The organism is Arenibacter latericius DSM 15913 (assembly GCF_000424985.1).
Classification (GTDB): domain Bacteria; phylum Bacteroidota; class Bacteroidia; order Flavobacteriales; family Flavobacteriaceae; genus Arenibacter; species Arenibacter latericius.
This window is the reverse complement of sequence record NZ_AUKX01000035.1, coordinates 1-57,671: the sequence shown is the minus strand read 5'-3', so window position 1 is coordinate 57,671 and position 57,671 is coordinate 1. Positions and strand designations below refer to the sequence as shown.

43 protein-coding genes, 1 tRNA gene and 1 pseudogene (1 of these 45 running past the window's edge) are annotated in these 57,671 nt (G+C 37.7%); 26 read left to right on the top strand and 19 right to left on the bottom strand.

Features of this window, described 5'->3' with window-relative positions:
* On the bottom strand, window positions 1-647 hold the beginning of the coding sequence (locus H344_RS0111575; RefSeq protein ID WP_026810477.1) for a SusD/RagB family nutrient-binding outer membrane lipoprotein. 913 nt of this gene lie to the left of the window's left edge; only the first 647 of its 1,560 coding nucleotides appear in the window; its start codon is at window positions 645-647; its stop codon lies beyond the left edge, outside the window.
* Between the two features lie 11 nt (window positions 648-658).
* Complete coding sequence (locus H344_RS0111570; RefSeq protein ID WP_026810476.1) at window positions 659-3,922, bottom strand: SusC/RagA family TonB-linked outer membrane protein; 3,264 nt, start codon at window positions 3,920-3,922, stop codon at window positions 659-661.
* Window positions 3,923-4,447: 525 nt separating this feature from the next.
* On the opposite strand from H344_RS0111570, the gene H344_RS0111560 reads away from it, so the two are divergent.
* From H344_RS0111560 to H344_RS0111545, 4 genes are all read left to right on the top strand, one after another.
* On the top strand, window positions 4,448-5,026 hold the full coding sequence (locus tag H344_RS0111560) for a ribonuclease HII (protein WP_026810475.1): 579 nt from the start codon (window positions 4,448-4,450) through the stop codon (window positions 5,024-5,026).
* Between the two features lie 47 nt (window positions 5,027-5,073).
* Window positions 5,074-7,533, top strand: a complete 2,460-nt coding sequence (locus H344_RS0111555) for a PQQ-binding-like beta-propeller repeat protein (RefSeq protein WP_026810474.1) — start codon at window positions 5,074-5,076, stop codon at window positions 7,531-7,533.
* A 492-nt stretch (window positions 7,534-8,025) separates the two neighbouring features.
* Window positions 8,026-9,360 (top strand): OmpA family protein, encoded by a 1,335-nt coding sequence (locus H344_RS0111550; RefSeq protein WP_051254277.1) that lies wholly within the window; start codon window positions 8,026-8,028, stop codon window positions 9,358-9,360.
* A 78-nt stretch (window positions 9,361-9,438) separates the two neighbouring features.
* Window positions 9,439-10,137 (top strand): TapB family protein, encoded by a 699-nt coding sequence (locus H344_RS0111545; protein ID WP_026810472.1) that lies wholly within the window; start codon window positions 9,439-9,441, stop codon window positions 10,135-10,137.
* 124 nt (window positions 10,138-10,261) lie between these two features.
* On the opposite strand, the gene lipB is transcribed toward H344_RS0111545, so the two are convergent.
* Window positions 10,262-10,978, bottom strand: a complete 717-nt coding sequence (gene lipB, locus H344_RS0111540) for a lipoyl(octanoyl) transferase LipB (RefSeq protein WP_034256496.1) — start codon at window positions 10,976-10,978, stop codon at window positions 10,262-10,264.
* A gap of 36 nt (window positions 10,979-11,014) precedes the next feature.
* Complete coding sequence (locus H344_RS21435) at window positions 11,015-11,170, bottom strand: YqaE/Pmp3 family membrane protein (protein WP_084148787.1); 156 nt, start codon at window positions 11,168-11,170, stop codon at window positions 11,015-11,017.
* A gap of 157 nt (window positions 11,171-11,327) precedes the next feature.
* Here H344_RS21435 and lysS point away from each other — a divergent pair, with 157 nt between their 5' ends.
* From lysS to H344_RS0111490, 9 genes are all read left to right on the top strand, one after another.
* Window positions 11,328-13,019, top strand: coding sequence for a lysine--tRNA ligase (lysS, locus tag H344_RS0111530; RefSeq protein WP_026810470.1), 1,692 nt, complete (start codon window positions 11,328-11,330; stop codon window positions 13,017-13,019).
* Between the two features lie 497 nt (window positions 13,020-13,516).
* Window positions 13,517-16,252 (top strand): PSD1 and planctomycete cytochrome C domain-containing protein, encoded by a 2,736-nt coding sequence (locus tag H344_RS0111525; protein ID WP_240484976.1) that lies wholly within the window; start codon window positions 13,517-13,519, stop codon window positions 16,250-16,252.
* 2 nt (window positions 16,253-16,254) lie between these two features.
* Complete coding sequence (locus tag H344_RS0111520) at window positions 16,255-17,763, top strand: DUF1501 domain-containing protein (RefSeq protein WP_026810468.1); 1,509 nt, start codon at window positions 16,255-16,257, stop codon at window positions 17,761-17,763.
* Between the two features lie 21 nt (window positions 17,764-17,784).
* Window positions 17,785-18,666 carry a sugar phosphate isomerase/epimerase family protein gene (locus H344_RS0111515; protein ID WP_026810467.1) on the top strand — a complete coding sequence of 294 codons (882 nt, stop codon included), beginning with the start codon at window positions 17,785-17,787 and terminating at the stop codon, window positions 18,664-18,666.
* 3 nt (window positions 18,667-18,669) lie between these two features.
* Window positions 18,670-20,067: a c-type cytochrome domain-containing protein gene (locus H344_RS0111510; protein WP_026810466.1), complete on the top strand. Its 1,398-nt coding sequence runs from the start codon at window positions 18,670-18,672 to the stop codon at window positions 20,065-20,067.
* A 419-nt stretch (window positions 20,068-20,486) separates the two neighbouring features.
* Window positions 20,487-22,988, top strand: a complete 2,502-nt coding sequence (locus tag H344_RS0111505; protein WP_026810465.1) for a zinc-dependent metalloprotease — start codon at window positions 20,487-20,489, stop codon at window positions 22,986-22,988.
* A 200-nt stretch (window positions 22,989-23,188) separates the two neighbouring features.
* On the top strand, window positions 23,189-23,395 hold the full coding sequence (locus tag H344_RS0111500) for a hypothetical protein (RefSeq protein WP_026810464.1): 207 nt from the start codon (window positions 23,189-23,191) through the stop codon (window positions 23,393-23,395).
* Window positions 23,396-23,511: 116 nt separating this feature from the next.
* Window positions 23,512-23,667 carry a hypothetical protein gene (locus tag H344_RS21680; RefSeq protein WP_157378241.1) on the top strand — a complete coding sequence of 52 codons (156 nt, stop codon included), beginning with the start codon at window positions 23,512-23,514 and terminating at the stop codon, window positions 23,665-23,667.
* Between the two features lie 351 nt (window positions 23,668-24,018).
* Window positions 24,019-24,462, top strand: coding sequence for a DUF4890 domain-containing protein (locus tag H344_RS0111490; protein ID WP_026810463.1), 444 nt, complete (start codon window positions 24,019-24,021; stop codon window positions 24,460-24,462).
* 88 nt (window positions 24,463-24,550) lie between these two features.
* Here the strand turns inward: H344_RS0111490 and hemL are convergent, their stop codons facing one another.
* Genes hemL through H344_RS0111475 form a run of 3 tightly spaced genes read right to left on the bottom strand, consistent with a single transcriptional unit; the run spans window position 24,551 to window position 27,593 of the window.
* Complete coding sequence (gene hemL / locus H344_RS0111485) at window positions 24,551-25,840, bottom strand: glutamate-1-semialdehyde 2,1-aminomutase (RefSeq protein WP_026810462.1); 1,290 nt, start codon at window positions 25,838-25,840, stop codon at window positions 24,551-24,553.
* A 5-nt stretch (window positions 25,841-25,845) separates the two neighbouring features.
* The gene (locus H344_RS0111480) at window positions 25,846-26,691 is read right to left on the bottom strand and encodes a glucosaminidase domain-containing protein (protein WP_026810461.1); all 846 of its coding nucleotides are present in this window, start codon (window positions 26,689-26,691) and stop codon (window positions 25,846-25,848) included.
* Complete coding sequence (locus H344_RS0111475) at window positions 26,688-27,593, bottom strand: 1-aminocyclopropane-1-carboxylate deaminase/D-cysteine desulfhydrase (protein WP_034256495.1); 906 nt, start codon at window positions 27,591-27,593, stop codon at window positions 26,688-26,690. Before H344_RS0111475 ends, H344_RS0111480 begins: the two co-directional genes overlap by 4 nt.
* Window positions 27,594-28,117: 524 nt before the next feature.
* On the opposite strand from H344_RS0111475, the gene H344_RS21870 reads away from it, so the two are divergent.
* From H344_RS21870 to H344_RS0111455, 4 genes are all read left to right on the top strand, one after another.
* The gene (locus H344_RS21870; protein WP_169514962.1) at window positions 28,118-28,279 is read left to right on the top strand and encodes a DUF5522 domain-containing protein; all 162 of its coding nucleotides are present in this window, start codon (window positions 28,118-28,120) and stop codon (window positions 28,277-28,279) included.
* A gap of 74 nt (window positions 28,280-28,353) precedes the next feature.
* A complete protein-coding gene (locus H344_RS0111465) occupies window positions 28,354-28,911 on the top strand; it encodes a DUF4136 domain-containing protein (protein ID WP_026810458.1) in 558 nt (185 codons plus the stop codon).
* Window positions 28,912-29,093: 182 nt separating this feature from the next.
* Entirely contained in the window at window positions 29,094-30,845 is a 1,752-nt protein-coding gene (locus H344_RS0111460; RefSeq protein ID WP_026810457.1) for an aromatic amino acid hydroxylase, read from the top strand.
* A 57-nt stretch (window positions 30,846-30,902) separates the two neighbouring features.
* Complete coding sequence (locus H344_RS0111455) at window positions 30,903-32,168, top strand: alpha/beta hydrolase family protein (RefSeq protein WP_026810456.1); 1,266 nt, start codon at window positions 30,903-30,905, stop codon at window positions 32,166-32,168.
* 13 nt (window positions 32,169-32,181) lie between these two features.
* On the opposite strand, the gene H344_RS0111450 is transcribed toward H344_RS0111455, so the two are convergent.
* From H344_RS0111450 to alaS, 3 genes are all read right to left on the bottom strand, one after another.
* Window positions 32,182-32,808, bottom strand: a complete 627-nt coding sequence (locus H344_RS0111450) for a DUF4230 domain-containing protein (RefSeq protein ID WP_026810455.1) — start codon at window positions 32,806-32,808, stop codon at window positions 32,182-32,184.
* Window positions 32,809-32,810: 2 nt separating this feature from the next.
* Window positions 32,811-33,761, bottom strand: a complete 951-nt coding sequence (locus H344_RS0111445; protein ID WP_026810454.1) for a GSCFA domain-containing protein — start codon at window positions 33,759-33,761, stop codon at window positions 32,811-32,813.
* 88 nt (window positions 33,762-33,849) lie between these two features.
* Window positions 33,850-36,465 (bottom strand): alanine--tRNA ligase, encoded by a 2,616-nt coding sequence (gene alaS / locus H344_RS0111440; protein ID WP_026810453.1) that lies wholly within the window; start codon window positions 36,463-36,465, stop codon window positions 33,850-33,852.
* 104 nt (window positions 36,466-36,569) lie between these two features.
* Here alaS and H344_RS0111435 point away from each other — a divergent pair, with 104 nt between their 5' ends.
* Genes H344_RS0111435 through H344_RS0111415 form a run of 5 tightly spaced genes read left to right on the top strand, consistent with a single transcriptional unit; the run spans window position 36,570 to window position 39,736 of the window.
* On the top strand, window positions 36,570-37,547 hold the full coding sequence (locus H344_RS0111435; protein WP_026810452.1) for a M23 family metallopeptidase: 978 nt from the start codon (window positions 36,570-36,572) through the stop codon (window positions 37,545-37,547).
* Entirely contained in the window at window positions 37,547-37,876 is a 330-nt protein-coding gene (locus tag H344_RS0111430) for a MerR family transcriptional regulator (protein WP_026810451.1), read from the top strand. Before H344_RS0111435 ends, H344_RS0111430 begins: the two co-directional genes overlap by 1 nt.
* A gap of 28 nt (window positions 37,877-37,904) precedes the next feature.
* The gene (locus tag H344_RS0111425) at window positions 37,905-38,501 is read left to right on the top strand and encodes a LemA family protein (protein ID WP_026810450.1); all 597 of its coding nucleotides are present in this window, start codon (window positions 37,905-37,907) and stop codon (window positions 38,499-38,501) included.
* 12 nt (window positions 38,502-38,513) lie between these two features.
* On the top strand, window positions 38,514-38,951 hold the full coding sequence (locus H344_RS0111420) for a TPM domain-containing protein (RefSeq protein WP_026810449.1): 438 nt from the start codon (window positions 38,514-38,516) through the stop codon (window positions 38,949-38,951).
* A gap of 11 nt (window positions 38,952-38,962) precedes the next feature.
* Entirely contained in the window at window positions 38,963-39,736 is a 774-nt protein-coding gene (locus tag H344_RS0111415) for a TPM domain-containing protein (protein WP_026810448.1), read from the top strand.
* A 126-nt stretch (window positions 39,737-39,862) separates the two neighbouring features.
* Here the strand turns inward: H344_RS0111415 and H344_RS0111410 are convergent, their stop codons facing one another.
* From H344_RS0111410 to der, 3 genes are all read right to left on the bottom strand, one after another.
* On the bottom strand, window positions 39,863-40,252 hold the full coding sequence (locus tag H344_RS0111410) for a VOC family protein (RefSeq protein WP_026810447.1): 390 nt from the start codon (window positions 40,250-40,252) through the stop codon (window positions 39,863-39,865).
* A 251-nt stretch (window positions 40,253-40,503) separates the two neighbouring features.
* A complete protein-coding gene (locus H344_RS0111405; protein WP_026810446.1) occupies window positions 40,504-43,239 on the bottom strand; it encodes an outer membrane beta-barrel protein in 2,736 nt (911 codons plus the stop codon).
* 131 nt (window positions 43,240-43,370) lie between these two features.
* Window positions 43,371-44,675 (bottom strand): ribosome biogenesis GTPase Der, encoded by a 1,305-nt coding sequence (gene der, locus H344_RS0111400; protein ID WP_026810445.1) that lies wholly within the window; start codon window positions 44,673-44,675, stop codon window positions 43,371-43,373.
* Between the two features lie 156 nt (window positions 44,676-44,831).
* Here der and H344_RS0111395 point away from each other — a divergent pair, with 156 nt between their 5' ends.
* A complete protein-coding gene (locus tag H344_RS0111395) occupies window positions 44,832-45,263 on the top strand; it encodes a GTP-binding protein (protein WP_240484975.1) in 432 nt (143 codons plus the stop codon).
* Between the two features lie 9 nt (window positions 45,264-45,272).
* Here the strand turns inward: H344_RS0111395 and era are convergent, their stop codons facing one another.
* Both era and H344_RS0111385 read right to left on the bottom strand, forming a co-directional pair.
* A complete protein-coding gene (gene era, locus H344_RS0111390) occupies window positions 45,273-46,154 on the bottom strand; it encodes a GTPase Era (RefSeq protein WP_026810443.1) in 882 nt (293 codons plus the stop codon).
* Between the two features lie 48 nt (window positions 46,155-46,202).
* Window positions 46,203-47,684: a Na+/H+ antiporter NhaC family protein gene (locus tag H344_RS0111385; protein ID WP_026810442.1), complete on the bottom strand. Its 1,482-nt coding sequence runs from the start codon at window positions 47,682-47,684 to the stop codon at window positions 46,203-46,205.
* A 379-nt stretch (window positions 47,685-48,063) separates the two neighbouring features.
* On the opposite strand from H344_RS0111385, the gene H344_RS0111380 reads away from it, so the two are divergent.
* A tRNA-Met gene (locus H344_RS0111380) sits at window positions 48,064-48,136 on the top strand.
* 285 nt (window positions 48,137-48,421) lie between these two features.
* Window positions 48,422-49,987, top strand: a complete 1,566-nt coding sequence (locus H344_RS22355) for a DUF1186 domain-containing protein (RefSeq protein ID WP_026810441.1) — start codon at window positions 48,422-48,424, stop codon at window positions 49,985-49,987.
* Between the two features lie 92 nt (window positions 49,988-50,079).
* On the opposite strand, the gene H344_RS0111370 is transcribed toward H344_RS22355, so the two are convergent.
* The gene (locus tag H344_RS0111370; protein WP_240484974.1) at window positions 50,080-51,267 is read right to left on the bottom strand and encodes a Fic family protein; all 1,188 of its coding nucleotides are present in this window, start codon (window positions 51,265-51,267) and stop codon (window positions 50,080-50,082) included.
* Between the two features lie 337 nt (window positions 51,268-51,604).
* Here H344_RS0111370 and H344_RS0111360 point away from each other — a divergent pair.
* A pseudogene (locus tag H344_RS0111360) lies at window positions 51,605-52,202 on the top strand (IS4 family transposase); the annotation flags it as partial.
* Window positions 52,203-52,231: 29 nt separating this feature from the next.
* Here the strand turns inward: H344_RS0111360 and H344_RS0111355 are convergent.
* From H344_RS0111355 to H344_RS0111340, 3 genes are all read right to left on the bottom strand, one after another.
* Window positions 52,232-52,909 (bottom strand): DUF6904 family protein, encoded by a 678-nt coding sequence (locus H344_RS0111355; protein ID WP_026810438.1) that lies wholly within the window; start codon window positions 52,907-52,909, stop codon window positions 52,232-52,234.
* Window positions 52,910-53,140: 231 nt separating this feature from the next.
* Window positions 53,141-55,279 (bottom strand): relaxase/mobilization nuclease domain-containing protein, encoded by a 2,139-nt coding sequence (locus H344_RS0111350; protein ID WP_169514961.1) that lies wholly within the window; start codon window positions 55,277-55,279, stop codon window positions 53,141-53,143.
* A 772-nt stretch (window positions 55,280-56,051) separates the two neighbouring features.
* A complete protein-coding gene (locus H344_RS0111340; RefSeq protein WP_026809899.1) occupies window positions 56,052-57,596 on the bottom strand; it encodes an IS1182 family transposase in 1,545 nt (514 codons plus the stop codon).
* Between the last annotated feature and the right edge of the window lie 75 nt (window positions 57,597-57,671).

The window sequence follows — 57,671 nt, the reverse complement described above, 5'->3', positions numbered from 1 at the left end:
CCCATCCTTAATTTTAAGGAAGCTGCAAATAATTTCCATTTCGCAACATCACCGGCGTAAATTCTATCGCTACTACCAAAACTTCCTGTATCCACATCTAACGCACCAATTGCAGATGTCAATCTAGCTATTAAATCCTTATAGATTGTCTCGCCATCGTCATATGCGGGCAATAGATTGTCTATATCCAATGCTTGGGTGTATGGCACATCTCCAAATGTTTCTACCAGAATACTGTAAGCATATATTTCTAAAATCTCTACAACAACCAGTTTATTGGGTTTTAATGCCTCTTCTTCCGGAGTGGGATATGTGGTTTCTGCAATAACTTTCTTTGCTTCATCCAAATCTTTTAAAACATCTTTATACAATACACTCCAATGCCTTTCCGGTATAGTCCTAGTAACCTGGTCATAATTACTTTCATCGGTATAGGTGGTTTCCTGTAAATACTGAGCCCAAAGTTTAGTATTATTATTATTCACATTTAAATCTACCACTTGATCCACCAAACTTTTCTGAGCACCTGTAAACAAACTTTCTCCTGGTACTGACACTGGATCTTTAATGTTCTCATTAAGATTTTCCAAATCCGAGGAACACGAAGCAAAAATCACGGCAGTAATTAATATTGCTATTTTTTTCATCTTTATTATTTTTAGAATTGTAATTTAAGATTGACCCCAAAATCCCTTGTGGTAGGTAATGAACCAACAGAATATCCTTGCAAGTTACCTGCAGACAGACCACCTTCTGGATCTTCATGAGGAATGTTTTTATGAATAATCCACAGGTTAGATCCAATAACGCTTAAGCTTGCATTCGTCAGGAAAGTATTTTCTAACAATTTGCTTGGAAGGTTATAAATAAGCGCAACTTCTCTAAGCTTCACATAACTAGCATCGTAAACAAAAGCTCTATCTGGCAAACCTCTTCTATACCCTAGTGCACCAAACCTATCTGCTCTAATCCTTGAGCTGTTAGCTGCCCCATCTGGATTCACACCTTCATTGATAAAACCTCCACCGTCGGCCAAGGTATTCCTTACAGGATTCCCTAAGTCATTTATAAATGCAGTCTCCTCATACAACCCCGTTGCAAGGCCATAATATTGATCCAACGAAAATATACTGCCACCTTGCTGTATATCAATCAAAAAGCTAAGAGATAAATTTTTATAGCTAAATTTATTGGAAATACCCATCAACCAATCTGGGTTGGTATCTCCAATAGTTTGATCGGAAGTAGACGTTTTAATAAATTGCCCATTATCTGGGTCTACAACTCTTTGCCCATTAAGGAAGGTATAATCTGTACCATGTATTACACCGTAAGGCTTTCCTACCTCAGCATTTAGGGTAACTCCCCCTTGGAAATCACCCAACTGTAGGTTTTGAATTCCATCTTCCAATGCTACTACTTCATTTTTATTCTGTGTCCAGTTAACGCTTGCGGTCCAATTAAAATCTTCGGTTCTAATAGGGCTTCCTGTTACAGATACCTCCACTCCTTTATTTTCAATTTCACCTGCGTTTAAAATCTTTTCTTGAAAACCGGTTGCTCTAGAAACAGGCACCCCAAAAATTTGGTCAATGGAATTGGTTTTATAATATGCCACATCAAAACTCAACCTATTACGCAAAAAGCGCATTTCCAATCCAACTTCAAAGCTTTTAGTTTTCTCAGGTTTTAGATTGGGATTCTTCTTTTGATTATCCACAGAGGTACTAGGTGCACCTGGTGGTATATTTACATTATAGGTATCGTATAGAAAATCGAAGGGAGCACTATTACCCACTTCCGCATAGTTAGCTCTCAGCTTACCGAAACTTACAAAATCTGCGTTTAAAAGTTTAGTAAAAACAAAGCTAGTAGCTATGGAGGGATAATAAAAAGTACTATTATCCTCTGGTAAGGTAGAAGAATGATCTCTCCTTATAGTGGCATCTATATAAATCATACTATTATACCCTAAGGATGCGCTTGCATAGATTCCATCCACGCCAATCTTCTCATCTCTTTCCACAGGAAGTGCTAATGGCCCTGTACTATTTTGAAGAGAATATAGCTTAGGAACACTTAAACCTCCACTAGTAGCAGAATAGATGGACTCAAAATCACTTCTCCTAATATTGACACCTACTATACCTTTTAAATTTAAATTATCAGTAATGTCCTTTTGAACATTAAACATAAAATCGTAGTTGGTCTCCGTAACCTGAAGATTTCTTCTTCCATAACCTGAATCTACATTTCCTCTATTTCCACCGCTATCGGGAATACCAAAGCTTGTTGGCACACTACCATTGGCTCTTCTCTCTTCTTGCACTTCAGAATACGTATCTGTTGCCACCCTAGCCGTAAAATTTAACCAATCTGTAAATTCATAATCTAGAGAAACATTTCCTATGAAACGATTTCTAGAATCGTTTTGATAGTTCTCGTATCTAGTCCAATATGGGTTATCCCAAAAGATTGGCGGTGATCCCGCATCACTAGTAGCGGGATTCCAAGTAACATTTCTTCTCGTAGCAAAATAAATTTCTCGCTGTTCCTTAAGATCGACATTGGTCTGCCACCATTGCTTAAAATTACTCATAAGGTTATCGCTATATCCTGTAGAATTACGCCCGTGGGCTTTGGTATTAATGTAATTCGCATATCCATTAACAGTTAATCGATCCGACAGCTTAAAGGATCCGCTTAAAGAAAAATTATGCTTTTTAATAGAGCTATTAGGCATTATTCCACTCTGATCGAAGTTGGTATAATTTAATCGAAAAGACCCGTCATCCTCGTAGGATTTAGCAAAAGCAACCGAATTAGTTGTAGTGATTGGAGTTTCGAAAAAAGTTATCGGTCCATTTTTAGCATTCACCCATGGAGTTGCCTTCCTATAATTTGGAGATTCCGGATCAAATGAATCCCATTGATACACCATTAAATTTGAATCGAAAGGAGCTCCATAAGAACCATCTTCGGTATAAACCACCACTTGATCATCATTTCCATCGCCAGTAACATCTTCTTCATACCAAAAACCACCAGGACCATCGTAATATGCTCCGTAACCTGCTCCATATTGATTTTGATATTTAGCAAATGTACTTTTATCAATAGAGCCTATTGTTATACCAGAGTTAATAGTAACCCCCATTCCTTGTGCTTGTTTTCCTTTTTTGGTGGTAATCATTATAACCCCATTTGCAGCCCTAGATCCATAAAGGGCAGAAGCGGCCGCCCCTTTTAACACGTTTACCGTCTCAATATCATCTGGATTTATATCTGCAGCAGTATTTCCATAATCATAATAGTTACCACTTGCTTGACCTTGATATTTAGAATTGGTATTTGTATTATTTACAGGAACACCATCTATAACGAATAAAGCCTGATTGCTACCAGTTAAGGAGGCATTTCCCCTAATCACCACATTGGTAGACCCTCCTAAGTTGTTATTCTTTTTAATCTGAATACCCGAAGCTTTCCCAGAGAGCGCATTTACAAAATTCCCGCTCTTTACCGTATTTAAATCTTCCCCCTGCACTTCTTGTGTAGAATATCCCAAGGATTTTTTATCCCGCGAAATACCCAATGCAGTTACTACTACCTCTTCTAACGCCTCTGTATCTTCTTCCATGGTAACGTCTATTACAGATGAAGCCCCAATAAGTTTGGAAACGCTTTTTTGTCCAATAAAACTGAACAACAACGTCTGCCCCACTTCACCTTCTATAGTATAGTTACCATCAAAATCGGTCTGGGTACCAGTGGTAGTTCCTTGTACCACAATATTAACCCCAGGTAGGGGCTGCCCACTCTGATCGGACACAGTACCGGAAATTGTTTTTTCCTGAGAATAGGAAAAACTCATTAATAGCCCCATGATAGGAGCTATAATCCAAGTTAGTTTTGATTTCATACCTTTATTTTAAGAGTTAACCACCTACAACAGGAGAAACCCATTGAAAGATTCATATAATTTAGGAATAAATAAAAGAATTTGATATTTTTTTTAACATTATAATTTTGATATGTTAAAATAATGATGTGTTTTTATCAAATAATCAAATTTTTAACAGTATTAGATAACAATGTAATATAGAATAGGTTGACATCAGACACACTGCCTTAGGATTGTGGGCATCACTCATAACTTTTTAACCTTTACAATTTCCGACAGCTTAATATCTTCCTACAAAATACTACCAACATTCCACCCCTTTTACTGAGGTAGGATTCTAATTCTTAAACAAACACTGTTCATTTAGAGTAGACACAATAATCAATTAGTCAACTGAAGGTTAAGCAAACTTGCTATTCCTTTTTTTAAATTTTTATATTTGGCATTGGAGTTAAAATAAGGGAGTACTAAAAGGTTAAATTGGTTTATAAAGCCAAGACCTAACGACGGATTTATATAAACATAATAGAACATAATTCATAAATGCTAAAACCCTATTACACCACTTCTCTTGAAGCGGGGACGGATGAGGCCGGAAGAGGTTGTCTTGCAGGACCGGTAACTGCTGCGGCAGTAATATTGCCGCCAAATTATTCCAACGACACCTTAAACGACTCTAAATTGTTAACCCCCAAAAAAAGAGATCTCATCAAGCCTACTATAGAGGCTAATGCAATAAGTTATGGTATTGCACATATTTTTCCGGGAGAGATTGACGATGTCAATATTTTAAACGCCTCTTTTTTGGCTATGCACAAAGCACTAGACCAATTAAAATTACCTCCTGAATTTATAATTATAGATGGTAATAGGTTTAAACCATACAAGGATATCCCTTTTGCCTGTATTGTTAAAGGAGATGCCAAATTCCAAAGTATTGCAGCTGCCTCGGTTTTAGCTAAAACAGCAAGAGACCAATATATGGAAGAAATACATTTGGAATTCCCCATGTACAATTGGAATAAAAACAAAGGCTACCCAACAGCAGAACACCGGGAAGCAATAAAAAAGTATGGAATAACCAAATACCACCGAAAATCGTTCCGACTCATAACGGACTAACTAAATCCTGATATTTAAAAATCCTATTTTTGCGCAAAGTTCTTTCTATGAAATTAAAATTAGCAATTGTTTCCTTATTATTCTTTATTGGTTGTACTAAAGAGAAAAGTATAACGTCCCCCCTATTGTCTTATGTTCCTCAAAATAGTGCGGTTATTATTAAAATAAATGACAAGACGGCCTTTTCTAGTGATTTAGGAGACAATGACCTGTTAAAATCTTTTGCTCCCACTAAAACGTATTCTTCTATTGTAAAGAAGATACAACCCCTAGATTACCTCCAGACCGATATGGAAAGCGTCCTTGCCTTTGTAGAATTAGGAAAGGGAAATTTTGAAATCCTATACGTAACGCATTATTCCAGTGAACTCTTTAACTTAGAAGAAGCTACTGATAAAACGGTAGAGCAAATTACATATGAAGGACAAACCATTGAAAAGTATAGTATTGAAGATAACACCTTCTTTTCTATAGAGCTTAACAACAAAATCATCATCAGCTCTGCTAAGATGTTATTAGAAAATTTGCTTCGCAAGGAAAAGAACTTAAGCATAAATCCATCGCTCAATAAACTAAATGAAGTTACCAATAATGAAAGTAGTGCCAATATCTTTATAAACACAAAAAAAAGCACTTCGCTACTCTCTAGCATTTTGGCCGATGGGGTGAATGTGGATATTTCTAAATTTACAGAATGGGTTTATATAGATTTTAAATCCAACAAAGATCATATAAAACTAAATGGAATAATCACAGCCAACGAAACTACTCCAAAAGTTAGCGATCTATTTAGGAACACCCATGCACTTGTTAACAGAACCCCTAGCCTGGCACCTATGGCCGCGGAGGCAATACTATCTTATACTTTTGATGATTATAGTGCCTTCGCTAGCAATCAAAAAAAGCACTTAGACAGGTCTATTTTAATCGACAATACTTTTGATGCCGTTGAAGAAATAGGCTTAATCCATTTAAAAGGAGATCTATCTGTTTTGTTATACACTAATGGATCGGAGAAGATTCACAAATATTTTGATGATATAAAGACGAGCGCGGAAGAATACCAAGGTCATGAGATTGTTACTCTTTCCAAGAACGACTTTTTAAATCTTTATTTTGATCCTCTTATAAAAAACTATTCTGCAAACTTTTACACCATTATAGAGAATGCGTTTGTATTTGGCAGCTCGGCGGAAAGCTTAAAAACCATTATCGCTAATTATAAAAATAACGCCACTTTTAACAAAACGGCTACCTACAAAACAGCTAAAGAACAATTGGCAGATGAATCTACCATACTATTTGTTGCCAACGCCAGCGGAATAGAATATTATTTAGATCACTATTTTTCAAAAGAAATAACCCAGAAAGTTAAGACCAAGGAACTTTCAGAATATTCATTTGCTGCACAAATGGTTTCGGAAGACCATTTTCATCACACTAATATCTTATTCCAAAAAATTGCTCACGAAACTTCTATGAATAAAACCACTCCACTATTTACTCTTACGTTGGATAGTGAAGTTGCTACAGTTCCTCAATTTGTAAAAAACCACCATACCAACAAAGAAGAAATAGTAGTCCAAGACCAACAAAACAAACTCTATCTTATTTCTACGGATGGTAAAATATTATGGAAAAAACAGCTTAATGGTAGAATACAAGGTCGCATAGAACAAGTTGACTTATATAAGAACGGACGCTTACAATTGGCTTTTACAACTGACAATCAATTTTTAATCCTAGACAGAAATGGAAAAGAAGTACCCCCATTCTCATTTTCTTATGAAGGAGGTATTTTAAATCCCTTAGCTGTGTTTGATTATGAACGAAGAAAAGATTATAGATTTGTGTTATCCCACGGCAATAAGATTTATATGTATAATAGACAAGGGAAGATAGTTTCTGGGTTTAAATTTAAGCAGGCCGACCAAGCCATTCAAGGTATCGCCAAACATTTTAGAATAGGAAGAAAGGACTATCTAGTCTTTAAAGAAGAGGGCGGGAAACTGAATATCTTATCGAGAACTGGAACAACACGAATCCCAGTGAAAGAAAATATTGCCTTTTCTGACAATGAAGTACGCGTCCACAAAAACAAGTTTACGTTGACTGATACCGAAGGCCGACTGTACCAAATAGATCAAAATGGAAAAATGAGTTCGGCCAACCTAAATTTATTGGCAGATCATGGTATTGATGCTACTAGCAACACTATGGTAATTATGAATGACAATGAATTATCTATAAGAGGGAAGAAGGTTGAATTAGAGTTAGGGATGTACTCTAAGCCTAGAATATTCTACCTAAACGATAAAATATATGTCAGCGTTACCGATATTCAGAACCAAAAGATATATTTATTCGACAGTCAGGCAAAACCCATTTCCGACTTTCCTGTACCGGGTAGTTCGCTTATAGACCTCAGTGATATGGATAACGATCATAAATTAGAATTGGTTGCTAAAGACCAAAATAATTCTATTATTGTTTATAGAATAAATTAAAACAATCCTTGGGCTAGGCAAACTGTATTACCTAGCCCAAGTGATTTTAACAAGACGCATTAAAAAGGTATTAGGGATTTGCCATACCTGTCTACTTCTTAACAAATTCCTTTAGGTTACTTTTAAAGTGTAGAGAAAACTATTTCTCCCTTAACAGCCACAAAGCAAAAAACGAACTGTTATACGCTTTAAAATAAATATTTTCCTATAGCGATCTGTCCTTTTTTATCCAAACAACGTAGTAATTAAAAGAATATTACTAAAGTTACCACCTCCAAAGATTCCTCTGATAAGAGCTTACAAATCAGCAAAATGTAAGTCTTCACTTACTTTAAATTGAAATATAAAACTTACTTTTTTGTTAATCATGCAATTAGTACAATAAATCGTGCATTACATACAGTCTATTTAATTAAATCTATCTATATCCTTATTTTTAAAAGAAGTATGACGCCTGTCATAAAATTATAAGAACCAATAAAATTAAAAATTATGCAACTTAGAGTGTTTATACCAAAAACAGCTTTTTGCTGTTTATTACTTTTTTCATTTACCAATCCAACCAATGCTCAATTTTTAAAAAAACTAGGCAAAGTAGCCGAAAAAGCTGCAGAACGCACTGTTGAACGTCGCGTAGATAGGGAAGTCAGCAAAAAAACAGATGAAGCTTTAGATGACGTTTTAGAACCTGGAACCAAGGCTCCTAACCCTGAAACCAATCCACCAATAACCCAAGAAGGAAACACTTCCCCAAATGAAAATACCTCGGCAGGAACAAATCATTCATCCAGTGAGGTAAATGAAGGCTCCAAAACACTAAAGTTCTATACTAATTACGAATTTGTTGCTGGGGATAGAGTGTTACTTTACGACGATTTCTCGGTGGATAATGTTGGTGATTTTCCTGCCAAATGGAACACCAATGGATCTGGCGAGGTCGTTACCTTTAACGACAGTCCCGATAAATGGTTAAAATTATCGCATAGGACTACTTTTATTCCTGAGCTCCCTGGAACATTACCCAAGGACTTCACTATTGAATTTGATATGATCACCTCTGGACTCGATAGGAATACAAGTATAAACTCTCGGTTAACACTACTTTTAGACGATAACAATTCTTTTAAACATGGCGCCAATTACGCAGAAATGGGAATTCCCCTAGCCCAACATAGCGATGCTGGGATTTACGTTAATAATCGCATTAACAATGAAAATACTATTAGAAACTTTGTTATGAAAGACGTGCGCAATGAGGTACTACAACTTTCTCATGTGGCTGTAGCTGTAAATGGTACGCGATATCGTATGTGGATGAACGAACGAAAATTGGTAGACCTTCCACGATTTATTGGATCAGGTCTAATTAAACACGTTAAGTTTATCTTACATAATGTAAATAGCGAAAACAAGGATCAACCTATTTTTATAACCAATATAAAAGTGGCAGAAGGCGGCGAGGACCTTCGCAGCAAATTATTAAAGGAAGGGAAATTTTCAACAACAGGAATTTTATTCGATTCCGGATCTGATAAGATTAAACCAGAATCTTATGGCACCTTAAAAAAAATTGCCGATGCCCTGCAGCAAGAATCGGGAATAAATGTACGGATTATAGGTCATACCGATGCAGACGGTAGCGATGTTACTAACCTTGAACTATCTAAGAAAAGAGCCGCTTCTGTTAAGCAGACCCTGAGCAACGATTTCGGAATATCGGAAAGTCGGTTACAGATTGACGGTAAAGGTGAAGCTGAACCCGTCGGGGATAATAGCTCTGCCGCTGGCAAAGCACAAAACAGAAGAGTAGAGTTTGTAAAATTTTAATCGAACAGCCAACGAATTTAACTCCACCTTTTGATGCTCTATATTATAGATTATACACTAAACCTAACATTTAAAATTATGAAAAAAAGAAATACCATCATATTGTTTTCCGTGTTAATAACCTTTTTGGGCTTTTCTCAGAACAATTGCAGTAAATTCTATCCCATGGAAGAAGGTGTAAGTTTTCAATACACTATGAGCGATAGAAAAGGTAAGCCAGACGGCACTACTGATTATTACGTTAAAGAGGTATCAAACTCTGGAGGGACTACCATAGCAACTATGAATATGAAATTTACCGACAAGAAGGGCAAGGAAGTTATGGTTTCCGATTTTAAATTCAGCTGTACGGGAGATGGTGTTAAAATAGACTACAATTCACTTGTTCCATCCCAAATGATAAAGCAATACACCGATATGGGAATGGAAATGGATATTTCTGGTACTGATATTGACATCCCCAATAGCTTAAGCGTAGGCCAAGAATTAAAAGATGCCAATGTAACCGTAAATATTAAGATGACTGGGATGAATATGACCATGAGGGTAGACCAAACGAATAGAAAGGTAGAGAAAAAAGAGAGTATCACTACTCCTGCTGGGACTTTTGATTGTTATGTTCTAACTGAAGACAACCTTTCTGAGACCATGGGTGTAAAGCAAAACATGCGCTCTAAAATATGGCTAGCAGAAGGCATAGGAATGGTAAAACAAGAAATGTATAATAAAAAAGGGGCTTTAAGTAGCCAGATGGAGCTTACTAAATACAACCAATAGTCCTAAAATAGATATCCTATGAAACATTGGGGAGAAAACAATAATTACAAAGCGACCTAAGTGTCGAGACCTTCAAACCCAACTAAACAAATAAGAACCGAGATTTAAGTCTCGGTTTTTTTCTTTATACCTTATTATATGCAAGTTGAAATTCTGCTTCAAAAAGGGCAGAAAAATGTTTTAATAGTTTTTCTTTCACTTCTTCCGTATCTACTTCCTTCACTCCTAATTCTACGTTTAAAGATGTTACGGCCTTGCCCCTAATCCCACACGGAATCATTAAGTCAAAATATCCTAAATCGGTATTAACATTTAGAGCAAATCCGTGCATGGTCACCCAACGACTAGCACGTACACCCATGGCACATATTTTACGAACAAAGGGAGTGCCTACATCAATCCAAACTCCAGTCTCTCCTTCAGATCGCTCCCCTTTTATACCATATTCTGCCAAAGTGAGAATTATCATATCCTCTAATAGTCGCAGATATTTATGAATATCGGTAAAAAAATTATCTAGATCTAGAATAGGGTAGCCTACAACCTGACCCGGTCCATGATATGTAATATCCCCTCCTCTGTTTATCTTGTAAAAAGTAGCACCTTTCTCTGCCAAATAGGCTTCATCTACTAATAGGTTACTAATGTCCCCACTTTTCCCCAAGGTGTACACATGAGGGTGTTCTACAAATAAAAAATGGTTAGGAGTTTCCTGTTCGGCCTCTTCCCTTCTATTCTTTACCTTTAAGTCGATTATAGATTTAAATAGCTCTTCCTGATAGTCCCAGGTTTCCTTATAATCCCTATTGCCTAAATCTTCTAAGAGAATCTTTTTATTCATACCGCAAAGATACAAACTCCGTCCAAAATTAGAGACTTAATTAGGATTGTTAAGGATTACCAAAGCGGCAATTACACCTGGTACCCATCCACATAAGGTAAGTAGAAAAACAATTATAAATGACCCACAACCTTTATCAATAACCGACAGTGGTGGGAAGATTATGGCGAACAATACTCTAAAACAGCCCATTTACTTTTTTGATTTTGATTGATGTATTCATAGGACGAAAATATAATGTTTTTGTTACAAGAAGCTGTAAAAAACATGAAAGGGAATACAACAATACTATTAACGGATTGATAGATTAACCCAGAGTAGCTATATTTGCAGCCTTAATCATTATTGTATGCAACTTTCGGAACAAGAAGTAATCAGAAGAGAAAAACTTGGCAAGTTACGGGAAATGGGAATAGACCCTTATCCTGCTGCGCTATACCCTGTTAATAGCACGTCCAAGACCATCAAGGAAAATTATGAAGAAGACAAAGAGGTAATTCTTTCCGGAAGGCTAATGTCCCGAAGGATACAGGGAAAGGCCTCCTTTGCAGAATTGCAAGATAGCGAAGGAAGAATACAAGTATATTTTAACCGGGATGAGATTTGTCCGGGGGAAGATAAGACCTTGTACAATGAGGTGTATAAAAAGCTTTTGGATATTGGGGATATTATTGGAGTAGAGGGAACTCTTTTCACCACTCAAGTAGGAGAGAAAACGGTTATGGTAAAGAAATTTACCCTTCTAAGCAAGTCTTTAAGACCGTTACCCCTTCCAAAAGTTGATCCAGATGGCAAGGTACACGATCAGTTTAATGATCCTGAGTTACGTTACCGTCAGCGTTATGTAGACCTAATTGTAAACCCTGAGGTAAAGCAAAACTTTATAAAACGTACTAAGATTACCAATAGCATACGTCAATTTTTCAATGATGCAGGTTATTTGGAAGTAGAAACACCTATTCTACAGCCCATTCCTGGTGGTGCTGCTGCCCGTCCGTTTGTAACTCATCACAATGCGTTAAACATTCCCTTATATTTAAGGATAGCCAATGAGTTATACCTAAAAAGATTAATTGTTGGCGGATTTGATGGTGTTTATGAATTTGCTAAGGACTTTAGGAACGAAGGTATGGACCGCACCCATAATCCAGAGTTTACGGTTATGGAACTTTATGTAGCCTACAAGGATTACAATTGGATGATGGACATGACAGAAACGCTATTAGAAAAAGTAGCAATGGACTCTAACGGTACTTCAAAAGTATTAGTTGGGAAAAATGAAATTGAGTTCAAAGCTCCTTATCCAAGAGTTCCTATTTTAGAAGCCATTAAAACACACACTGGATTTGATGTTGCTGGCATGGACGAGAATGAACTTAGAGAGGTTGCCAAAAAGTTAAATCTTGAAGTAGACGATACTATGGGAATTGGTAAGTTGATTGATGAAATTTTTGGTGAAAAATGTGAGCACCACTATATACAGCCTACTTTCATCACTGACTACCCAAAAGAAATGAGTCCGCTTACCAAAGAGCACCGAAGCAATCCGGCTTTAACCGAACGTTTTGAATTGATGGTAAACGGAAAGGAATTAGCAAATGCCTATTCTGAGCTAAACGACCCTATAGATCAGCGTGAAAGATTTGAAGACCAACTTCAACTCTCCGAAAAAGGAGATGATGAAGCGATGTTTATCGATCAAGATTTTATTAGATCTTTGGAGTATGGTATGCCTCCAACTAGTGGAATTGGCATTGGAATAGACCGTTTGGTGATGCTGATGACCAATAATGCCTCCATACAAGAGGTCTTATTTTTCCCTCAAATGCGCCCTGAAAGAAAAGAGGTAGAATTAACAGATGAGGAAAAAGAAATTCTTGCACTTCTAAAACCTGCTGGCTCTATGAACTTAAATGAGCTAAAAGAAAAAGCAGCTTTAAGCGGCAAGAAATGGGACAAGTCTATGAAAGCTCTTTCTAAGCACGAACTACTAAAAGTAACTACGGAAGGAGATACAAAAATAGTAGTCTTAAAGAAGTAAGAAATACTTAAGCCAATTCAGCGCACAAAAGAATTGGGTAATAATATCAAGGGTTGGGAATTAATTCTCGACCCTTTTTTCTTTTTAACATTTAAAATTATAGTGTTTAAATGACATAAATTTAAAGCACCTATAACCACCCCCATTATAAAACCAGCATCCTATTTTCCTCTTATGATGTTTGCCTTCTCCATTATTCTACATCATTACTTACCCTCTAGAATATTTAAGCAGCCATATAATTCCTTATATTTAATAACCATAAACTGGATAATTCTACTATCGACAATTGCACCTAACCAAACGACAACATCCTAGTTAAACGCAAAATAGTATCAATATATGTCGTTTAAACTGTAGAATTTAGATTAATTTATCGCTATAATTGTTACGCTACATCCTATTAATCAATCTAATATGATGAATAACATTTAGAGAAAGCTTAGTTATTTCTCTTTTATGTTTTAATATGTGAAGTTATTGTAACCTAAACCATCTTGAAAAATAGACTATACATACTTTTATTTATTGCTGGGTTTATTGTCCTAGGGCTTTTTACGTGGGATATTTTTAAACCAGAAGAAACTGTAGATTTTAGCACTCAGATAAAACCCATCCTAAATAAGAACTGTATCACCTGTCACGGAGGTGTTAAAAAAAATGGTGGATTTAGCTTATTGTTTGAAGAAGAAGCTTTTGCTAACACCGAATCGGGTACTCCTGCAATAATTCCGGGTAATGCCACAAAGAGTCGTATGATACAACTTTTGCATGAGGACGATCCAGAACTCCGTATGCCGTATCAAAAGCCCAAACTATCAGAGGAAGAAATTGATTTATTAACTAGATGGATAGATGAAGGTGCTAAATGGGGTCAACATTGGGCATATACCTTACCCGAAGAGGTAGAAGTGCCTACCACCACTCAATTGGCAAGTTTAGCTAATTATAAGACAGATGATTTTGTAAAAAATAGTATTGACCATTTTATTCTAAGAAAGCTAGAGCAAAACGGAATAGAACCTAGTGTACCTGCTGCATCTAGTGTTATTGCAAGACGATTAGCGTTAGACATTACAGGACTCCCACCAAAAGCTGGTTTATACGAGAATTTTAACTCGGGAAAAATCACCTATGAACAATTGGTAGACATCTTATTAGCCGATGTTTCCTTTGGTGAAAAATGGGCGAGTTGGTGGTTAGACCACGCTCGTTATGCCGACACAAAAGGCTATGAAAAAGATATGGGAAGAACCATGTGGAGATATCGTGATTGGGTTATTAAGGCTTTCAATAAAGACATGCCCTTTAACCAGTTTACTATAGAACAATTAGCAGGAGATTTATTGCCCAACCCAACTGATGACCAATTAATTGCTACTGCCTTCCATAGAAATACAATGAGTAATGACGAAGGAGGAACGGAAGATGAAGAGTTTAGAGTAGCATCTGTAATAGACCGGGTAAACACCACTTTTGAAGTATGGCAAAGCACCACCATTGGCTGTGTACAATGTCACTCCCACACCTACGACCCATTTAAACATAGGGAGTATTATAATCTTATGGCATTTTTCAATAATTCTAGAGATGAGGATACTTCTGAAGATGAGCCTAACCTTAGATTTTACAACGAAAATCAAAAGTCGCAAATAGATCAGATTTATGAGTGGATCTCTAACAATAACAACAAAGAGGTCGCTAATTCCTATAAGGAATTCATAAAGTATTTAGAGCCTGTTTACCATGCCCATTTAGCGTATAATTATACCAATGGAAATTTAGCCGACACCAAATGGCTAGCCCTACGAGACAATGGCTCGTGCCACCTTGATGATGTGTATACCCAAAACTCCAATTTCATTTACCTAAGGTATTCCTCCGGAATAGACGGTACCAAAATGACTATTCGCCAAGATAATTCTGAAGGTGAAATTTTAGCTCAGTTTACCATCAATAAAACAAAGGGAAGAGTAATACAAAAATTCCCCTTTAAAAAAGTAGAAGGGAAAATAAACCTATATATAGAGGTAAACAATGATAAAATACCTTCAACCAGCCCTACTAGCTATATCACTTGGTTTGCATTTCTACCTGAAGTTAATTCCGAAAATGTTGCACAAGCTAATATGGAAGACAACTTTATGGAGCTAATAAATTCCCATGTACCCACTTTACCAATTGTAATAGAAAACCCCGACTATCAAAAAAGAACTACCCAAGTTTTTGAGCGTGGCAATTGGCTTATGAAAACAGATACTGTTGAACCAGCCACCCCACAAAGTCTGAACAAATGGAATGACGCATGGCCAAAAAATAGATTGGGACTCTCCAAATGGTTAGTCAGTAAAGAAAATCCCCTTACTGCACGCACCCTTGTTAATCGTGTATGGCATCAGCTTTATGGGAGAGGTATAGTAGCTACATTAGAGGATATGGGTTCACAATCTGATCCCCCTTCCCACCCTGAATTATTAGATTGGTTAGCTCTAAGATTTATGAACGAGCATCAATGGAGTATTAAGGCATTGGTTAAGGACATTGTTATGTCTGGCACCTACCAGCAAAGCTCTAAGAGTAATGCAAAGCTATTTAATTTGGATCCTAACAACACACTTTATGCTAGAGGTCCTAGAATACGCCTAAGTGCAGAGCAGATAAGAGATCAAGCCCTAGCGGTTTCAGGACTGTTGAGTGCTAAAATGTATGGCCCCAGTGTAATGCCCCCACAACCAGATGGAATATGGCAAACTGTTTATAACGGAGGTAATTGGGTAGAAAGCAAGGGGGAAGATAAATATAGGAGAGGATTGTACACCTACCTAAAAAGAACTAGCCCCTACCCTTCATTTTTAACATTTGATGCAGGGAGTAGGGAGGTATCTACAGTAAGAAGAACGGTAACGAATACCCCACTACAAGCATTGGTCACCCTTAACGACCCTGTGTATTTGGAAACCGCCTATCATTTGGCAAAATATATGGAACAAAGCAAGGAAGTAGAGATAGGAATAAGCAAGGGATATAGCAGAGCAGTTCTGACAGATATCAATCAAGAAAAGCTCGAAGTTCTAAAGGAATTGTACGATCAATCCCTATCCGATTTCAAAATTAATCCGGACAATATAAAAGAATTTATACCTAATGATGTAAATGGAGATGCAAAATTAGCTGCACTGACCGTAGTGGCTAACTCCATTATGAATTTGGACGAATTTTTAACTAAATCCTAGCGATGAACAGTTTAGACCGACTTATAAAAGAAAAGATAAACAGGGATATACAGGCAAAAACCCGAAGGCATTTTATTAAGGAATGTGTTGCAGGGATGGGCGGATTAGCCCTTGGCTCCATGTTTATGGGCTGTAATTCCTTTCTAGGCGATAGTGATAATGGAAAAATAGCACTTACGGAGCGCGATATAAACCCCTTGGCTTCGATGCCGCCACCATTCCCAGCAAAAGTAAAATCGGTTATTTACCTACATATGGCCGGGGCTCCTTCACAGTTAGAGATGTTCGACTATAAGCCTACACTTCACAAATTGGACGGACAGGCTACCCCGCAATCCCTATTAGAGGGAAAAAAATTCGCATTCATTAGGGGAACACCTAAACTGCTAGGTCCACAAGCTGAGTTTAAACGACATGGAGAATCGGGGAATTGGGTTTCTAACTTTCTGCCCCATTTTTCTAAAGTAGTAGATGAAGTAGCCTTTTTAAAAGCTGTAAATACAGATCAGTTTAATCACGGTCCTGCTCAACTATTTATGCATACCGGTGGCCCACGATTAGGAAGGCCTAGTATTGGGTCATGGGTCACTTACGGCTTAGGATCGGAAAACCAAAATCTACCCGGTTTTGTAGTACTAACTTCGGGTGGAAAAACACCTGATGCAGGGAAGAGTGTATGGGGAAGCGGATTTTTACCATCGGTTTACCAGGGAGTACAATGTCGTTCTATAGGAGACCCAGTACTTTATATAGAAGACCCAAAAGGTATCAGTAGAAATTTAAAAAAGAGTACCATTGATGCTATAAATAAAATAAACAAAGCCGAATTTAATGAATATGCCGACCCGGAGATTTTAGCCCGTATTAATCAGTACGAAATGGCATATAGGATGCAAACTGCCGTTCCAGAAGTAATGAACATCAACAACGAACCAGAATATATCAGAGAAATGTACGGAGTTGAGCCAGGGAAGGAGTCTTTTGCTAATAACTGTCTGCTAGCAAGAAAACTAGTAGAAGACGGAGTTCGGTTTGTTCAGTTGTTCGATTGGGGCTGGGATAGCCATGGAACAGGACACGATACTTCTATTGATCTTGGCCTTAGAAATAAGTGTACGGAAATAGACCGACCTATATCAGCCCTACTCCTAGATTTAAAACAAAGAGGGTTATTAGAAGAAACCTTAGTGGTATGGGGAGGGGAGTTTGGACGAACGCCAATGTTAGAAAACAGGGAAGGTCAAAAAATGGCCTATTTAGGACGGGACCACCATGGGGATGCCTTTACCATGTGGATGGCAGGAGGCGGAATAAAAAAAGGAGCCAGTTGGGGAGTTACAGATGAAATTGGTTTTTCTGCCCTAGAGGGACAAGTTTCCGTTCACGATGTACATGCTACTATTCTACATCTATTAGGGTTTAACCATGAGCAATTTACCTATGAATTTCAGGGCAGACCATTCCGATTAACTGATGTAGAAGGACACGTAATACACGAAATTCTAGCCTAACTAACCAACTACACTATCATTATGCATTCAATTAAAATCTTTATAATTCTCCTTATTAGTTTTGTCTCCACCTCCCTAGCTCAGGAAAAAATATTGTTTTTTCAAACAGATTGGGGTAATCAATTAAATTATGATGCGTTTTGCGCGCGTGTAAAAGCAGCAGGGTATGACGGCATAGAAGTTTGGCGACCATCTAAAATTGATGCACAAAACAATTTAAAAGAGGCAATCGCAAGACATGAGCTTAAATTTATTTTTTTACATGGCACCAATAAAGGTTTGCCATTTAAAGAAAGTTTAGAGGACTATACGAATAACTTAGAAGAAATTCTGAAATGGAATCCTTTTTTAGTCAACTGTCATACCGGTAGCGATTTTTTTACTTTTGAACAAAACCAAGCATTTATAGAAGCCGCCAATTCCCTGAGTTCAAAATATAATATTCCCGTTTATCATGAAACGCACAGGGGCCGATTTAGCTATAGCCTTCCAGAAACCAATAAATTTTTAACACAAATCCCCAATTTAAAACTCACCTTGGACGTGAGTCATTGGATGATGGTTCATGAATCCTTACTTCAAGGACAGGAAAATTTGCTTGCACCAGTTATTGACCGGTCGCATCACATTCATGCACGTATTGGCCATAGCCAGGGACCTCAGGTGAACGATCCCAAAGCCCCTGAATGGACAAATGCTTTGGAAAAACATTTGGATATTTGGGAAGCCATCATCAAAAAAGGTTGGAAAGAAAATAAGGGCATATTTACCGTCACCACAGAATTTGGCCCTGCAGATTATATGCCTACCTTACCCTATACGAGAATCCCATTGTCTGACCAATGGGAAGCCAATGTATTTATGATGGAAGCGATAAAAAAACGTCTAAAATTGAGTAATTAATTTATGGAAGTCATCCAACAACTCATAGGGCGTTTACATCCCATAGTCGTTCATTTACCAATAGGATTTATAATTACTGCTTTATTACTTCAATGGATAGATCGCAAGGAAAATAAACAAGAGGAAGTAATTGCACAGGTTTTTCTATGGGGCTTTATAGCAGCAACAATTGCCTGTATTAGTGGATATTTACTTTATATAGGTGAGGGGTACTCATTTGATACCGTGAAAATTCATTTATGGGTGGGAATAGCCACTGCTCTATTTTCTGGGCTAATGTACCTAAGGGTTAAAGAAAATTCCAAGGTGGAGTTTTTACAGCGAATACCTAAAATTATATTATCTTTTTCTCTATTATTTCTAATTTCAATGACCGGTCATCTTGGTGGCAGCATTACTCATGGATCCGACTATCTCTTAGAACCTTTGCCTACTAGTATAAAAATTGCTTTGGGATTTAAAGTTAATTCTTATGAAATGCCCAAACTAGAGGAGGCATCTTGGGAAGAATCTAATTTTTACAATCAAGTTATACAACCCATTTTAAACAATAAATGTTTAAGCTGCCACAGTCCTAATAAAAGTAAAGGAGACCTACAATTAAACGATGCTGAAGGCATTTTAAAAGGGGGTGAAAATGGAGATGTTATAATTCCGAAAGATGCTAAAAACAGTCCTCTTTATGCGAGACTCATTCTTCCACAAGACCATGAAGACCATATGCCACCTAAAGAAAAGACACAATTATCTAAGGAAGAAATTGAAGTGATTAAGGCTTGGATAGAAACAGGCTCATCCCTTGATAAAAACATTGGAGAGTTAGAACTTAAAAAACATTTGTTTACCTCCTTTTTCCGCAAGGAAAATACTTCTGAATATCCAGATGTTAAGGTAGAAGCTATACCTGAGGATACTATAAAAGCGATAAGAAAACACGGATTCCACATAGAGCCAATTAGCGAGTCAAATAATTTAATCCGGGTCTCTTGCATTAACATGCCCTCCTTCTCCGATGATGACATAAAATTGCTGAACTCAGTAAAACAACAAATAGTTTATCTAGATTTAGGAAGTACAGAAGTAACAGATGCCATTTTTGAGCATATTGCGACATTTCCACATCTCACCACGCTAAATTTAAGTCATACCAATATAACAGGAAAAAACATTGAAAAGTTAGCACCTTTGGAGCACCTAAGGACCCTTAATTTAACTCACTCTAAGTTTAATGGGGAACACCTTTCTAATATTACTTCATTTAAACATTTAAAAAATCTCTTCCTTTTTAATTCCCTGGTTAAACAACCCGAATCTAAAAACGAGGACCTACCTAATGGTTTAAATATTGATTATGGGAATTACCACCTCCCCAAAATTGCCACCGATACTATTGTATTTTAGTTTTGAACAGAGTTAAATAGAATTCTAAGATATATTTAGAAATAGTCCCAAATACAGGAATCTAATAACACTTCTCTTACCATAAAAAGGATAGGAGACAGACCCTAATATTAAAAATGCCATAGAAATCAGTCCATCCAAATTCTAGAAAAGTAGCGCTACCCTCTTAATAATGAGTTCTAGTAATTAATACATTATCACATCTCAATAGGAAAAATAAAAATATCACTGTCATCATTTACACAATGAAAATCAACATTTATCTACTATATATTTAAAAAGTAAACACCATCCTTACATTATTCCCACACAACATTTACTTTTACTAATGATTATTGAATATAACCAACGCACTTCCAAAATTTAAATTTAATTCAGTTCTTTGATAAAATTGAAAAAGCACAAAAAACAACTAACTCATGTTTACAAATCAACTCCCAAAAATGCTCTGCGCATTTTTGTTATTGGGCTTTATTACAACTACGGAAGCCCAGATTTTTAAAAAGAAATCTAAAAAGACAGAACAGGCAAAAGGTTCAGAGAAATCAAAAAAAGGAGGAATTGAGCCCTATGAAAAGGTTATCACCAAAGAAGCTATCACAGATAAGGGGCTTTTTAACGTGCATAAAGTAGATAACAAATACTATTATGAAATTCCAGATAGCCTGTTCACAAAAGAAATGCTAATGGTTAGCAGAATTTCCAAGACCGCAAGTGGAATAGGATTTGGCGGAGGAAAGATTAACACCAAAGTCCTTAGATGGGAAAAGAAGGATGAAAAGGTACTTCTTAGAGTGGTTAGTCACGATGTAGTGGCATCTGACTCACTCCCGATTTATGAAGCGGTAGTGAACTCTAATTTTGAGCCAGTTTTATATGCATTCGACATAAAAGCGATAAACAAAAAAGATTCTACCAAATTAGCCACCGTTATTGAGGTAAACGAACTATTTGAGCAGGATGTAAAGGCTTTAGGGATGCCAGAATATTACCGAAAACAATATAAAGTTTCCCGTTTAGAAACCTCTAGAAGCTATATAGAGTCACTTAAAAGTTTTCCTCTAAACATAGAGGCAAGACACGTAAAAACCTACGCTGCAAGCAATCCGCCATCTAATGCTACTGTGGGATCTATCTCTATAGAAATTAACAATTCTATGGTGCTACTTCCAGAAGAACCTATGAAGCGAAGAAAGTTTGACCCTCGTGTTGGTTGGTTTACAAGTAGTCAGATAGATTATGGTCTTGATGTACAAGAAAGCAAGCGGATTGCCTTTTTAGATCGTTGGAGATTAGAGGTAAAGGACGAGGATATTGAAAAGTTCAAAAGAGGTGAATTGGTAGAACCGAAGAAACCGATTGTTTATTATATAGACAGAGCTACCCCAGAAAAATGGGTGCCTTTTATAAAACAGGGAATTGAAGATTGGCAAGTAGCTTTTGAAGCTGCAGGTTTTAAAAACGCCATCTTAGCAAAGGATCCACCATCAATTGAAGAAGATCCAGATTGGTCTCCTGAAGATGTTAGGTATTCTGTAGTTCGTTATTTAGCCTCTCCTATACCTAATGCTAATGGGCCTCATGTAAGCGACCCTAGGACTGGTGAAATATTAGAATCTGATATAAACTGGTACCACAATGTAATGTCTTTGCTAAGAAACTGGTATTTTGTACAGACTGCTGCTATTAATCCAGACGCTAGAGGTGTTGCTTTTAAGGATGAAGTAATGGGCCGTTTAATACGTTTTGTATCCTCCCATGAAGTTGGTCATACTTTAGGATTACCCCACAACATGGGAAGTAGTTCTGCTTACCCTGTTGACTCATTAAGATCTGCTACATTCACCAAAAAATACGGTACGGCACCTTCTATTATGGATTATGCTAGATTTAATTATATAGCACAACCAGGAGATAAAGACGTTGCCCTAATGCCTAATATTGGTATTTATGATAAATATGCCATTAGTTGGGGTTACCGTCCAATCTTAGATAAATCGGAAACCGAAGAGAAAGAGATATTAGATAGCTGGATCTTAAAGCATGCCGGAGACCCTCTCTATCGTTTCGGTCACCAACAAGTAGGCGATGTAGTAGACCCTAGTTCGCAAACTGAAGACTTAGGTGACGATGCAATTAAAGCAAGCACTTATGGAATAAACAACCTAAAACTAATTGTTCCAAAACTCGTAGAATGGACCGCTGAAGACGGAAAAGATTATGAGGACCTAAATATTATGTACGGACAAGTTATTGGCCAATTAAACAGATACATGGGGCATGTAAGCAATAATATAGGTGGTGTATATGAGAATCTAAAGACGTTCGATCAGGAAGGCCCTGTGTACACTCCAGTAGATAAAACCCATCAACAAAACTGCATGGCTTTTATTCAAGATCAACTCTTTAAAACACCAGAATGGCTTATTGACCAAAACATTTTTAGCAAAATAGAGTATTCTGGTTCTGTAGAGCGCATAAGAAATATGCAGGAAAGAACCTTAAATAACATTCTAAGCTTAGGCAGAATGGCTAGGCTGATTGAAAATGAGGCTATGAATGGGAAAGAAGCCTATAGCCTTATAACTATGATGAACGACCTTAGAAAGGGAATTTGGTCGGAAATTAGAAATGGTAAAACTATAGACACCTATAGAAGAAACCTACAAAAAGCACATATAGATCGTTTAGCTTATTTAATGGTTGCAGAAAGTGAAGGTAAAAAATCTAGTAGGGGTGGTTACCAGAAATCTACTGCCATAAATACAAGTCAGTCCGACATACGATCTATAGCCAGAGCAGAATTAAATATACTAAGACGGGATATTAAAAATGCAATTGGCCGAACTTCAGATGCTATGAGTAAATATCACTTGCAAGATGCGGCAACAAGGATCGACCATATTTTAGATCCCAAATAATAAGTAAAGAACAGCATTATTAAAAAGGCTAGGGTACTTTAAAACACCCTAGCCTTTTTTTTACATACCACCCAAAATTCACCTCAACTACCTCCCGAAAACATAATTAAAAACATGAAAGTTTCACAAAATCTGACACTTATCGCAAAAATATTAAAGATTATTCCTACATTTGACGTGGTATTTCTAAATCCAAAATAGTGTCTTACAAAGTTAAAAGTCTTCTATATTTTATCTGTTTTATAGCATCGGCTTTATTTTATTACTATTTGGATATAGATAATGAGCAACCTACCCCAATACAATCTGTTGAAATACCAATAAAGGAGAAAGACACTATTACCCCCAACCAGCGAATTAGCGAGGCCTATAAAGCTAGTGAGGAGCCTCAATTTTCAGAATTTTAATAGGCAAAATACCCTTTTACGCATCTACACCACAAAAATACGCTAATTCACAACATTCTCACCTAGATTTTCAATACTTACCATAATTTAGAGGGTATAACCAATTCCTCTACGTTATGAACTACAGAATTAAAAGTCTTTTTTACCTTATCGCTTTCGTTGCTTCAGCCTTAATTTGCAATCATCTGCAAGAAGACAGCTATAATGAAAAAGAAGTGCTAACCATAGAAAACAACGAGAAAGTTGACAATACTATTGCAAGCTTGGAATAACGAATTAAGTCCCGAAGGCTGTTATAAATACAGAAAAACCAATCATTTAATACAAACAAAGGCCGTTCTATTTTAATAGGATGGCTTTTTTATTTTCACCCTTTTCCAAGAATTCTGTAATCTAAAAATAATAGTAAAGGAAATCTGGGAATACTTTTGGTTACTTCTTTAGCTGATACTCTCCGCTATTGGATACAACCCCAACGCATAGCGCTTCTAATTAATTATGAGGCAATTTACCCACCCTCAATCATTATAAATTGCTGTTAAACTTTACTAAAGCTGGAAACCCTAACTAAACCAAACTTCATTTCTACTGTCTTAGTATTAAACACCTTAAAATTTCAGATAATGAAAAAGTTAATTTTTACAGTCTTATTAATGATAGGCTTTACAGCTTTCGCACAAAATGATCACAGAAAAGGAATGATGGATATGAGCCCCGAGCAGGTGGCTACTCTTCAAACCAAAAAAATGACTTTGGCTCTAGGTTTAAATGATGCTCAACAAGCACAAATCCAAAAGTTAAATGTAGAAAACGCGACTCTTCGTATGGAGAAAATGAAAGAGATGAGAGCAAAAAAAGAAAGCGGAGAGATGAAAAAGCTGACTTCGGAAGAACGCTATGCTCTTAGAAATGAACGATTAGATCATCAAATTGCGCAAAATCAGCAATTGCAAAAAATACTTACTAAGGATCAATTTGAGAAGTGGGAAAGTTTAAAAGCAGACAGAATGCATAAAAGAAAAGGGAGAAGCAAAGGACATAAAAGAAATCAAAGATCGAAACAATAACTAAAAAAATATTTGGTAGTCTGCCTTCCAAGCTCCTTCCTGTAAAAAGGAGGGGACTTAGAAGGCGAATACCAAATTTAATTGCTTATTATTTTAAATCGTCAACAATATTGGAAAGGGCAGCAATGGTAGCATCCAAATCCTCATAAGTAAGTGCATCATTTAAAAAGTAACTTTCATAGGCACTAGGAGGAAGATAAACACCCTCTCTCAACATTCCGTGGAAATACTTTTTAAAATTATCATTATTCCCTTTAACAGCGCTTTCAAAATCAACTACAGGTTCATCCGTAAAGTGAATAGACATCATAGAACCAAATCTATTTTTTTGGAAGGGAATATTATTATCCGTCAGCACCTTAGCCAATCCAGTTCCCAAGTAGGCGGTTTTATCAGCAAGACTTCTAAACACATCTGGATTATTATTTAATTCGGTTAGCATAGCCAATCCAGCACTCATAGCTAAAGGGTTACCGCTAAGTGTACCTGCTTGATAAACCGGTCCGTCTGGAGCCAAATACCCCATAATCTCATCCCTAGCCGCAAAGGCGCCTACAGGCAAACCTCCACCTATAACTTTCCCAAAGGTTACGATATCGGCATCTATTCCTAATACTTCCTGGGCACCACCTTTGGCAAGTCTAAACCCAGTCATTACCTCATCAAAAATCAATAATATCCCCTCTTGAGTACAAATATCTCTTAAGCCTTTCATAAAACTTTCCTCTGGAATAATACATCCCATATTCCCTGCTATGGGTTCTATGATAATAGCGGCAATTTCGCCTTTATTCGCAGTTACTAAAGATTTTACACTTTCCAAATTATTGTAGGTAGCCAAAAGAGTATCTTTTGCAGTACCTTGTGTTACTCCAGGACTATTTGGAGTACCAAAGGTAACCGCTCCACTACCCGCCTGAATTAGAAAGGAGTCTGAGTGTCCGTGGTAACATCCCGCGAATTTTATAACCTTATCCCTTCCGGTATAACCTCTAGCTAACCTAACAGCACTCATACAGGCTTCGGTACCACTATTTACAAAACGGATCTTATCTATATTAGGCACCATAGAAACCGCTAGTTCTGCTAATTGAGTTTCTATTTCTGTTGGCATTCCAAAGGAGGTCCCTTTTTTTGCCTTTTCTATCACCGCATTAATCACAGGCTCGTAGGCATGCCCCAAGATTAAGGGCCCCCAAGAAGCTATATAATCTATTAAGCGGTTACCATCTTCATCATACAAATAAGCACCCTTAGCCTCTTTAACAAATATGGGATTCCCTCCCACAGCTTTAAACGCTCTAACTGGAGAGTTTACCCCTCCTGGAATAAATTTTTGCGCTTCGGCAAACAAGGCACTACTTCTTTTATATATCATTTTACCTATTTTTTTACAGCTTTAACAGTAAGTCTTTGGCCTATCGCCAAATCACTACTCTTCATATTATTCAACTCCATCAGTTCTGAAACAGTAACAAAGTATCTTCTTGCAATAGAGTACAAAGTATCCCCTTTCTTTACCACGTAGGTTTCAAAGTTATATTGCTTGGGTTCCTTTTTTACTATTCTTCCAGTTTTTATAACCTCCTGGTCGTACTTATCTAACCCATATCGTTTTATAACTGAAATCAACTTATCCGGATATTTTCTATCCGTAGCATAACCTGCTTTTTTTAATCCTTTTGCCCAGCCCACATAATCGTCGTGCTCTAAATCAAATAAAAAAGCATATCGAGCACGCGTAGATAAAAAGATACTTCGATCTCTAAAGGAATACATAGGATGGTTGTATTTCCTAAAGCACTCCCCCTTTTCATCATCATCATGAAAATCATAATCGCCTTCCCAACCGGTATGACATTTTATTCCAAAATGATTATTGGTCCTCTGGGTAAGGGATCCTCTCCCTGCTCCACTCTCTAAGATTCCCTGAGCCAAAGTTATACTGGCAGGAATACCATAAGCTTTCATTTCAAAACGAGCAATATCAGCAAAGGATGCTATATACTCTTCTACAGAGTTAATAGAAAACTGAACGAAGTCTCCTGTATCTTCTGGAAGTGGATAAAGCACACTTTCTTCTTGTTTATATTCCTTTACAGCTGCTCTTTCTGCAGGCTTTTTTACCGTTCTCTCTGTTGTTTTCTTTGTGTGAGACACCCGTTTTTTAGATCCACAAGCGATCATTAAGGATCCAAAAATAACTACCGCTACTATTCTTTTTATCATACTTCTATCAATGGTTGCTGTCGCTTTTTTAAAATTATATTCATTCCTTCAACCCCTTGCAATCCCCCTGTATGTACTACCAAGATGGACGTTCCTGGTTTAAAGTAACCCTGTTTTATCAAATCCAAAACACCATAAAACAACTTGCCGGTGTAAATAGGGTCTGTGGGAATGCCGGTCTCTCGCTTAAACCAATTTATAAACGATATTAGTTCTCCGGATATTTTGGCATAACCGCCAAAGTGATAATCGGTTCTTATTTCCCAATTGTCTTTGGTGACAAAATTACGAATATCTTTTGTTAGAAAATCACCTTTTAGGGAAGCAAAGCCTATTACCTTTTGAGTAGCACCAGATGCATTAATTATTCCCGCTACAGTACCTCCTGTACCTACACTACAACACAGATAGTCATAGTTAATATCGCTCTCTCCCAATATCTCCTCACATCCTTTTATAGCCAAATCGTTGGTTCCCCCTTCTGGTACCAGATAGAATTCCCCTATACTATCTTGTAAACTCTGTAAAAATATAGGGCTAGTCTTATCCCTAAATTGATCTCTAGAAATAAAGATAAATTCCATTCCGTTTTTTCTAGCCTGGGCAAGGGTAGGGTTACTTTTATACCCACCTTTTAATTCTTCTCCCCGTATTATACCAACAGTACGCAAACCAGTCTCTTTGCCTGCATAAGCAGTGGCCGCAATATGGTTAGAATAAGCACCACCAAAGGTAACAAGGGTATGGTACCCCTGTTTTTGAGCTTCTAAAAGGTTGTATTTTAATTTTCGGAATTTATTCCCTGAAATAAAAGGATGTATCAAATCTTCCCTTTTTACAACTAGGGAAACCTGCTTATCTTTTAATAAGGAAAGTTTTACTTGTTGATGAATTACTGACACATCTATATCTTTTCACCCCAAAGATATTTAATAAAACTATACGGACTTCGTTGTTGCAAATAAAGTAAGTTGGATTCATTCTGATATGCCTCTCGCTCAAAACTAATGTTTCTATAAGCCTTATAGGCATTAAAATAAATGAAAAACCGAATTAAGCCTTCTAGTAAGTAGATGAGATAAAAAGGAATAATTAATAATTCTCGTTGCTGCTTAAGGTGTATCTTCTCATGATTGATGAGCACTGTATCTTTTTTTAGGGCAGTATGCTTCAATATAATAAATGGCCATAACGACAATCCTACATAGTTTTTATAAAAAAGATGTTTAAATACAATGATCATAGACCTAAAAAAATAACAACATATTCAAAGATATAAGTCCTTATTTGAAAAATGAACTCTAATCGATTTAAAACTGCCTCTTTGGGGTTAACTACACAAAACACTACGTGAGAATAGCACAAATATTCCCAATCAAATGTATAATAGGTGGGTTATTCATTAAAATCCTATAAATTTACACTGATGAAAAAATTAATACCAATAGAAGAAGGGGATTTTTATCTTTCGGAAGAAGGGTATAAAGTTTTCACTAAGCAATATCTCTTAAAAAGAGGATACTGTTGTGAAAGTGGCTGTAGACATTGCCCTTATGGCTATAATCCGCGTACTAACCGAAGAAACTAATAACTACTCATTCGGCACGGTTTTTGAGATTATTTATTAGAATTATAATGACTACGAATTCAAAAATAACAGCTATGAAGAATCTTAGATTTTTAATCGTTCCTATTTTCGCTTTGCTTCTATTAGGTTCATGTACCTCGGTACAAGTATTAACAGATTACGATAGGGAAGCAAATTTTGACAACTTTAAAACTTACGCTTTTTACAAGACGGGTATAGACAAGGCACAAATTTCCGATCTAGACAAAAAAAGAATTCTAAAAGCTATAGATTTTGAAATGAACTCTCGTGGATTCGTGAAATCTAATGACCCAGACATACTTCTCAGCATTTTTACAAAAGAAAGACAGCAAGTAGATGTCTATAGCAACTATTGGAATGGCGGTTATTATGGTTGGGGATGGAACCCATATTTTTGGGGAGGACCTTACAATAACAGTAATGTAAGCACAAGAACAGAAGGTTCTTTATACATAGATATTATAGACGCAAAAAACAAAGAATTGGTATGGCAAGGAAGAGGAGTTGGTAGCCTTCACAACATAAAAGATATTGAAAAGAAAGAAGCGAGAATAAAAGAATTTGTTGCCGAAATTCTAAAAGCTTATCCCCCAGGATCCGATAACAAATAGGAGACCTCACTAGAACATCACCTATTATTTAAAACTTATGCTGTAATTTGTTATTATAATCAGCTAGGAACAAAGAGTTAAAGACCACAATAATTTTCTGTTAAGCCACGCCTTAGAGAAGTAAAACTTCCTTAAGGCGTGGCTTTTTTTGTATCTTTAATTAATCAGTTAATTCAGACTCAATGACCTTTGAAAGCAATTTCATATTAGATAAGCTACCCAAACATTTAAAGCAATATATAAAGCCTCAAAACTATGAGGAATACACCGCGATAAATCAGGCTGTTTGGCGTTATGTAATGAGAAAAAACGTTGACTATCTCAGTAAGGTAGCTCATAAAAGCTATGTAGATGGCCTTCATAAAACGGGGATTGCCATAGACCACATTCCCAATATGTACGGAATGAATCGTATTCTAAAAGAAATTGGTTGGGCAGCGGTAGCGGTAGATGGATTTATTCCCCCTAGTGCATTTATGGAATTTCAGGCTTATAATATTTTGGTTATTGCTTCTGACATTAGACAGCTAGAACACATAGAATATACCCCCGCACCAGATATTATTCATGAAGGTGCAGGCCATGCGCCTATTATTGCCAATCCCGAATATGCAGAGTATTTAAGAAGGTTTGGGGAAATTGGCAGCAAAGCCCTTTCTAGCAAAAAAGATTATGAACTCTATGAAGCTGTAAGACATCTTTCCATTATAAAGGAAGCGGAAGGAACACCCCAAGACCTCATTGAAAAAGCAGAAAAAAGAATTGAGGAACTTCAGCAAAATATGGGAGAGCCTAGTGAAATGGCTCTCATTAGAAATTTACATTGGTGGACCGTAGAATACGGACTTATAGGCACCCTAGAAAACCCTAAAATATATGGAGCTGGTCTTTTATCCTCTATTGGTGAAAGTGCTTGGTGCATGACAGATGAAGTAAAGAAGATACCCTATTCGCTTGAGGCGGTACATACTTCCTTTGATATAACCAAACCCCAACCTCAACTTTTTGTAACCCCAGACTTTGCCTACCTCAACCAAGTACTAGAAGAATTTGCCAATACAATGGCCCTCCGCAAGGGCGGATTAAGCGGTTTAGAAAAGTTAGTGGAGTCCAAAGAATTAGGCACCATAGAATTAAGCACAGGCATTCAAATTTCCGGGAATTTCACTAGGGCTATTGCTCATGAAGGGAAGCCTATTTATTTTTTCACCGAAGGCAAGACGGCACTTTCTTATAGAGAGAAGGAACTTATAGGACATGGAACTAAGCATTACCCTAATGGATTTGGCGCTCCGATAGGAAAACTAAAGGGAATAAATATCGCTATTGAGGATATGAGCCCAAGAGACTTAAAGGCTTATAATATTTACGAAGGTGAAGTGGTTACCCTAGAGTTTATTGGAGGCATCACCGTTAGCGGAAAGATCATAACTGGGACAAGAAACTTAAAAGGAGAAATTATCTTAATCTCCTTTTCTAATTGCACTGTAAAACACCACGATCAAATACTCTTCCATCCAGAACAAGGATTATATAATATGGCAGTTGGTCAATCTATTGTTTCTGTTTTCAATGGTCCGGCAGACTTATCTAGTTTTGACCTAATTACTCACAAAATTTCCGATACCACTATCAAAACACCTAAAACTAAATTAGATCTCCAATTAGAGCAACTCTACAAACAAGTTAGAGAGTTTAGAGAGGGTGAAAACACCACTATTTCCCGAAATAAGGTATTCCAAGAACTCTTATCGAACCACCCCGAAGATTGGCTACTACCCGTGGAATTATACGAGTTGGCAATGAATAATGGAGATAGCGAGTTTGCCAATGAAATTTCAGCACATCTCGCCAATGTAAAGCGCAACAAACCTAGCGTAGGACGTTTAATAGATGACGGGTTGGAACTAGTAGATAAAAATTTAGTAATTTAGACTTTTGTCGAAATCTAAAATTATACAGAGTGTAGATGACCATTAATTAATAATGTTATGAAAATACCGGTCCTACTTACAATACTCTTATTCCTTGTCTCCATGTCTATTTCCAAAGCCCAAACCATTTATAATGAAAACGAAGTTCCTTTATTTGAGGTCCCTAACCCTTTAATCACCTTTAAAGGCAAAACCATTAGTACTACTGCTGATTGGGAAAAATTAAGACGACCAGAACTACATGCTTTTTTTAAAGACAATGTTTATGGACGGGTGCCTAAAAATCTAAAAATAGACTCCTACCATATCTTAGAGCAGGACGACAATGCGCTTAATGGAAAAGCCCTGCGCAGACAGGTAGAACTCACTTTTACTCATAACAATAAAAAATTGAGTTTTACCATTTTACTTTACCTCCCAAAACATGTGAAAAATGCAGCCCTCTTTTTAGGCTATAACTTTTATGGAAATCATACGATTACTGAAGACGAAGCGGTAATAATTTCTTCTGCATGGTCCAACAATAATGAGGAGTTTGGAATTGAAAACAACACCTTAACTGCAGCCTCTAGAGGCAAACGCACCAATAGGTGGGCAATTGAAAAAATCATAAATGCCGGTTATGGCCTCGCTACTATTTACTATGGGGAGGTTGATCCAGATAAAAATGATTTATCAGACGGAATACACCATCTTTTATATAGTGAAAATCAAAATCAGCCAAAACTAGAAGAGTGGGGAAGTATTGCCGCATGGGCCTGGGGCTTGAGCAAGGCAATGGATTATTTTGAAATAAATCCTGAGGTTGATGCTTCAAAAGTTATTGTTTTTGGACATTCTAGGTTAGGAAAATCTGCCCTATGGGCTGGAGCTAACGACCAAAGATTTGCTGGTGTTATATCTAACAATTCGGGATGTGGTGGTGCCTCAATGTCCAAAAGAACATTTGGGGAAACCATAGCAGTTATAAACGAACGCTTTCCTCATTGGTTCTGCACCAACTTTAAAGAATACAATAATAATGAGGGGGCATTAGCTGTAGACCAACACCAACTTTTGGCCCTTATAGCACCAAGACCTCTTTATGTAGCAAGCGCAAAAGAAGATAGATGGGCAGATCCAAAAGGTGAATTTTTATCCACCAAATATGCATCATCAGTTTATGAATTATACGGCAAGAAAGGTATTGGTAACATGGAAATGCCAAATACCAACTCACCTATCCATAACACTGTTGCCTACCATATACGTACAGGCAAGCATGATGTTACGGATTATGATTGGGAACAGTATATTAAGTGGGCTAATACCCACTTTAAGTAAGTATTAACCTCAGCTAATTCTTAATAATTTTGTTGGTAGGTTTTAATTCCTCTAAACTCTCAATAGTACTATCACCATACACTAGAGTCCACCCCATGGTATTCGTTAGCACTAAAAACTTAGACAACTCACTTATCAGTCGGTTTTCTGCATTAGACTTTAGGGAAGAAGCGTCTATTTTCTTCATTAAAGAAGCATTTACGTTTCTTTTTATCTTATTATAATCTCCCGCATTAAATTGGTTCAGGAAATCTGCGGTAACATCGTAGTATTCAAAATCGGGATAAATTTTAATCTCTGCTTTAGGAATACTTCGGATAAACAAGGTTTTAGACTCCTTGTCTACTTCAAAATCAATCTTACTTAAATCATAGGCTACAGTTACCTCTGCATTAACCACTACTAGCGCTTTTTTATCTGCAGTAATCAATGGTCCAAATAGCTGTTGCGAATCTTTATAGTTATACACTTCGGCAAAATGCCCCTCGGTAACGATAAGTTTAGCCACGTTATTTACTTGCTCTTGTATTAACATGGAATTCTCCTCTAAAATAGAAGTCTTCTTTTTATCTTCGGAGCAGGAACGAAAAACTAATACCACTGTTAAGGTTAATACGATTCCTATTATAATATTTCTCATCCTTAAAATCTCATAAATGGGTACTCTTTTTGGAGTTCCCTTATTTTTTGTTGTTGTTTATCTAGAAACTGCTTATGCTGTGCCGAACATAAGTTAAATGGCCTATGCTGCAACCCCTTTTGAACTTTAGCAACTCTTTCCATCACACGAAATACAGACTCTGACATCCAAACATAAATAAATTTCTCCCATATATAATCTATAGCCAAAGTGTTGGGATGAATCATATCTGTGTTATAAAAACGGTAGTCTCGCAATTCATCCATCATAATTTCATAAGACGGAAAGTAATGCCCTTTAGGTTCCATACTATTAAGAAGTGAATGGATAGAGGTAATTAAGTTTGCTTTGCTAAGTTGATTCTCCACAAAACCGTCCTTGAGGTGCCTTACTGGGGAAACCGTAAAAATAAGTTGAGCCTTTTTATTTACACTTCTAATACCTTCCACAATTTTCCTAAGACTCTTTACATTGGACTCTATGGAGACTATTTCTTTAGAAAACTCCTTTTGTGGCACCTTATGGCAGTTAGCAACCACTTTATCTGTTGCATTGTGCCTATACGCCCAAGCTGTTCCCAAAGTAATAATTATGTGTGTAGCCTTTGTAATATGATTAAATGCAACGTTTAGGCCCGAATTTAAATTTTGGAGCAATTGATCTTTAGATGCTGCCGACAAATCGGAATGCGCATCAAAACAGTGCCATATTCCATCATGCAAAAAAACATCCTCTTCGGTGTAATTTTCCTTTTCAATAGACCTACTCACCAACTGCTCTATAGCTTTGGGATGAAATTGCGTCCCAAATGGATTACAAAGTGTCCGAAATTTAAAATAATCTAGCTTGTCCCCAATATTTTTTGAAAAACAGGAGCCCAACAAAACTACCCTGCTTTGGTAGTCCATTGGGCCCTTTGCCTTATCTAATGGTATATAGGTCTGTAACTTCATTCTCTTCCGCACTTCATTAAAACCAATCTGCGTCGTACGATTTACTAAAGCGCTTTTTACCTTTATCGCTCCAATAAAATGCTTGACATTAGTTTAAATATTCCTTTGCCTTATTTAATACTTCTGGAATACCTGCAGGGTTTTTTCCACCAGCGGTAGCGAAGAAAGGCTGACCTCCTCCTCCACCTTGAATAAATTTCCCCAATTCCCGTACTATGGTTCCAGCATTTAAGTTCTTTTCAGCCACCACTTCTTTGGAAATATAACAAGATAATAAAGCCTTCCCATCTTGCTCTGTAGCGAATAATAAGAATAAGTTATCCTTATTACTTCCCATTTCAAAAGACAGGTCTTTAATACCAGCGGCATCTAAATCTACCTTCTTCGCAAGGAACTGCACTCCGTTTACCTCGGTTAACTCGTTTAAAAGGTCCCCTTTTAAATTCTTGGCTTTATCCTTTAAAAACCCTTCAATTTGTTTTTTAAGTGATGCATTCTCTTCTTGCAGAGAAGCTACCGCCTTCACTGGGTCTGCTGCATTATTCAATAGATCTTTAATCTCGAGCATCAACCTATTATTCTCCGAATAAAAATCTTTAACGGCGTCTGAGGTAATCGCTTCTATCCTACGTATTCCTGAAGCTACTGCGCCTTCTGATCTAATTTTAAAATGCCAAATATCTCTTGTATTCTTCACATGGGTCCCTCCACAAAGCTCAATAGATTGCCCAAAGCGGATGGTCCTTACCGTATCCCCATATTTCTCTCCAAAGAGAGCCATAGCACCTTGCTTTAGGGCTTCTTCCATAGTAACCCCTCGTTGCTCTTCTAGAGGCAAGTTGCCATAGATACGTGAATTAACAAAACTTTCTACATCCCGTATCTCGCTTACTGTAAGTTTAGCAAAATGAGAAAAATCGAATCGCAAATATTTTGAGTGTACTGCAGAACCTTTCTGCTCTACGTGTTCACCTAACACCTCGCGTAACGCCTGATGCAATAAGTGGGTAGCAGTGTGATTACAAGCCGTTCTCCAGCGTTGTTTTTTATCAACAACCGCTTTAAGACTTTCATTTACTTCAACTGGCAATTCCTTAGTAAAATGAACAATTTCATTATTTTCCCTTTTTGTATCTAAGATATAGTATACGTTTCCATTAGATGCTTCTAAATAACCTTTATCACCTACCTGGCCACCACCTTCTGGATAAAACGGAGTTAAATTAAACACCATTTGGTATTGTTCCCCCTCTTTTTTGGAGGTAACCTTTCTATATTTCACCAATTTAACCGAGGTTTCCAACAAATCATACCCCACAAACTCCTGTTCTAAATCATTGGACAAAACTACCCAGTCGTCTTTAGAAACTTCGGAGGCCGACCTAGAGCGGGCTTTTTGTTCTTGCATGGCCTCCTTAAACCCCTTTTCATCTAATTGATAACCTCTCTCGCTTAAAATAAGTGCCGTAAGGTCTATAGGAAAACCATAGGTATCATAAAGTTCAAAGGCCTTTCTACCATCTACGGTAAGTCCTTTGTTAATAGAGATCATAGTATCTAGCAATACCAAACCTTGCTCTAAAGTTTTTAAGAAAGACTGTTCCTCTTCCTTAATCACGTTCTCTATCAATTGTTTTTGTACTCTAAGCTCGGGGAAAGCTTCCCCCATTTTATCGGCAAGCACCTTAACCAATCGGTACATAAAAGGATCCTTAGTATCCAAAAAGGTAAACCCATATCTAATAGCTCTTCTCAGAATCCTACGAATTACATAACCTGCTCCGGTATTACTAGGCAATTGTCCGTCTGCAATAGAAAAGGCCACTGCTCTAATATGATCTACTATAACCCGAATAGCTATATCAACCTTTTCATCCTTTCCATATTTGGCATTAGCTATAGTCTCCACTTCTCTAATAAGCGGGGTAAATATATCAGTATCATAGTTAGAACGAACATTTTGCATCACCATACAGAGTCGCTCAAAGCCCATACCTGTATCTACATGCTTTGCAGGTAATGGCTCCAGATTCCCATTAGCTCTCCTGTTGTACTGCATAAATACCAGATTCCATATTTCCACTACTTCCGGATGGTCCATATTAACCAAAGAAGCACCAGAAACCTTTTCTTTCTCTTCCTGAGACCTAATATCTACATGAATTTCCGAACAAGGTCCGCAGGGACCTTGATCCCCCATTTCCCAAAAGTTATCTGCCTTATTACCGAACAATATTCTATCTTCTGCCACATGCTTGCGCCACAATTCTAAAGCTTCAGTATCTTGACCTAGGTTATCGGCATCCTTACTCCCTTCAAAAACGGTTACGTAGAGACAGTCTTTATCTATTTTACATACCTCAGTTAAAAACTCCCAAGCCCAGGCAATTGCTTCTTCTTTAAAGTAATCTCCAAAACTCCAATTCCCCAACATCTCAAACATAGTATGGTGATAGGTATCTTTACCCACCTCTTCTAGGTCATTGTGTTTTCCACTCACCCTAAGGCACTTTTGGGAATCTGCGACTCTTGTATGTTTAGGTACGGAATTACCTAGGAAAAACTCCTTAAACTGATTCATTCCGGCATTGGTGAACATCAAGGTTGGATCATCTTTGATGACCATAGGCGCAGAAGGAACAATTTTATGGGTTCTTTCCTTAAAAAATTCTAAAAACTTGGCTCTAATCTCTTGGGATCTCATCTAAATTGGTAAGCTTTTTATATATTTAACTGATGCTAGAAAACATTTCTTAACTTTGCGGGTAGCTGTTAATTACCGCCACAAAAATAGAATAAATTACATACATGTCTAAGGTAAAATATTATTACGACCCGGACACCCTATCTTATCGAAAGATAGAACCCAAAAAAGCGAAAAAGTATAGAAATATAGCCTTCTTTTTTTTAGGCTCTTTACTTTTTGGTTTTTTAGGATTGATATTTCTATTAAATACCAATCTAATTAATACCCCGCATGAGCTTTCATTACAGCGAGAACTTAAGAATTACGAGCTTCAGTTTGAAATTCTCAACAGAAAAATGACTCAGATAGAGCAGGTTTTGAGCAATATCGAAGAAAGGGACAATAATCTTTATAGGTTATATTTTGAAGCTAATCCGATACCGGAAGAGCAAAGAAGAGTTGGATTTGGTGGCGTAAACCGATATAAATCACTTGAGGGTTATAATAACTCCGAAATGATTATAGCGAGTACTAAGCGATTAGAAATTATACAAAAACAAATGGTAATCCAATCGAAGTCCTTAGACGAGATTACCAAATTAGCAGAAGAAAAAGAAAAGCTTCTAGCGGCAATTCCTGCCATACAGCCAATAAAAAATGAAGACCTTACTAGAATGGCTTCAGGTTACGGATGGCGTACAGACCCCTTTACCAAGGCTCGTAAGATGCATTGGGGAATGGATTTCACCTCACCAAAAGGCACTCCCATCTATGCCTCCGGAGATGGTAGAATAGAAAGAGCAGATAATAATTCTTCTGGATATGGAAAACATATTAGGATAGATCACGGTTATGGTTATATGACCTTATACGCCCATCTAAGTCAGTACAACGTAAAAAAGGGGCAAAAAGTAGAGCGAGGAGACCTCATTGGTTTTGTAGGAAATACAGGAAGATCGGAAGCACCTCACTTACATTATGAGGTATGGAAAGACAATCAACGTATAAACCCGATTAATTTCTACTACGGAAGTTTAAGCGCTGAAGAATTTGAAAATATGCTGAAATATGCTACACAAGAAAATCAATCTTTAGATTAATGCATATAGATCTCCCTGAAAAAAGATATTACGGAATAGGCGAAGTTGCCAAAGCCTTTAAGGTTAACACCTCCCTTATTCGCTTTTGGGAAAAGGAGTTTGATGTGCTTAAACCCAAAAAAAATGCTAAGGGGAATAGGAAGTTCACTCCCGAGGACATTAAAAACCTTCAATTAATTTATCATTTGGTAAAGCAACGAGGCTTTACACTAGAGGGAGCAAAAATCCAATTAAAGGAAAACCGACTTAAAACCTTAAGTACTTTTGATGTCATTCAAAAATTAGAAAAGGTAAAAGCCGAATTGATCAGAATTAAAAATCAACTATAAACACTAACCTTTATAAAAAATAATACTTATGAAAAAATGGTTAATCCCCGTTATTGTTATTGTAATTATTGCTTTTGGGTTCTACCGTTGGGGCGTAGGCTTTAATAATACCGCTGTAAAATTAAATGAAAATGTAAGTGAGGCTTGGGGTAATGTACAAACAGCATACCAACGCCGTAACGACCTCATTGGGAATCTTGTTAAAACGGTACAAGGCGCCGCTGATTTTGAGCGTAATACTCTTACAGAGGTTATAGAAGCTCGTTCCAAAGCCACCCAAACCACGATTGACCCCTCTAATATCACTGCGGAACAATTACAAGAGTTTAACCAAGCACAGGGTGGATTAAGCAGTGCACTGTCTAGACTTCTAGTAACCGTGGAAAGATATCCAGAGTTAAAAGCAAACCAAAACTTTTTAAAACTCCAGGATGAGCTTACTAGCACAGAAAACACCATACAAACCAATAGAACACGATTTAACGAGGCGATAAAACCATACAACACCCACGTAAAAACGTTCCCAAATTCTATTTTAGCCGGTTGGTTAGGGTTTGATAATAAACCTTATTTTGATTCAGAGCCAGGTGCCGAAAAACCTGTAGACGTTGAATTTGATTTTTAAAAAGAAGCAAAAATGTCTGCATGTGAAAATTTATTAACCGCTATAGAAGAACAGGAAGTTGTTGAAGCTATTCGCATAGCTGAACGAAACACTTCTGGGGAAATACGTGTGCACATTGAGAATGGACACGGGAAAGACCCATTAGAACGCGCCAAAGAGGTATTCCATCTTTTAAAAATGGATAATACTAAGAATGACAATGGCGTGTTAATTTATATAGCCGCAAAAGATCACACATTTGCAATCTGTGGAGGAAAAGGGATAGACCAAGTAGTTCCAGAAAATTTCTGGGACACTACCAAAAACCTTATAATCTCCCATTTTAAAGAAAAAAGGTTTAAACAAGGACTAACAGAAGGTATTTTACTTGCTGGCAAAGAGCTTAAAACGCATTTCCCATGGGCTAAAGATGATACTAATGAACTTTCTGATGAAATTTCAAAAGGGTAAAACACAAATTAATGTTTAAAAGAACACTTTTATCCTGGATTCTTATAGCGTGTTGCACTAGCATTTTCGCACAGTTCGATATTCCCGAAGTACCTAAAACACCTACCAGTGTTTATGATTACGCTAAACTGTTATCCCCTGCAGAAGAACAAGCGTTAAAAACCAAGCTTCTTGCATATGCAGATTCCACTTCAACGCAAATAGTTATTGCTATAGTGAACACTATAAACGGGGAAAACATTGGATTACTAACCCCTAGATGGGCTCATAAGTGGGGAATTGGACAAGCAGATAAGGACAACGGTGTTTTTATCTTATTAGCTGAAAAAGAACGCAATATTTGGATATCCCCGGGTTATGGTGTAGAAGATAGACTTACCGCTGGCACTGTAGGGAGTATAACTAGAAACATAATTATACCCGAGTTTAAAAAGAACGATTACTACGCGGGGTTAAATAAGGGTAGCGATGCCATAATTAAAGTTTTAAGCGGTAAGTATAAAGAGGAACGCAAGCTTGGCGAATCACAAGGACCTCCGTTTTCTTCAGTGCTACCCATTATTATATTCATTGTTTTTATGATTATTCTTTCCAAAAGAGGAAATAGAGGCAATAACGGTGGAAAGGGCGGCGGAAGATCCTCAGGACTAGATATTTGGGATATGATCATTCTAAGTAATATGGGACGTAGCGGACGTAGAACCGGCTCCTCTGGAGGAGGATTTGGCGGTGGTGGCGGCTTTGGTGGTGGTTTCGGCGGAGGTGGTGCAGGAGGCAGTTGGTAAGAGGTCTTCTTAATTTAAACACCCCTAAATATTACTAAAGAATATAACTCGCTAACCTACTTGCAACACCCCTCTTCTAGCTGGTAATTACAAATAGCACCCTTATTAGAAAATAGCTTTTTGATTTTATAACATGGAGTGTAGCCCAAACATATTACCCTCTGTATCATAAGCCAAGGATATAAATCCATATTCCCCAATGGAATGTTTGGTTTCAAAAACTTTACCCCCAGCCTTTTCTACCCTACTCTCTTCCACAGCGCAATCATCACAATGAAAATACACGATAGTACTATTCCCACCAGCATTAAAACCATCCATTTTAACTAAGGCACCACTTGCTCCAGGGCCATTCATATTCATTGGGAATGCCGCCATCATCATATTACCTTGAATCTCATCGGGCATGGGAAGCTTGCTACATTGAATTCCCAAAACAGCCTCATAGAAGGCTTGGGCTCTTTCCATTTCGCTTACATATATTTCAAACCAAACCACAGGATTTTTAGAAGCCATATCGTGTTTATTTACAGACAGAAGTACTTTAAAGTTACAAGATTCTGTTCAAGATACCTACTTCAAAGGAATTTAATCTAGAAAACTATTCGCCATATTGGCATTAGATCAACACCATTATACAAGACAACTATCCCGATAATTCAGTATGATTTACACTAGAGATTTAAGAACATATACTAGCAGTAAAGCAAAGCTATACCGCTACAACACTCACAAACGAGTCAATTAAACAGAAAGAGATATAAGGCTTAGAATCGTCTCCCACGACTTTCTCTCTTCCCTCCGAATTGATCAAACTTATAGCTAAAACTAGCCATAAAATAGCGTTTTAGCATAGTACCCTGGTAATCTTGAATAAAATCTTCCCCAGTTGTTCTACGGGTATTTATATTCTGATCTAACAGGTCATATGCTAATATTTTTATTGTACCCTTCTCCTTTAATACCTGAAGACCTAGGCTCATATTCCAGAATAAAGCATCCTTTTTAAATCCTGGCCCCACATTATCATTATAACTATATCGTAAATCATTACCCCAAATTAAATTCTTAGGCCAATAACTTGTTACCCTTAACGTAGCGTTTTGAGAGGTATAGGTAATATCCTCTAAACGGTCTAGGTTGTATTTAGTCTTATTTAGGGAAATACCGTACCCAGGTTCTATTTCTAAGAGCTCTTTATAATTATACGTCGTAGATACAAAAGGAGAAAAACTATAACTTTTCCCTTTAAGCTCTACTCCATTACTAAAACTAACGCGTTGATTAATACTAACACCAGGCCTTACGTTTATTCTAAAGGTATATAAACTATCTTTCTTAATCTCTTTGGAATAACCAAAGCCTCCATAGCCATTATAATTTCCGTTTACATTGGTAAACCTAGTAGTTCTTAAGAAGTCTTCATCTGTGGTTGTTACAGCAGAAACCCAATCATCTTGAATGTTAAATCCAGAATACACGTAAACACCACTGCGTTCTCTCCAATTATAATTATTATAATTAAAACTAATACGGTGGTTTAAACCAGGTTGCAAGTTTGGATTACCGATTACAACATTTAGCGGATTATTTACGTTGGGTACTGGCTGCAACTGATTTACATTAGGGATATTCAATCTAGAATTATACCTCAGTGATAATCTCTTATTTTTTCCTAATGAATAATTTATATTGCCGTTAAATGTTATATTTTCATAAGAATTGGAAAAGTTACTGTCCCTTAAATAATCCGTATTCGTAAGGTCTGTAAAGACATAATTAGCACTAATTCTAAAATTAAGCTTCTCACCTTGACTCTGGATTCCTAATGAAGGGGTTTGTTGTTGGTTGGTAAAATTAAAATCGGAACTCAACGTTTCATTAAAGAGATTGTAACCATTAGTATTATCGTCGTAATCCATTACCTCTATATTATCTCCCCTTTTATCATGAGAAAACTGGTATCCTATATTAACAAACACTTTATTGCCCAAGGGTTGTCTATAGGAAGCTTCTAACTCATAAGAATCGCGCCTATTATTCACTTCCGATAATTGATCCAAGATTTCTAAACTGGCATTATCACCATAAATTTCTCGGACTGAGTTTAAGCTAGAGGTACTTTTATTTTCAGAATTATTATTAGAGAAAGAAAAACTTAAGATAGTACCAATGGTATCTAGTTTTTTCATGAGGCTAACCCTATTGGAGAAATTCCTCTGATAGTCGTCGCTTATAGACACTCGTTCATTAGAGTTTATCAGCTCCCCATCTTCATTCTTACTTATTGTATTATTTCTATTATTGGAGTTATTCCAATTGACACTCATATTAGGCTGTACAGATATCCTAAGGGTTTCATCAAGATCAAATTCCAAATTCGCCGACCCTTTATTAGAGTTTGTTGACCCAACAAAATTGGATACATTCTCAGTAAAATACCTTCGATCTGGTAGAATATTTTCCCTATTGGTCTTCTGATCATTATAAGAATCACTGTATGCAAAAAAGTAATTACCGTCTATCTTATATTTTCCTTTTTTTGCATTCGCATAACTAGCTCCCAAATTAGAGGAAGTAGTAATCCCGTTCCCAAAATTATTCAGAAGGCTAGAACCCCTAGCCCCAGAATTCCCCACCATATCATAAATCTCATCGTATGAGAAACCAGAATTGTTAATGTTATTAGCACCCCCAATAAAACTTACGCGTTTTGTATCGTTAAAATAATTGAGTAGTCCACTAAGCTGATACCTGTCATCTGTACCATAACCTGCAGCGGCGCGCCCCATATACCCTTTGTTCTTATCTTTTTTAATGGTTAGGTTAATGGTTTTATTCTCTCCATCTGCATCATCTCCAGTAAATTCCTCCTTTTTTGTTTTGGTATCGGATATTTGAATTTTACTGATAATTTCTTTAGGCAAGCTCTTAGTAGCCACCTTAGGGTCATTACTAAAAAACACTTGCCCATTAACTAGCACTCGGTCTACTTCTTTTCCGTTCACAGTAATTTTACCGTCCGAATCTACTTCTACCCCAGGTAATTTCTTCAATACATCTTCTACCGTGGCATCGGGCCTAGTTTTAAAAGAATCGGCATTAAACTCAAGGGTATCTTTTTTTATGGCAATTGGTATTCTGTGCCCTACAAGACGCACCTCATCTAATTCTTCGGCCTGCACCTCCAATTTCACCTTCCCCAAGTCAACATTTTCCTTTAGCTTAACCTCCATCACCAAAGACTTATAGCCATTGTAGGTTACAAACAGCTTTACATCCTTTAAATGGGTTTTACCTTCCAGTTCAAATTCTCCCTTTTGATTGGAAATGGTATAAGAAATTAAGGTACTATCTTTAATAGATTCCGCATAAATGGTAGAGGCCTCCAAAGGCGTATCATCTATAGCATCCACAACTTTACCGCTTAGTATAAAGTCTTGAGAATAAGAAAATTGAAGAAATAAAAAGGCAAGAAGAGTAGATAAAACTAATTTATACATTTGGTAAGTTGGCGTTGAATTATTGACGTTTTCACAAACGACCAAAAATAACCCAACACCCAAGAAACCCCAAATGGTTAACAGAACTTTAATAGATTAGAGACGGGGAGTCTCTAATCCAAAAAATGTTTTTACTTTTTCCTCATAAATACCGATACTGGTACTCCAGTAAAGTCGAAATTCTCCCTCAGCTTATTTTCTAAAAATCGCTTGTAAGGATCCCTTACATATTGCGGTAAATTACAGAAAAAAGCAAATTGAGGATAAGGAGTAGGCAATTGCGTACAAAATTTAATTTTCACATACTTATCCTTATACGCTGGTGGCGGATAATTCTCTATTAAAGGCAGCATCACATCATTAAGCTTTCTAGTAGCTACTTTTTTAGAGCGATTCTCATAGACCTTAACTGCCGTCTCAATTGCCTTAAATATACGTTGCTTAGTAAGTACAGATATAAAAAGGATTGGTACATCTACAAAAGGGGAGATGGCTTCTTTTATTTTCTGAGTATACGCCTTAATAGTATTGGTTTCCTTATTTTCTACAAGGTCCCACTTGTTCACAAGAATAACGATTCCCTTATTATTACGCTGGGCCAGCCAAAAGATATTCTCTACCTGCCCATCAAAACCACGTGTAGCATCAAGCATAAGGATACAAACATCAGAATGCTCAATAGCCCTTACGGAACGCATTACAGAGTAAAACTCCAAATCTTCGCGCACCTTAGACTTACGCCTAATACCAGCGGTATCTACCAGGTTAAACTCAAATCCAAAACGGTTGTATTTAGTATCGATACTATCCCTAGTGGTTCCGGCAACGTCTGTAACGATATATCTTTCTTCTCCAATAAGGGCGTTTATAAACGAGGATTTCCCTGCGTTTGGCCTACCCACCACCGCAAAGCGAGGTAAGTCGTCTGGCTGCTTAGTTCTTTCCGGCAATTCTTTAACCAACGCATCCAGAAGGTCTCCAGTACCACTACCGTTGATACTAGAAATGGTATAATACTCTCCAAGACCAAGTGAATAAAACTCCACTGCCTCTTGAGCTCTCTTGGCGTTATCCACTTTATTTACCACTAGAAACACCGGCTTATCTACCCGTCGCATCAGCTTGGCTACATCCTCATCCATACCAGTTAGTCCCGACTCTACATCCACCATAAATACTATGGCATCGGCCTCATCTATAGCTAATTCTACTTGTTTATCTATTTCTTTTTCAAAAACATCATCACTTCCCAATACATATCCTCCAGTATCAATCACTGAAAACTCTACTCCGTTCCAATCACTCTTCCCGTAATGGCGATCGCGTGTAACGCCACTCACGGCATCAACAATGGCCTCTCTTCTCTGAATAAGACGGTTAAAAAAAGTGGACTTACCCACATTAGGCCTTCCTACAATGGCAACTATAGCACTCATATACTTAAATTTGATGCAAAAGTACTATTAATAATTGAGGTAAAAACAGTATCTTTTCTCCTTTATTAATAGTTTCCTTCTACGATGGCCCTCCCCAACACTATTGTCTTACGCCCTAGGTTTCAACTCATACTGAATAAAAACGCCAACTTTATTTTGGAATTGTTTAAAAATTCGGAGGAGCATCCATTTATAACGAAGATCTCGGACCATCATGTTTTTATAAGATTCCACAAGAGCGAATCTAACTTCTGGTCGCCACAATTACAAATTGAAATCGTTGACCAAGAAGAAGACGGAAGTATAGTTTACGGTCTATTTGGCCCCAACCCAACCCTATGGACATTTTTTATGTTCATACATTTTGTAGTGGCAACCCTTTTTATAATTATAGGAACTTGGGCCTACTCTAGTCACGCCTTAGAGAAACCCTACGGACTACAAATTGGCCTTATGATCTTTATGGTAATTATATGGATTGCATTGTATTTTTTTGGCAGAGCAGGTAAAAGAAAGGGCAAACCCCAAATGCAGTTACTACACCAGTATTTAATGCAACGAATAGGCATTCATACAAAAGACACCTAAATAAAAGACTTAATTGTTGTACCCAAATCTTTTCAGCTGATTAGGATCATTCCTCCAGTTCTTATTCACTTTCACATATAATTCTAAGTGAACTTGCTTATCAAAGAATTTTTCTAAATCTTTCCTTGCCTCTATCCCCACTCTCTTTAGAGCAGCACCTTTATGACCGATAATAATACCTTTTTGGGTATCACGTTCTACCATAATTACAGAGCGCATACGTATTATCTTTTCATCTTCAAAAAATTCCTCTGTATCTATTTCAACAGCGTATGGGATTTCTTTCTTATAAAACTGAAGTATTTTCTCCCTAATAGTCTCATTTACAAAGAAACGCTCTGGCTTATCCGTTAGCTGATCTTTAGGGTAATATGCTGGACCCACTGGCAATAATTCTAAGATCCTATGAAATACTTCTGTCACATTAAAATTCTGCAATGCGGATATAGGGTGAATTTCAGCATTAGGCAATAGCTCTTGCCAATATTGCACCTGCTCTTCTAGCACCCCTTGTTCAGAGATATCAATTTTATTCAGCAATAACAATACAGGAATAGTACTATTTTTAATTTTCTCGAAAAAACGCTCATCTTTTAAGGCCTTTTCCCCTATCTCAACCATATAAACCAACACATCTGCATCTTCAAAGGCCGATTTAACAAAGTCCATCATAGAAGACTGCAGCTCATAGGCAGGTTTTATAATCCCAGGGGTATCAGACAAAACCATTTGAAAATCCTCCCCATTTACAATACCCAATATTCGGTGTCTGGTAGTTTGTGCTTTAGAGGTTATGATAGATAATTTTTCTCCCACGAAAGCATTCATGAGGGTAGATTTCCCTACGTTGGGATTTCCTATAATATTTACAAAACCAGCTTTATGAGACATACTTCAATTTTAATTTACGTTAACACAAAGGTAATAGAATCCTTGGTTCTAGATGATAATTAACCCTAAAATAACGTATAGTATCACAGTAATCACCCCACCAATTAAAGCGTAGGGCATTTGCGTATTAATATGATCTATATGATCGCTCCCAGAAGCCATAGATGATATAATAGAGGTATCCGAAATAGGAGAACAATGATCACCAAATATCCCTCCTCCAAGTGTTGCAGCCACAACAAATGGCAATGGCACCCCATGAATATCTGCCATAGGCACTGCAATTGCCATCATAATTGCAAAAGTACCCCAGGATGTTCCCGTTGAAAAAGCAATAAAAGAACTAATTACAAAAATGATCGCCGGCAAAAAAGCAGGAGACAGCCATTCTTTAGACCAATTGGCCACAAACTCCCCAGTTCCTAATTCGCTTGATGCATCGCCTATTGCGAAGGCTAACAACATTAACAAGGCCAATGGCATAAGTTCACTAATTCCTTTTAACACCAACTCTACCATTTCCTTAATTCTCATAATCCCTTGAGACCTATACAGCACCATTGCTACTAGGATCGCTGTTAGCACAGAATAAAGTACGGAAGATGATCCTGATCCATTTCCAATAGCCTTAAATACGTGATCTCCAAAGGAGTCAGCATCAGGGACAGCATCCCATCCGGTATAAGTAAGAAAAAAAGGCATCATTAAAACCATGGTAGCCAATGGCACAATCATATTATATGCTTTTGCCTTTATACCTTCCTTAGATTCAAAGGAGGTTACCGTACTAGATAACATTGGCTGTGCATTATCATTCATTAATTTCCCCGTTTCACGTGTCCGCTTTTCAGCCTTGGCCATGGGACCAATATCCTTATTAAAAACAATCACTAAAAACACGAATAATATTGCAAGGATTGGGTAAAAATTATACCCCATAGAAGACAACATAGTTCCAAAGGGATCCTCTATCCCCTGCGCTAACAATAATCCCATTATAAAAGCACCCCAAGCATTAAAAGGAATTAAAATAGAAGAAGGAGCGGAACTAGAATCGGCAATATAAGCAAGTTTTTCCCTAGGGATCTTCAACTTATCAAACACTGGCCTATAAAGCGTTCCTACCGTTAAAGAACTAATACTAGTTTCTACAAACAACAATATACCTGTAAGTAAGGCCATGAGTTGCACCACCACTCTACTATACCCAGTTTGTTTTTTTTCGAAATAGAGAATAACTTTATTTAACACATTAATAAAGCCTTCTACCCCCTTAGAATACTGAATAAATAAAAGTAATGCCCCAACCAACGCACTAAACATTATTGTTCTTGTATTCCCTGGGGATTTAAAAACATTAACAAGACCTTCTACGGTTGCCAAGGTACCAGTAAGAAAATTCCAATCATAGATTATTATCCAAGAAAACCAGATTCCCAATAGCAAGGCTATGTAAACCTGTTTCGTTCTTAATGCAAGAATTATAGCAATGATGGGCGGCAAGATGGAGAGAAATCCATAGTTATCCATAAATAGTCGGGCTAATTAGTTTATATACTTTTTATTTAAAACGCTACAAAATATAAAGAATTTGACAAGATGGAACACAACTTTGCATTTTAAAACAAAAGATTTACTAAAAGCTAACATTATTTCACATAAACCACAATAACAGTATATCAGATTGGTGAAGTTCCCTATTTTCACACAACCAAAATTCGTAAAGACACCCCCTTCATTTAAGTCTTGATAATCTGACACTTAAACATTGAATGAATTTTTTTCAGTATTTTATTCAAAATAAGTTTGGGTAATCGTAAAAAGCGTGTATCTTTGCAGTCCGAAATAATTCAGTCAGCATTATGAACTGAGAGTTAAAAGCTAAGTTGATTATTTTGGAAACCCATATCGCGGGATAGAGCAGTAGGTAGCTCGTCGGGCTCATAACCCGAAGGTCACTGGTTCGAGTCCAGTTCCCGCTACTAGGAAAGACAAGGGTTTCAAGAGATTGAAGCCCTTTTTTTATTTCTACTGTACAACATATGTACAACATTTTTTAAGATTTAGTCTCTTTTCTGGGATTTATATATTTAAGGCAGCACGGACAGTTGTTGTGTTTGATCCAAAAAAAATCATGATTTATACCTCCTAAAAGTTTTTGATTATTGTTAGTAAAGTCTAAATTTGATATTTATTATCAAAATGACTCTTAGTAATTTGAAGGGAGCAAATAAAATCGTCAATCAACACCCCGCAACCATCCCTACATGGAAATAAACTACAACATAACCACCGATCCAAACTTGTTGGACAAACAAAATGGAATTACTCCTGAACTTTCGCGCAAGTTGGAATGGTTTCACAAACTGGCGTTAAAAGGAAAAAGATCGAGCGTGCAAAAATTGCTGGACGCTATAGAGCGCTATCCCAATAATCCTCAGTTGAAAAATTATTTATCCGTTCTGTATGGCCAACTGAACGATACCAAGAAGATGCACGAGACCAATAGGTGGGTTATTGCGGAACACCCCGATTACCTATTCGGAAAGCTAAACTTGGCAAGCGAATATTACTTCAATCAGGAATACGATAAAATGCCTGAAGTTTTAGGCACCAACATGGAGATACAATCGCTCTATCCAGACCGCGACACCTTTCATATAAATGAGGTCATTTCATTTTATAAATGCGCAACCCTTTATTATTCCGCTATCGGTGACCTGGATCAAGCGGAGGTCCGACTCAATTTAATGCAAGAACTGGCACCTGATTCCGAAGAAACAGAAATGGCCTGGAAACGATTCTATACGGCCTCGTTAAAAGCAAGCCAAGCCCGGTATGAAGAGGAACAAAAAACTAGAATATCGGTAACGACTAGTCCTCAAAAAATTTATCCTACCCAAGAAGCTCCCGCTTTCCATCACGAGGAAATAGAATGGCTCTACACCCATGGACTCCACATCGGTGAAGAAAAATTGAACAAAATACTTTCGCTCCCCAAGGACACACTTATCAATGACCTTGAAATGGTGTTACTCGATAGTATTGCCCGTTATGGCTATTTTATAAAATCCATTGAAGAAAACGGATGGGACGAGGAGGAGATGAATTTTGTAATCCATGCCATTTACCTATTGGGAGAACTCCAGGCAACCGACAGCTTGGATGTCATTTTGGATGTTCTGAGCCAATCCGATGCATATTTCGAGCTCTTTTTAGGTGACTTTCTTACTTCGGCAATTTGGGAACCTATCTACAAAATTGCCGTCAATAACCTGGAAGCATGTAAAGAATTCATGTATACACCCGGGTTGGACACCTATGCCCGCACTACCATCACGGATGTATTGGAACAGCTTGCCTTACACCATCCCGAAAGGCGCGATGAAGTTTTGACCTGGTTCAGGGAGGTCATACAGTTTTTCTTGGACAGCAGCCTAGAGGATAATGTGATTGACAGCGATGTGATAGCGCTGTTGATATGCAATGTAATCGATATCGATGGTGCCGAATTAGTGCCGGAAATAAAACAGTTATTTGACCGGGGGTTAGTGTCCCAGGGTATTTGCGGGGACTGGCAGGAAGTGATTGAAGCCTTTGAACAACCATGCCCCCGAGATAAAAGAAATGAAATTCTGCCCATGGCAGACCGTTACGACATCATAACAAATACTTGGGCCGGCTACAGGGAGGAATTGGGTAGTCCTCCAGAAGATTTCTTTGATTTTCTACATTCCTCACAAATGCCTATAATAGCGGAACCGAAAATTGGACGGAATGAGCCCTGTCCCTGCGGCAGCGGGAAAAAGTATAAAAAATGTTGTTTGTTATAGCTACGAGTTCGTCTGACGGTTTTAAGGATTAATAATTGTTGTTTTGACTCTTTAAATATAATTCTTAACTGTCAGATTTTATCGTGGTTACTTCATCTAAATAATTTTAAATAAGCATCGAAAACATATAATTTACCTCTTTTGCTTCCTGTGATTTCTTTAATAATTTCTAATTGCTCTAAATCGTCAATTAAGTTATATGCTGTTCGCTTAGAAACACCAGTTATTTTAACTACCTTATCTACATCAATCATTGGATGTTTAAATAAGTATTGTACTATTTTTTGAGCATTTGTAGCGCGAGAACCAAGTGTTTGCGTATTAATTTCTACCTTCTTTTTTAGTTTTAAAATTTCATCGAAGGTGTTCACTCCTTTTTTTGCGGTTTCAATAACACCCACTAAAAAGAATTTTAACCATTGCTTGATATCGTGGTGTGTACGCACTCGCATTAAGTTATCATAGTACAAGGTTTTATTACGTTCGAAAAAATCTGATAAATAAAGAATTGGCTTTTTTAATATTTCTTTATTGACTAAATAGAGCGTAATTAGTAAACGGCCTACACGACCATTTCCGTCTAAAAAGGGGTGTATTGTTTCAAACTGATAATGTATGATACCAATTTTTAAGAGGTCTGGAAAGAATAACTCTTCGTTATGCGTAAACTTTTCTAAATCGCTCATTAAATCTGCTATACTATTGTGTATAGGGGGAATAAAAGTCGCATCGTTTATAGATGCCCCACCAATCCAATTTTGGCTGGTACGGAACTCGCCTGGTAATTTATGTTCACCCCTTACACCTTGTAATAAAATCTTATGAGTTTGCCTTATTAACCTACTGGAAAACGGTATCTCTTCAAGCATCTTAATGGCTTTTTGCATTGCCTCTATATAGTTTTGCACTTCTTCCCAATCGTCTCGTTTTTCGCGGCTAACATCTTCTTTATCTAATAGCGCCTCTTCCATATTGGTTTCTGTACCCTCAATTTTACTACTTTGAGTAGCCTCTTTAAGCACGTGCATACTAATAAACAAGTCAACATCTGGAATATGCTCACTGTACATATCTAAACGTCCTAAGTGCCTATCGGCTTTAGAAAGTAAATCTATAATTTCCATATCGTCCAACATCCATTGTTTATTTATAATATTGGGCTGAAAACTTTTATATGTACCCTGATTGATGTATGTACCAGATTTGAAAGACTTCATTTTATTTTCTATTATCATTTGCTTAAAAAAAATACTAATGCAAAATAATGTCTTTATTTGCATTAACAGAATTATTATTGTAAAATATTCATCTTTTTTTGCAACAAGGGATTGATAGTTGTCATAAAGCACCCTTTTTTACATTTAGGTAAAATGTAAAAAAATTATACTGTTACTCTTACCTTAGCTGTTACTACCTCATACTTTAGCCCAAATAAACTTGGAGCAACATTAAAATGCAAAGACCTAGTAACGGGTGATTTTCCAGCAGAAACAAAATCCATTTCTCAAGTTTCGCACCCATTATTTAGGGGGTTTAAACGAAGAAAAATAGCATGAAAACCAAGGGGATCCCTTGGTTTTATTGTATCTTTAAGTTATGACACACAAAGTACAAAACATGCTACAACACGAAGATATTGCAAAAGTCCAAGAAAATAAAAGGGAAGTTCAATAAGGTTTGGCTCAGTTCAGAATATTTACAGGCGCATCTAAACATTTTAGGGTTCAATAAAATTAAAAGCCGGTTCAGTTGGTGTAAAAAAGCAGGGTATTCATTCGAGAGTTTGATCTCCACACTTTTAGTTTTACCACTTATTGGGATTGACTCAACTCATGGGCTTGCGACCCATAAAGACACGGAATTAAGTCCTTATGGAAAAGATTCGTACTATCGTATCTTAGCAAATCAAAAAATTAATTGGAGAGCTTTTTTAGCTCAGTTCGTAAAGCAATACCTATTAAAGGACGAACTTGTCACGCCTTCGGCCGACGCTACAAGATGCTTAGTGTTCAATGATACCGATCTTTCAGAAACAGGGAAGACCATTGAAGGGGTCTCAAAGATTTACAACCATGTATCAAAAACCTATTACCTAGGCTTCAAACTACTTGTGGCAGGGTATTGGAACGGAAGTGTCATTATCCCGATCGACTTTAGTTTGCACCGTGAGAGCAAAACATCAAAATTTAAATATGGTTTAACGGCAAGGCAGAAAAATCCTTTGAGCTGGTTGATTATAAAGTGCTACCATTGGATACCCGCATAATCGATATCGTCATCATCAATTTCCAAATCGGTGGCTTCACATCCGAGCCTTTTGGCCTCATCTGTCAAAACCTTAGCATATTCATTATATTCCGAAGAAAAGTAAGTGCCCCGTTTTAAAAGAGTAGGTAATTTTCGGAATGCCCGCTTACCCCCACCTAGCAAAAAGTAATCTAGGTTTATACTCCTCATATATTGATATATGAGGTCATTTCCACCGTAGAGTCCATCCTCTATAAAGCCAATTAAGGCCTTAGCCCCAACTTCGTCATACGTATTCATTGCATGATCTAACCAGTATTCAATCTGTAATATTGTGGCAACGTCAAGCTTATTGGTCTGGTAAAACCGCATATTATATTTAATAGCAGTTAAGGAAAACAGAAAATGCACCCAGGATAATGGCGTACCGTAGTAAGCTTGTTCTTCTGGAGAAAAGTGACTTTTAGTCCTATGAAGCCTTTGATTGCTGTAGGCTTTCCGTATTTCATAGGAAAAACTACTAATAAGTTTCCCCCTATTTTCATAGCCTTTACCGTACAGTTGATTTTCATCATTCCAAAATTTACCGATCAAGTCGTATAACCGATCTAAATCCTCATAAGTCCCCCAGAGCTCCACGCCCATTCCTTTTTTTGTTGGTATTATGTACAGCATAGCTATTTTATATTATTACCAATTAATTTAGTCCCTAAATCGCATGAGGCGTAAGTTCTTCAATCCATCTGAATTTTCCAATCAACCATTTGGTTTTATTCGTATTACTTGATTGGGGATTATTGACTCCTTAATAAAATGGGACTTCACATCCTATTCTATACTACCAAATTTGACTGGGGATTAAACAGGTATTATGCTATTTTTCTATACGCCGATAATGAGACCTATCTACATCGAAAACCAACTCCCCTTGTATTTAGAATAATCCGTAAGCTCATCTTTAAATCCGTTATAGGCTTCTTCCTCTTTATAAGAAGTAGGGCCCATGAGCGTATCTAGAGCATTCCAACCTGCTCGGAGTATCCTGGCCTGTGCCTGACGGTCCCGCTCCGTGGCAGCGGCCACCAAGGCCTCCTTGAATCCGTTTGCCATATGGTGCTCCACTAGTTCGGACGGCAAATTGGGTAATACACCTTCCAATACGTAACTATACGCCGCTTGTTTATAAAGTCCGCGTTCCATTAAATGGCCCATCCAAAGGCTTTTTAAATTGTCCTGTCCTTTGGCTATTATATGATTTAGGATGAGCGGCTGTGTGGTCATAGCGTTGGGCAGCTCAGGGAACGATAGTAAATAGTCCTGCATTTTCGTTGAAAGGGCGATCGTTACCGAATGTTTGGAGTACATGGAGCCTATACGGAGTTTTCCACCCTGCTCCTCAAAATAAAAGCCCCGGGCATTGAAAAAGGCGATATAGTCCTTGGGCGATTTCTCAAAAGACGCCTGCATCCGTTCGGCATACCGATGGTAGGCCTGTAGGGCCAAGGTATCGAATCGCTCTCTAAAGGTTGGGGCCATGGCGTTATAGAGCTTCGGGAATACCATGGGCAAAAATAGGGCGGTGGGACCCGGTTTTATCTCTTTGGCGGATTTGCCGTGCAGCAGCCCTTCCAACAACTTTTCACTTTCACGTGTAAAACTAGGAGGGGTAGTTGGGTTTGCACTCGTCTGTAATAGGTTGTTGCCCAGATCGATCGGCACTTGGTGGAGCTTGGAATTCACATAAGTCAGTGTTCCCTCATTGTATCGTACACCCAGACTTTGGACAAGCGCACCAAGGACCTCCCTTTGGTCCGGGGCATAGATGAACAGCTGGTCCCTGGCCCGTTGGATAAGGTCGGCCTTCTTTTGCAACTGCTCTTTTTCATTATTAATGGCGGAAGTATATAGCTTCTCACTAAAAGGATAGTAGTGAGAGGCGATTACCTTCCATAAGGTCCGGTTATCGGTATGCAAGTATTTCTTAAGGAAGAGAAAGCGCTCCGATTTCATCATTTCCCTAACCAAAACATCTAAAGGAGTTTTCAGGATATGCTCCGAGAACAGGGGCTTGTACCTTAAATCTCGATAGGTCTTTTGGAAGGATTCCCTTAAGCAGCGTTGGATCTCCATTTCCAATTGCCTGCTATCCATATACATTTGGGTGTGTTCGGTTTGGAAGAATTCGGGGTTCTCATGGATACCAAGGTCACTGGCGATCTCATCGCTGCGCAGCACATAGCCCGATTTATCATGGATGGTGAAATCGATCACCTGCCCCTGGTCGCTGTAGTTTAGCCTACAATCCAGCTTTTGATGGGCGCCTAGGATGTCCGGGAGGTGCTCGGGGCGAAGGGTCCTGAATAATTTATAGGTGGTGCGCACTTGCTTTTCCAAGCGTTTTTTTACCATGGGCAATAGGGCCGATTGTTGATTACGCTCGAAGAGCTGTTGGAGTTTGGGACCGGAGAATTGGGGGTGTACGGTATAACCGCCAATAAAACGGGATCGGTACCCTTCCCTGGTAGCAATGCCATAAGCCACCCCTACCCTACCGGAACGCTCCACTACCTTCAGTTGGATATGGTACTTTTCCAGTAGTTTGCCAAGCTCCTCAAAACTCCGCACCTTATGCTTTTGCAGGGTGTTGTTCAAAATGTCCTGCATATAGTAGCGCACCCCGTTACCATCCTGGGGATTAAGCTGGGGCGTTTCCAGTTTGGGAAGCTCTCGGACCGTCTTCATATTTGGCGAGGGGGAAAGACCAAACTCTTTCTCCAAGTATTTCTGGGCGGCCATGCTCCTTCTATAGTCAAAGGATAGGTTGATCTGGGTACAGTCTTCCCTGATGGTACTGGAGACAATGTGCACGTGCTCGTGCTCGGTATCGTGGTGCCGTACCACCATATAGGGCTGTTCCCCATAGCCCATGTATTCCATATAGGCTTTGGAAAGGGCCAAAAAGGTAGTATCGTCCAGGTGTTCACCAAGGGGAAGGTTCAGGGTTGCATGTACATAGCGTTTTTCGGAGGCATGGCGAAAGCCCAAAAAGACAAGCACCTGTTCGAAGACCTTAAGATTGGTATCCGTTTCGGAATAGGTATTGTGGAAGCCAAGAATGGTAGATTCCGGTTTCTCCAGTACGTACTTCAGTACGCCTTGCACTTTGTTGCGATATAGGAGTCGTGCGATCATGATCTTTTTGTTGTTTATTACTGCCGAGGGCAACTTTTCACTTCGCTAGAAGTAGGAGTTTTGCGTAGCGCAAAACATAACTTGCTATCCGTTAAAAACGGATATTTCTATATAAATATAATACATCAAAACACAACCTAAAAAACTTATTTCCAGCATTTTACACCTCGAAACCATATAAAGCCATATGAGACCATATAAGACCAGTCCTGGTTTAATATGGTCTTATATTCTATTCGAAAAGATGGTGGAAAAAGGATTAAATAGGTCGATTACATAGCAAGGGTTAAAAAGGGCAAGGGGTTTTTCACCCCTTGTGCTTTGGTGCGGCCCCGAGGCGGTCGGGAAATACTGCGGGAGGAATCCTCCCCTAGTGGATGGGTAAAATGTGGGTAGGGAAAAGAAAAGGTTCGGAAGGTTGGTCCGATGGCCGCAGGGGCATGGCAAACATGGAACACTTTAGAAAGAATTCAATCTGTTTTTAAGTTGTACAAATTTATATTTAGATGAGGTCGTCTAAAAACTATTTAGGCGACCTTTTATTTTTTGGTTTTTCTGATATTATTTTGATCTTGGTTTGTTAATTAGGTGATTAGTGGCTAGTTAAAATGAGTCAAAGCGATTCTTACATCGCTAAACTCACTTTTTTAAGGTTGTGCGCCATTGCAATTAGACCTATTTCTGTTTCTACTTTATCCAGACCTCTTAACATAAACCTTCTAAAGTTCATATTGTGTTTTATGTTGCCAAATACTGCCTCCACATCCCAACATCTTTGTTTTCTGTGAGCAATACCTTCTGGACTTAGTAACTTTTGTTTCGCCATTGCTTTAAGTCTGACCAGCTTGTGGTTTCTCTCAACGATCCGATTGCCTTGAGATTTATGGCACAGGCTTCTAAGCTGACAGCCTGTACAGTTTTTAGCCTGGTATCTGTTTATTTTTTGCTGGTATCCATTAGCAGTCTTTTTTACATAGCTTCCTATGTTTTCCATGGACTGTCCCATGGGGCAATAATAGGTGTCTGTTTCATTATTGTAAAAGAGCCTATTCGCTGCAAATGGTTTTTTGTGCTTACTACGTTTTTCATCCAACTGTTCCTTGTGGAAGTAATTGTATTTCACAAAGGCCTCAATGTTATTATCTTCGAGGTAGGTGTAGTTTTCATCGCTTCCATAGCCTGCATCGGCCGTTAGTGTCTCAGGTGGTTTTCCATAACCTGCTATAAAATCTTCGGTATGCCCGATAAGTGTGGTAGTATCTGTCGTGGTCCGTGCAAGGGTATAGTTTGCTATAAACTGATTATTGGTGGCTGCTTGTAGATTGTACCCAGGTTTGAGCTGACCATTTAGCATGTGGTCCTCTTTCATCCTCATAAAGGTCGCGTCGGGATCCGTCTTGCTCATGGAGTTGCGTCCGCCCATTTGTTGCTCGTAGGTATTGTACTTGGCAATATTCTTTGGCCAGTTCTTCTTGGCGTAATTGAGTTTTTGCCTTACTTTTTTATCAATATCCTTCCCTTGAAGTGCCTTGTTGATCTTATCGATCGTTTGTGATACTTCATTAGGGTCTATTGCTTTAAAGTTATCCGGCTGGTTAGGCATTTGTTCTTCCTCTGCATATACGGTCTCTACATATCTCCATAAACTCTTGAGTTGATTTTCAATACGCGTGCGTGAGGTCTTGATGCTCTTTCCCCACACAAAAGTATAACGATTGGCATTGGCCTCGATCTTGGTGCCATCGACAAAGATGTCTTTTAAACTCAAGTAGCCTTGTTCTGCCAGCAGAATGACAACTTGGTTAAAGATCTTTTTGAACTTTCCTTTGAGTTTTCCTGAACGAAAATTACTGATGGTATTATGGTCAGGCCGGATACAGCCACTGAGCCACATGAAATGAACATTCTCGCCCAATGCCTGTTCGATCTTACGGGATGAATACAAGTTGCGAAGGTAGGCGTAGACTAAGATTTTGAGCAAATCCCGAGGATGATAGCTTGAGGTGCCACCGCCTTTATAGGTTCTTTCTATGGAGGTAATATCTATCTGGTCCAAAATGTTGTTGACGATACGTACAGGATGGTGCTCTGGAACAAGATCATCATAACTGGGTGGAAGAAGACTCAATTGTGCCTGACTGTTGGTCTTCCATGCAACTTTTCTTTTCATACCTTAAGATACGAAAAACAGTACTTTTCTTAAAATATAAAGCACAAAAAAGAGGCTGCCTTTTTAGACAGCCTC

Excerpts from the sequence above, each read along its gene's own strand:
- H344_RS22355 (WP_026810441.1), top strand. The coding sequence starts at position 48,422 with ATGGAAATAAACTACAACATAACCACCGATCCAAACTTGTTGGACAAA.
- H344_RS0111510 (WP_026810466.1), top strand. The coding sequence starts at position 18,670 with ATGGAAGTCATCCAACAACTCATAGGGCGTTTACATCCCATAGTCGTT.
- lysS (WP_026810470.1), top strand. The coding sequence starts at position 11,328 with ATGCAACTTTCGGAACAAGAAGTAATCAGAAGAGAAAAACTTGGCAAG.
- H344_RS0111545 (WP_026810472.1), top strand. The coding sequence starts at position 9,439 with ATGAAAAAAAGAAATACCATCATATTGTTTTCCGTGTTAATAACCTTT.
- H344_RS0111450 (WP_026810455.1), bottom strand. The coding sequence starts at position 32,808 with ATGAGAAATATTATAATAGGAATCGTATTAACCTTAACAGTGGTATTA.
- H344_RS0111555 (WP_026810474.1), top strand. The coding sequence starts at position 5,074 with ATGAAATTAAAATTAGCAATTGTTTCCTTATTATTCTTTATTGGTTGT.
- H344_RS0111430 (WP_026810451.1), top strand. The coding sequence starts at position 37,547 with ATGCATATAGATCTCCCTGAAAAAAGATATTACGGAATAGGCGAAGTT.
- der (WP_026810445.1), bottom strand. The coding sequence starts at position 44,675 with ATGAGTGCTATAGTTGCCATTGTAGGAAGGCCTAATGTGGGTAAGTCC.
- H344_RS0111460 (WP_026810457.1), top strand. The coding sequence starts at position 29,094 with ATGACCTTTGAAAGCAATTTCATATTAGATAAGCTACCCAAACATTTA.
- H344_RS0111560 (WP_026810475.1), top strand. The coding sequence starts at position 4,448 with ATGCTAAAACCCTATTACACCACTTCTCTTGAAGCGGGGACGGATGAG.
- H344_RS0111505 (WP_026810465.1), top strand. The coding sequence starts at position 20,487 with ATGTTTACAAATCAACTCCCAAAAATGCTCTGCGCATTTTTGTTATTG.
- H344_RS21435 (WP_084148787.1), bottom strand. The coding sequence starts at position 11,170 with ATGGGCTGTTTTAGAGTATTGTTCGCCATAATCTTCCCACCACTGTCG.
- H344_RS0111425 (WP_026810450.1), top strand. The coding sequence starts at position 37,905 with ATGAAAAAATGGTTAATCCCCGTTATTGTTATTGTAATTATTGCTTTT.
- H344_RS0111490 (WP_026810463.1), top strand. The coding sequence starts at position 24,019 with ATGAAAAAGTTAATTTTTACAGTCTTATTAATGATAGGCTTTACAGCT.
- H344_RS0111465 (WP_026810458.1), top strand. The coding sequence starts at position 28,354 with ATGAAGAATCTTAGATTTTTAATCGTTCCTATTTTCGCTTTGCTTCTA.
- H344_RS0111415 (WP_026810448.1), top strand. The coding sequence starts at position 38,963 with ATGTTTAAAAGAACACTTTTATCCTGGATTCTTATAGCGTGTTGCACT.
- H344_RS0111355 (WP_026810438.1), bottom strand. The coding sequence starts at position 52,909 with ATGCTGTACATAATACCAACAAAAAAAGGAATGGGCGTGGAGCTCTGG.
- H344_RS21870 (WP_169514962.1), top strand. The coding sequence starts at position 28,118 with ATGAAAAAATTAATACCAATAGAAGAAGGGGATTTTTATCTTTCGGAA.
- H344_RS0111445 (WP_026810454.1), bottom strand. The coding sequence starts at position 33,761 with ATGAAGTTACAGACCTATATACCATTAGATAAGGCAAAGGGCCCAATG.
- H344_RS0111570 (WP_026810476.1), bottom strand. The coding sequence starts at position 3,922 with ATGAAATCAAAACTAACTTGGATTATAGCTCCTATCATGGGGCTATTA.
- H344_RS0111515 (WP_026810467.1), top strand. The coding sequence starts at position 17,785 with ATGCATTCAATTAAAATCTTTATAATTCTCCTTATTAGTTTTGTCTCC.
- H344_RS0111520 (WP_026810468.1), top strand. The coding sequence starts at position 16,255 with ATGAACAGTTTAGACCGACTTATAAAAGAAAAGATAAACAGGGATATA.
- H344_RS0111550 (WP_051254277.1), top strand. The coding sequence starts at position 8,026 with ATGCAACTTAGAGTGTTTATACCAAAAACAGCTTTTTGCTGTTTATTA.
- H344_RS0111410 (WP_026810447.1), bottom strand. The coding sequence starts at position 40,252 with ATGGCTTCTAAAAATCCTGTGGTTTGGTTTGAAATATATGTAAGCGAA.
- H344_RS0111420 (WP_026810449.1), top strand. The coding sequence starts at position 38,514 with ATGTCTGCATGTGAAAATTTATTAACCGCTATAGAAGAACAGGAAGTT.
- H344_RS0111385 (WP_026810442.1), bottom strand. The coding sequence starts at position 47,684 with ATGGATAACTATGGATTTCTCTCCATCTTGCCGCCCATCATTGCTATA.
- H344_RS0111480 (WP_026810461.1), bottom strand. The coding sequence starts at position 26,691 with ATGATAAAAAGAATAGTAGCGGTAGTTATTTTTGGATCCTTAATGATC.
- H344_RS0111455 (WP_026810456.1), top strand. The coding sequence starts at position 30,903 with ATGAAAATACCGGTCCTACTTACAATACTCTTATTCCTTGTCTCCATG.
- H344_RS21680 (WP_157378241.1), top strand. The coding sequence starts at position 23,512 with ATGAACTACAGAATTAAAAGTCTTTTTTACCTTATCGCTTTCGTTGCT.
- lipB (WP_034256496.1), bottom strand. The coding sequence starts at position 10,978 with ATGAATAAAAAGATTCTCTTAGAAGATTTAGGCAATAGGGATTATAAG.
- H344_RS0111435 (WP_026810452.1), top strand. The coding sequence starts at position 36,570 with ATGTCTAAGGTAAAATATTATTACGACCCGGACACCCTATCTTATCGA.
- era (WP_026810443.1), bottom strand. The coding sequence starts at position 46,154 with ATGTCTCATAAAGCTGGTTTTGTAAATATTATAGGAAATCCCAACGTA.
- H344_RS0111370 (WP_240484974.1), bottom strand. The coding sequence starts at position 51,267 with ATGCAAATAAAGACATTATTTTGCATTAGTATTTTTTTTAAGCAAATG.
- hemL (WP_026810462.1), bottom strand. The coding sequence starts at position 25,840 with ATGATATATAAAAGAAGTAGTGCCTTGTTTGCCGAAGCGCAAAAATTT.
- H344_RS0111405 (WP_026810446.1), bottom strand. The coding sequence starts at position 43,239 with ATGTATAAATTAGTTTTATCTACTCTTCTTGCCTTTTTATTTCTTCAA.
- H344_RS0111340 (WP_026809899.1), bottom strand. The coding sequence starts at position 57,596 with ATGAAAAGAAAAGTTGCATGGAAGACCAACAGTCAGGCACAATTGAGT.
- alaS (WP_026810453.1), bottom strand. The coding sequence starts at position 36,465 with ATGAGATCCCAAGAGATTAGAGCCAAGTTTTTAGAATTTTTTAAGGAA.